Source organism: Nocardia yamanashiensis NBRC 100130, assembly GCF_001613325.1.
In the GTDB taxonomy this organism is placed as follows: Bacteria; Actinomycetota; Actinomycetes; order Mycobacteriales; family Mycobacteriaceae; genus Nocardia; species Nocardia yamanashiensis.
In genome coordinates this window covers 1-44,276 of sequence record NZ_BDCD01000050.1, presented here as the reverse complement: position 1 = coordinate 44,276, position 44,276 = coordinate 1, and the positions used below count along the sequence as shown (strand labels likewise).

At 68.3% G+C, this 44,276-nt stretch carries 40 protein-coding genes; 19 read left to right on the top strand and 21 right to left on the bottom strand.

Annotated features, from left to right (window positions below):
• Positions 1–832 (bottom strand): serine/threonine-protein kinase (locus NY1_RS39400; protein WP_169815476.1); only part of this gene is annotated, 832 nt, incomplete at its 3' end.
• 239 nt (positions 833–1,071) lie between these two features.
• Here NY1_RS39400 and NY1_RS39395 point away from each other — a divergent pair.
• A complete protein-coding gene (locus NY1_RS39395; protein WP_084536224.1) occupies positions 1,072–2,100 on the top strand; it encodes an alpha/beta fold hydrolase in 1,029 nt (342 codons plus the stop codon).
• Here the strand turns inward: NY1_RS39395 and NY1_RS39390 are convergent.
• The 6 genes from NY1_RS39390 to NY1_RS39365 form a co-directional block, all read right to left on the bottom strand.
• The gene (locus NY1_RS39390; protein ID WP_084536222.1) at positions 2,068–3,387 is read right to left on the bottom strand and encodes a lipase family protein; all 1,320 of its coding nucleotides are present in this window, start codon (positions 3,385–3,387) and stop codon (positions 2,068–2,070) included. The genes NY1_RS39395 and NY1_RS39390 overlap by 33 nt on opposite strands.
• A gap of 121 nt (positions 3,388–3,508) precedes the next feature.
• Positions 3,509–4,765: an RNA polymerase sigma factor gene (locus NY1_RS39385; protein ID WP_067722779.1), complete on the bottom strand. Its 1,257-nt coding sequence runs from the start codon at positions 4,763–4,765 to the stop codon at positions 3,509–3,511.
• A complete protein-coding gene (locus NY1_RS39380) occupies positions 4,765–5,190 on the bottom strand; it encodes a YciI family protein (protein ID WP_067722777.1) in 426 nt (141 codons plus the stop codon). The genes NY1_RS39385 and NY1_RS39380 overlap by 1 nt, the downstream gene beginning before the upstream one ends.
• Before the next feature lie 109 nt (positions 5,191–5,299).
• Entirely contained in the window at positions 5,300–8,800 is a 3,501-nt protein-coding gene (gene car, locus NY1_RS39375) for a carboxylic acid reductase (RefSeq protein WP_067722775.1), read from the bottom strand.
• 126 nt (positions 8,801–8,926) lie between these two features.
• Positions 8,927–9,607: a helix-turn-helix domain-containing protein gene (locus tag NY1_RS39370; protein ID WP_067722773.1), complete on the bottom strand. Its 681-nt coding sequence runs from the start codon at positions 9,605–9,607 to the stop codon at positions 8,927–8,929.
• Positions 9,604–11,154, bottom strand: coding sequence for an APC family permease (locus NY1_RS39365; RefSeq protein ID WP_169815475.1), 1,551 nt, complete (start codon positions 11,152–11,154; stop codon positions 9,604–9,606). Before NY1_RS39365 ends, NY1_RS39370 begins: the two co-directional genes overlap by 4 nt.
• A 173-nt stretch (positions 11,155–11,327) precedes the next feature.
• On the opposite strand from NY1_RS39365, the gene NY1_RS39360 reads away from it, so the two are divergent.
• From NY1_RS39360 to NY1_RS39350, 3 genes are read left to right on the top strand one after another with little or no spacing between them, the layout of a single operon-like run.
• The gene (locus tag NY1_RS39360) at positions 11,328–12,776 is read left to right on the top strand and encodes an APC family permease (RefSeq protein WP_067722769.1); all 1,449 of its coding nucleotides are present in this window, start codon (positions 11,328–11,330) and stop codon (positions 12,774–12,776) included.
• A 27-nt stretch (positions 12,777–12,803) separates the two neighbouring features.
• Complete coding sequence (locus NY1_RS39355) at positions 12,804–14,741, top strand: primary-amine oxidase (protein WP_067722767.1); 1,938 nt, start codon at positions 12,804–12,806, stop codon at positions 14,739–14,741.
• On the top strand, positions 14,738–15,133 hold the full coding sequence (locus NY1_RS39350; protein WP_157762782.1) for a hypothetical protein: 396 nt from the start codon (positions 14,738–14,740) through the stop codon (positions 15,131–15,133). Before NY1_RS39355 ends, NY1_RS39350 begins: the two co-directional genes overlap by 4 nt.
• Here the strand turns inward: NY1_RS39350 and NY1_RS39345 are convergent.
• Positions 15,093–16,526 carry an aldehyde dehydrogenase family protein gene (locus tag NY1_RS39345; RefSeq protein ID WP_174567262.1) on the bottom strand — a complete coding sequence of 478 codons (1,434 nt, stop codon included), beginning with the start codon at positions 16,524–16,526 and terminating at the stop codon, positions 15,093–15,095. The genes NY1_RS39350 and NY1_RS39345 overlap by 41 nt on opposite strands.
• 54 nt (positions 16,527–16,580) lie before the next feature.
• Here NY1_RS39345 and NY1_RS39340 point away from each other — a divergent pair, with 54 nt between their 5' ends.
• Positions 16,581–17,201 (top strand): TetR/AcrR family transcriptional regulator, encoded by a 621-nt coding sequence (locus NY1_RS39340; RefSeq protein ID WP_067722761.1) that lies wholly within the window; start codon positions 16,581–16,583, stop codon positions 17,199–17,201.
• A gap of 9 nt (positions 17,202–17,210) precedes the next feature.
• Here the strand turns inward: NY1_RS39340 and NY1_RS39335 are convergent, their stop codons facing one another.
• A complete protein-coding gene (locus NY1_RS39335; protein ID WP_067722760.1) occupies positions 17,211–17,825 on the bottom strand; it encodes a TetR/AcrR family transcriptional regulator in 615 nt (204 codons plus the stop codon).
• A 98-nt stretch (positions 17,826–17,923) separates the two neighbouring features.
• Between NY1_RS39335 and NY1_RS39330 the strand changes: the two genes are divergently transcribed.
• The 4 genes from NY1_RS39330 to NY1_RS39315 are packed head-to-tail and all read left to right on the top strand — an operon-like array spanning position 17,924 to position 22,197.
• Positions 17,924–18,817, top strand: a complete 894-nt coding sequence (locus NY1_RS39330; RefSeq protein WP_067722758.1) for a metal-dependent hydrolase — start codon at positions 17,924–17,926, stop codon at positions 18,815–18,817.
• A 50-nt stretch (positions 18,818–18,867) separates the two neighbouring features.
• Entirely contained in the window at positions 18,868–19,851 is a 984-nt protein-coding gene (locus NY1_RS39325) for a PDR/VanB family oxidoreductase (RefSeq protein WP_067722785.1), read from the top strand.
• A 19-nt stretch (positions 19,852–19,870) separates the two neighbouring features.
• Complete coding sequence (locus NY1_RS39320) at positions 19,871–21,334, top strand: flavin-containing monooxygenase (RefSeq protein WP_157762781.1); 1,464 nt, start codon at positions 19,871–19,873, stop codon at positions 21,332–21,334.
• Positions 21,334–22,197, top strand: coding sequence for an SDR family oxidoreductase (locus tag NY1_RS39315; protein WP_067722754.1), 864 nt, complete (start codon positions 21,334–21,336; stop codon positions 22,195–22,197). Before NY1_RS39320 ends, NY1_RS39315 begins: the two co-directional genes overlap by 1 nt.
• On the opposite strand, the gene NY1_RS39310 is transcribed toward NY1_RS39315, so the two are convergent.
• Complete coding sequence (locus tag NY1_RS39310) at positions 22,127–22,669, bottom strand: anthrone oxygenase family protein (protein WP_067722752.1); 543 nt, start codon at positions 22,667–22,669, stop codon at positions 22,127–22,129. The two genes, NY1_RS39315 and NY1_RS39310, sit on opposite strands and share 71 nt — an antisense overlap.
• Before the next feature lie 88 nt (positions 22,670–22,757).
• Here NY1_RS39310 and NY1_RS39305 point away from each other — a divergent pair, with 88 nt between their 5' ends.
• Both NY1_RS39305 and NY1_RS39300 read left to right on the top strand, forming a co-directional pair.
• Positions 22,758–23,345, top strand: coding sequence for a TetR/AcrR family transcriptional regulator (locus NY1_RS39305; RefSeq protein WP_067722751.1), 588 nt, complete (start codon positions 22,758–22,760; stop codon positions 23,343–23,345).
• Positions 23,346–23,627: 282 nt separating this feature from the next.
• Positions 23,628–24,188, top strand: a complete 561-nt coding sequence (locus NY1_RS39300) for a hypothetical protein (protein ID WP_157762780.1) — start codon at positions 23,628–23,630, stop codon at positions 24,186–24,188.
• A 74-nt stretch (positions 24,189–24,262) separates the two neighbouring features.
• Here NY1_RS39300 and NY1_RS39295 read toward each other — a convergent pair whose 3' ends face one another.
• Both NY1_RS39295 and NY1_RS39290 read right to left on the bottom strand, forming a co-directional pair.
• Entirely contained in the window at positions 24,263–26,074 is a 1,812-nt protein-coding gene (locus NY1_RS39295; RefSeq protein ID WP_157762779.1) for a hypothetical protein, read from the bottom strand.
• On the bottom strand, positions 26,071–27,867 hold the full coding sequence (locus tag NY1_RS39290) for a hypothetical protein (RefSeq protein ID WP_233434684.1): 1,797 nt from the start codon (positions 27,865–27,867) through the stop codon (positions 26,071–26,073). The genes NY1_RS39295 and NY1_RS39290 overlap by 4 nt, the downstream gene beginning before the upstream one ends.
• 340 nt (positions 27,868–28,207) lie before the next feature.
• On the opposite strand from NY1_RS39290, the gene NY1_RS39285 reads away from it, so the two are divergent.
• Together NY1_RS39285 and NY1_RS44950 are read left to right on the top strand one after the other, a co-directional pair.
• Positions 28,208–29,839 (top strand): ABC-F family ATP-binding cassette domain-containing protein, encoded by a 1,632-nt coding sequence (locus NY1_RS39285; protein WP_067722743.1) that lies wholly within the window; start codon positions 28,208–28,210, stop codon positions 29,837–29,839.
• Positions 29,840–30,076: 237 nt separating this feature from the next.
• A complete protein-coding gene (locus NY1_RS44950; protein ID WP_084536217.1) occupies positions 30,077–30,325 on the top strand; it encodes a helix-turn-helix domain-containing protein in 249 nt (82 codons plus the stop codon).
• Between the two features lie 134 nt (positions 30,326–30,459).
• Here the strand turns inward: NY1_RS44950 and NY1_RS39280 are convergent, their stop codons facing one another.
• From NY1_RS39280 to NY1_RS39265, 4 genes are all read right to left on the bottom strand, one after another.
• Positions 30,460–31,422: an MvdC/MvdD family ATP grasp protein gene (locus tag NY1_RS39280; protein ID WP_067722740.1), complete on the bottom strand. Its 963-nt coding sequence runs from the start codon at positions 31,420–31,422 to the stop codon at positions 30,460–30,462.
• An 11-nt stretch (positions 31,423–31,433) separates the two neighbouring features.
• Complete coding sequence (locus tag NY1_RS39275) at positions 31,434–31,895, bottom strand: hypothetical protein (RefSeq protein ID WP_067722738.1); 462 nt, start codon at positions 31,893–31,895, stop codon at positions 31,434–31,436.
• A gap of 193 nt (positions 31,896–32,088) precedes the next feature.
• A complete protein-coding gene (locus NY1_RS39270) occupies positions 32,089–32,505 on the bottom strand; it encodes an acyl-CoA thioesterase (protein ID WP_067722736.1) in 417 nt (138 codons plus the stop codon).
• An 87-nt stretch (positions 32,506–32,592) separates the two neighbouring features.
• Positions 32,593–33,015: a cupin domain-containing protein gene (locus tag NY1_RS39265; RefSeq protein WP_439956072.1), complete on the bottom strand. Its 423-nt coding sequence runs from the start codon at positions 33,013–33,015 to the stop codon at positions 32,593–32,595.
• Between the two features lie 146 nt (positions 33,016–33,161).
• Between NY1_RS39265 and NY1_RS39260 the strand changes: the two genes are divergently transcribed.
• The gene (locus NY1_RS39260) at positions 33,162–33,668 is read left to right on the top strand and encodes a MarR family winged helix-turn-helix transcriptional regulator (RefSeq protein WP_067722732.1); all 507 of its coding nucleotides are present in this window, start codon (positions 33,162–33,164) and stop codon (positions 33,666–33,668) included.
• Positions 33,669–33,672: 4 nt separating this feature from the next.
• Here NY1_RS39260 and NY1_RS39255 read toward each other — a convergent pair whose 3' ends face one another.
• Both NY1_RS39255 and acnA read right to left on the bottom strand, forming a co-directional pair.
• Positions 33,673–34,239 carry a TetR/AcrR family transcriptional regulator gene (locus tag NY1_RS39255; RefSeq protein ID WP_067722730.1) on the bottom strand — a complete coding sequence of 189 codons (567 nt, stop codon included), beginning with the start codon at positions 34,237–34,239 and terminating at the stop codon, positions 33,673–33,675.
• Positions 34,240–34,422: 183 nt separating this feature from the next.
• Positions 34,423–37,215 (bottom strand): aconitate hydratase AcnA, encoded by a 2,793-nt coding sequence (gene acnA / locus NY1_RS39250; RefSeq protein WP_067722783.1) that lies wholly within the window; start codon positions 37,213–37,215, stop codon positions 34,423–34,425.
• Between the two features lie 199 nt (positions 37,216–37,414).
• Between acnA and NY1_RS39245 the strand changes: the two genes are divergently transcribed.
• The 3 genes from NY1_RS39245 (at position 37,415) to NY1_RS39235 (ending at position 39,873) form a co-directional block, all read left to right on the top strand.
• Positions 37,415–37,966 (top strand): Rv1476 family membrane protein, encoded by a 552-nt coding sequence (locus tag NY1_RS39245; protein WP_067722728.1) that lies wholly within the window; start codon positions 37,415–37,417, stop codon positions 37,964–37,966.
• Between the two features lie 238 nt (positions 37,967–38,204).
• On the top strand, positions 38,205–39,620 hold the full coding sequence (locus NY1_RS39240; protein WP_218028557.1) for an NlpC/P60 family protein: 1,416 nt from the start codon (positions 38,205–38,207) through the stop codon (positions 39,618–39,620).
• A gap of 28 nt (positions 39,621–39,648) precedes the next feature.
• Positions 39,649–39,873 (top strand): hypothetical protein, encoded by a 225-nt coding sequence (locus NY1_RS39235; RefSeq protein WP_157762778.1) that lies wholly within the window; start codon positions 39,649–39,651, stop codon positions 39,871–39,873.
• A 98-nt stretch (positions 39,874–39,971) separates the two neighbouring features.
• Here NY1_RS39235 and NY1_RS39230 read toward each other — a convergent pair whose 3' ends face one another.
• The 3 genes from NY1_RS39230 to NY1_RS39220 form a co-directional block, all read right to left on the bottom strand.
• A complete protein-coding gene (locus NY1_RS39230) occupies positions 39,972–40,325 on the bottom strand; it encodes a hypothetical protein (protein WP_067722724.1) in 354 nt (117 codons plus the stop codon).
• On the bottom strand, positions 40,318–40,623 hold the full coding sequence (locus NY1_RS39225; protein WP_067722722.1) for a hypothetical protein: 306 nt from the start codon (positions 40,621–40,623) through the stop codon (positions 40,318–40,320). Before NY1_RS39225 ends, NY1_RS39230 begins: the two co-directional genes overlap by 8 nt.
• Positions 40,624–40,714: 91 nt before the next feature.
• Positions 40,715–41,053 carry a patatin-like phospholipase family protein gene (locus NY1_RS39220; RefSeq protein ID WP_218028556.1) on the bottom strand — a complete coding sequence of 113 codons (339 nt, stop codon included), beginning with the start codon at positions 41,051–41,053 and terminating at the stop codon, positions 40,715–40,717.
• Positions 41,054–41,785: 732 nt separating this feature from the next.
• On the opposite strand from NY1_RS39220, the gene NY1_RS39210 reads away from it, so the two are divergent.
• Together NY1_RS39210 and NY1_RS39205 are read left to right on the top strand one after the other, a co-directional pair.
• The gene (locus tag NY1_RS39210) at positions 41,786–42,892 is read left to right on the top strand and encodes a trans-sulfuration enzyme family protein (protein ID WP_067722716.1); all 1,107 of its coding nucleotides are present in this window, start codon (positions 41,786–41,788) and stop codon (positions 42,890–42,892) included.
• A gap of 160 nt (positions 42,893–43,052) precedes the next feature.
• The coding region (locus NY1_RS39205; protein WP_157762776.1) for a 4Fe-4S dicluster domain-containing protein at positions 43,053–44,276 on the top strand (1,224 nt) is incomplete at its 3' end.

The following is a 44,276-nucleotide window of genomic DNA, read 5'->3' as shown; positions in this document are numbered from 1 at the left end:
CCGTGGTGTCGGCGGCCGTGCGCGCCGCGGTCGCCAGCGCGCCGCCGCTCGCGAAGCGATCGGCCGGATCCTTGGCCAGCGCGGTGGCGATCACGTCGTCGAAACCCGGTGGCGCACCGAAGGTCGAGGGTTTCGGCGGTGGATCGTTGAGGTGGGCGAACACCACCGCGGCGGGTGTGTCGCGCGGGAAAGGCAGGAAGCCGGTGAGCATTTCGTAGAGCACGCAGCCGAGCGCGTACACATCGGCCCGGTGATCACCGCTCTCGCCGCGGATGCGCTCCGGGGCCGCGTAGGCGAGGGTGGCGGCGAATCCCTCGGTGTGCGTGGCGGTTTCGCCGGCGGGGCGGGCGATGCCGAAGTCGGTGACCAGGACCCGGTCGCCCAGGCCGGAGCGTTCCTCGACGAGGATATTGGCGGGCTTCACGTCCCGGTGCAGCAGGCCCGCCCGGTGGATCGCGTCGAGTCCGTGCGCGGCTTCGGTGAGGATCCGCAGCACCCGTTCGATGGGCAGCATGCCCGGTGCGCGGCGAATGATCTCGGCGAGGTCGGGGCCCTCGACGTACTGCATTGTCAGCCACAGCCGGCCGGCGTGCTCGCCGCGGTCGCGGATCGCCACCACATTGGGATGCCGTACGCGCGCCGCGTTCTCGGCCTCGCGCAGGAACCGGGCCCGGAAGGCCGGATCGGCGGTGTGCTCCTCGGCCAGGATCTTCAGCGCGTCCCGCCGGGGCAGCCGGGGATGCCGGGCCAGGTACACCGTTCCCATGCCGCCGGACCCGAGCAGTCGTTCCAGACGATAGCCGGAGAAATCCGCTCCAACGGCGACAGCCACCCGCACTGTCCTCTCGTCCCCACAGCGTGCCGGGACCCTTCCGGCACGACGCGCCTGACAGTACGCGACAGCGCAATCCGGGCACAACGGTTCGGCGCACACCGGTTGCCCGGGGGTTACACCCAGGGTGGTGATCGACGCCACCTCGGGCGGTGGTGATCGAGTCCTCGGGGCTCTCCTGCCGGGAGCCGGGCGGGCGAACACTTGAGGCATCGATCCGCCCGACCCTGGAGTCCCCGATGACCCTCAGCACCCTCGCCGCCCCGGCGCATCGGCGCACGACGGTCGTCACGGCGGACGGCACCGGTCTCACGGTCCGTGAATACGGCCACCTCGACGCGAGGCTCACCGTGGTGCTGCTGCACGGGCACTGCCAGCACACGCAGTCCTGGACCTATGTGCGCGATGCGCTGACCAGGCAGTATCCCGCCGCTCGGGTCGTGTGCTACGACCATCGCGGACACGGTGATTCGGCTCGCGCCGCCCGCCGCACCTACCATCTGGAACAGCTCGCCGACGATCTGCGCGAGGTGCTCGACGCCGTCGCCCCGCACGGACCGGTCGTCCTGGTCGGGCATTCCATGGGCGGCATGGCCCTGCTGACCTACGCCGCTCGGTACGCCCACGAGATCGGCACCCGCATCATCGGCGTCGGGCTGATCGCCACCGCCGCGAGCGGACTCGCCGAATCGGGTTTCGGCCGCCTGCTCACCAATCCGGCGATCACCCTTTTCCAGGCCGCCGTGCGTATCGCCCCGCACCCGATGCAGCAGGCGAAACTGCTGGCCTGCAAGGTGTTCGCGCCCCTGGTCCGGCTGGCCGAATTCGGCGACCGCAAGGTCAGCCCGCGCGTGCTCGCCCTGGCCAACGCCATGCGCAACGAAACCTCGATCGTGACCATGGCCGGCTTCCTGCGCGCCTTCACCAGCTACGACCGCACCGATGCCCTGGCGGGTCTGTCTCGGATCCCCACCCTCGTCCTGTGCGGTTCCGCGGACCTGATGACCCCGCCCTCGCACTCGGTCGCCATGGCCGCCGCCGTGGATTACGCGGACCTCGTATTGATCGACGGCGCAGGGCATTCGGTGATTCTCGAAGAACCCGAGCATGTGGCCGCTGCTCTGACCCGGTTGATTACGCGAGCGCGGGTCGATGCCGGCCACGGTGCCGCGTCCCCGGTTGCCGGTGGCTCAGAGCACCGGGCGCACGTCCGGCCGCTGCGGGTCGCGGTGGCGTCAACGGTGCGGGGTGAGTTTTCGGCCGCGTAGGACCTGCGCGGCGGTGCGGCCCATGCGGCGCAGGCCGGACAGGGTGCCGGGCTGGGCGAGGACCGAGCGGACGGTGGTCGTGGTCGATTCGGGCAGCGGCACATTCGCGAAGCGGTCGGCGAGCCAGTCGAGCATGCGGGGCAGGGCGAGGACGGCGAGGCTGTTGTGTTCGCTGAGAATGTCGCGCAGGTAGGTGACGCGGGCGCCGCCGTCGAGGTAGGCGCGGACCAGAGCGTCGACGGTTTCGACGGCGATGATCTGGTCGTTGACGCTCTGCACCACCAGGATCGGCATGGCGGGGGCGGCGGTGCCGAGGCGCAGGTCGCGCATCACTTCGTCCACGTCGGGGCGGGCGAGCAGGGCGGTCAGCGGGACGGTGGTGTAGTCGCCGATATCGCGGCCGGACAGGTGGGAGATGGCGCTGAATGTGCCTCGGGTGCGCATGGATTCGAGCAGTTGCCGCCCGGCAGGCGTGGTGTGTTCGTGCAGTACCGCGTCCAAGGCCGGATAGACCTGGCGGAGGGCGGCCATGGCCATGACGGGCAGGCCGGCGGCTCGCTTGCCGTTGATGCGCAGGAAGGCGGCCGCGGGATCGCCGACCGGTGAACCGGCCGCCGCGCCCGCGATGTTCAGTTCCGGCGCGTAGGTGCCGGCCAGTTCGGCCGCCCAGGCCGTCGCCATACCGCCGCCGGAGTAGCCGATCAGGCCCAGCGCCGTGTCGGGGGCGAGTTCGAGCGGGGCGAAACCCAATGTGGCGCGCAGTCCGTCGAGGGTGCGATGGCCCGGCTCGCGGGGTGCGACGTACGCGCCGAGCATGCCGCCGTGATCGGGGACGCCGACGATCCAGCCGCGGGCGAGAGCGGCGGTCATGGCGAAGAATTCGAACTGGGTGGGGCTGCCGAGGGCGCGCGCGCCGGCGCGCAGCGCGAAGGACGGGAAATAGCGGGAGGACACCGAATCCATGGCGCACTGATGGCTGAGCACCCGGGGCGGGCCGGGGGCCGGGTGGGGCGGGAGCATGACGGTGGTCGCCGCCGCGTCCGGTGCGCCGTGCAGATCCGTTGTGCGATAGAGCAATTGCCACGCGGTCAGCGGCTGCCGGATGCGGCCGAACGCCGCCACGGTGACCGGGCGGGCGTGCAGCACGCTGCCGGGCGGGGTCGCGTGCCAGCCGGTGGGTGGCCGGTAGAACGGGTCGTCGACGGGCAGCAGATCGGGTGCCGGAGTATCGAATCGGCGTGGATCGGTGGACCGGGGCCCGGTGGCGGCATCGGCATCGATGCTCATGGAATCCCTCTCGTCGGTGCGCGCACGGAATTGTCAGTATGAGACCGCGGCGCGGGCCGAGTCACTGTGCGGGCGGGACGAATCGGCGTGATCGGCTTGTCCAGGGCGACAAAGTAGCCGATCACTCGCCCGATGGGGGAGCGGCCGCCAGGCTTCGGGCGCGTTCGGTCAGGTAGCGGCGCTGCGGGAGGCTGCCGGTGAGTTCCGCCGCATGCCGGTAGTCGGCGAGCGCGGCCGCGGTGTCGCCGGTCATCTCCAGCAGTTGGGCGCGTACGGCGTAGAAGCGATGGTCGGTGCTCAGGCGGCTGTCGTCGGTGAGGTTCGCGAGCAGCGCCAGACCGGCGGGCGGGTTGTCGGCCATGGCGACGGCGACCGCGCGATTCAGGGCGACCATCGGATTGTCGGTGAGCGTGATCAAAGCCGTGTAGAGCGCGGCGATCTGCGGCCAGTCGGTCTCGGCGGCGGTGGCGGCCTCGTCGTGCACGGCGGCGATGGCGGCTTGCAGTTGATAGGGGCCGGGCAGGCCGCCACGCGGCAGGGCGGCGGTGATCAAGGCGATGCCCTCGGCGATGAGGTCGGCGTCCCAGCGGGTGCGGTCCTGTTCGGCCATCGGGATCAGTTCGCCGGTAGGACCCGTGCGAGCCGGGCGGCGGGCATCGGTGAGCAGCATGAGCGCGAGCAGCCCGGCCACTTCGTCGTCCTCGGGCAGGAGCCGGAACATGATGCGGGTCAAGCGGATCGCCTCGCCCGAGAGGTCGCGGCGGTAGAGTTCGGGGCCCGCGGTGGCGGCATAGCCCTCGGTGAAGATCAGGTACAGCACGTGCAGGACGGCGGCCAGGCGGGCGTCGCGTTCGGCGGCGCGCGGCATGCGGAAGGTGGCGCCCGCGGCCTTGATCGATTGTTTGGCGCGGGTGATGCGCCGGGTCATGGTGGCTTCGGGGACCAGGAAGGCGCGGGCGATCTCGGCGGTGGTCAAGCCGCCCACCGCGCGCAGGGTCAAGGCGATCTGCGAGGCGGGCGACAGGTCCGGGTGGCAGCACAGGAACAACAGGATCAAGGTGTCATCGGCATCCTCGATGCGTTCGCCGGCTGCGCCCGAAGTCCAATGGTCCGCCGGAACCTGCTGCGCGACAATGTCTTCGCGACGGCGGCGGGCTTGTTCGGCGCGCAGCATATCGGTCAGGCGGCGGGCGGCGACGGTGAGCAGCCACGCCTTCGGATCCTCCGGCATCCCGTCGTCCGGCCATTGCGTGGCGGCGGCCAGCAGGGCTTCCTGGACCGCGTCCTCGGCGGTGTCGAAATGGCCGTAGCGGCGCACCAGCGCGCCGAGGACCTGCGGCGCGAGGGTGCGCAGCAGGTCCTCGGCCGGCGTGGGCATCAGGACTGGAGTTCGTCCGCGCCCTGGCTGATGGGCCGCACATCCGCGAACGCGCGGGCCGCGACCGCGCGCGGGGCCGGGCATTCGGCCAGCCGGACCGCGATCTCGGTGGCGCGATCGAAACTGTCGCACTCCACGATCCAGTAACCGGCCAGCACCTCCTGGGTTTCGGCGTACGGGCCGTCGGTCACCGCGACCGGCACCCCGGCGCGGGCGCTGCCGCTGACCCGCCGGGTGTGCACCGGCGCCGCCAAGCCCTGGGTGTCCACCAGTTCACCGGACGCTTCGAGTTCGGCGCTGAACTTGCGCATGAACTCGACCATGCCCGCGAGTTCCTCCGGCGTCCACGCGTCGTCACCGGTGGCCTGGCCCGCCATACCGTCGTAGTCGCGCTGGCTGCCGTAGGACAGGATCATGTACTTCATCGGTCTCACCTCCGTGGTCAGGCGTCCCGGTGACGCCTTCTTCCGGAACGTCGAAGCCGTCCGAGGGATCCGGACATCCTGTTCGCAGAATATTTCGCCCGGGCGCGATTCACAGCAGATCGAGCAGGCGGAGATCCGCCACGTATTTGCCGATGAGCTCCCGCGACAGGTGCGGAATGGTGCCGGTGGGGCCGATCCGCGCGGTCCGCACGGCCGCCTGGAAATGCTCGGCGGGCAGCGCCGCGCCCGGGAGCGGCGGGGCCGGGCGGCGGTAGGCGTGCAGCAGCGGCAGCACTGAATCGCGGCGGCGGCGTTCCGGGAGCGCCCGCAGCGCGGTCTCGAAACGGGCGAACCATTCGGCGTAGTCGTCGATGCGTTCGATGGGCTGCCCGGCCTCGATCAGCCAGTCCACGAAGGTGTCGAGGGAGATGCCGTCGCGGTGCGGATTGATGACGTCGTAGGTGGCGAAACCGGAGACATTGGCGGCCCCGAGCACGGTGATGGCGGCGGCGGTGAAATCGGCGGGCAGGCCGTCGTAGTGGGCGGCGCGGCGGTTGCCGTGGGAATTGGTGGCATAGAACGACTTCGGGGCGATGCCGGTGGCGAGCAGGCTCAGCATCAGGCGCGTGAACATATCGGGCAGATTGAACTGGCCGCGGAAACGGCTGTGCGCCAGGATCATGTCCGAACGGAACACCGCCACCGGCAGGCCGAAGCGGTCGTGGGCGTCGCGCAACAGCACCTCGCCCGCCCATTTGCTGTTGCCGTAGCCATTGGCGTAGCCGTCGTCGACGCTGCGGACGGCGCTGAATTCCCGCACGTCGCCGTTCTCCTCGAAGGCGTCCGGTGCGACCTGGGCGGCCACCGCGACCGTGGACAGGTAGGTCACCGGTTTGCGCTGCGTGGTGAGGGCGAGGCGGATGATCTCGGCGGTGCCGACCACATTGGGGCCGAACAGCTGGTCGTAGGGGAGTACGTGGTTGACGAGGGCGGCCGGGTGCACGATCAGGTCGACGGTGGCGGCCAGGCGCTGCCAATCCGGTTCGGTCAGGCCGAGATTCGGCTCGCCGATATCCCCGGCGAGCACCTCGAGGCGGCGCGCCGCGAGATCGCGGTAGTGCGCGAGCAGTTCCGGATCGCCGCTGTCGAAGACCGTGTCCAGGCGCGCGCGGGCGGACTCGGCATCGCTGCCGCGCACCACGCAGATCACCCGGCCCGCGTCGTGGTCCATCCGTTCGAGCCATTCCAGCAGGAGGAATCGGCCCAGATAGCCGTTGGCTCCGGTCAGCAACACCGTGACCGGCTCCGCCGGGGCGCTGGGCAATGATGTTGCCGCGTACAGGGTTTCGGCGTCGATGAACTTGTCCAGGGTCAACTCCGACGCCCGGATCTCACCGGGCTGCGCGTGCACGGAGGCGGCGGTGGGGCGGGTGCCGTGGCGTTCGGTCTCGATGTACTCGGCCAGCCGCCGCAGCTCGGTGGCCGGGCCGACGATCAATCCGACCGGCACCTCCACCTCGAAGCAATCGCGCAGCAGTGTCGAGAACGTCAGTGCGGACAGTGAATCGCCGCCCAGGTCGATGAATCGGGCATCCAGGGGCGGTTCGGTCACCGCGCCCAGCACCGCCTTCGCCGCGCGGACCACCGTCTCGCCGACCGGCCGGGTGGCGGCCCCGTTCCGCAGTTCGTCCATCTCGCCGACCTGCTGCTTTTCGAGGTCGTCGTAGAGCGCGTGCAAGCGATCGCTGAAACGCTCTTTCAGCTTGGGCCGCAACAGTTTTCCGATCCCCGACAGCAGCCCGTTCTCGACCGTGAACGGTTCGGTTTCGAGCAGCAGACCGCGCGGCAGCTCGAAGGATTCCAGCTGATTGTCCTTGGCGATGCCCTGCAACGAACGGGCCAGCGCGCCGGGCAGTTCGGCGGGATCGAGCTCGAGCGCCTGCGGGGTCGGCACGATCACCGCCAGCAGGAACGCCCGCTCGCTCGCGCCGTACACGAAGATCTGCCGGATCAGGGGACTGGTCGCGTACAGCGCCTCCAGCTTGGCCACCGCCACGAACTCGCCCTGCGACAGCTTGAGCACATTGTTGCGGCGATCCAGGTAGACGAGGCGATCCGGCTCCAGCTCGGCCACGATATCGCCGGTCCGATAGAACCCGTCGGCGTCGAAGATCTCCGCCGTCACATCCGGCCGCTTGAAGTATCCCGGAATCATCTGAGTCGTCTTGACCAGGAACTCGCCGCGCGGATACGGCTTGTCGGTGGTGAAATAGCCGAGTTCGGGCACATCGGCCAGGCGGTAGTCCAGCACCGGCGGTCGCCGCACCTCGCCGTCGAGGATCAAACCGCCGCCCGCTTCGGTGGAGCCGTAACCGTCGTGCAGCACCTGCTGCAGGACGGATTCGATGAACGCCTTCATCTCCGCCGACACCGGGGCGCTGCCCACCATGGCGCGGGCCAGACGGCCGCCCAGGAATCGTTGCCGCAGCTCGGTTTTCACCGTCTCGTCGGCGGCATCGGGATCGACGCCCTGCTCGATGAGCCGCCGCAGTTCCCGCTGATACTGCTGGAAGACCAGATCGCACACGCGCGGTACGAAGAACAGTTCGGTGGGCCGCACCAGCGCGATGTCCTCGAACAGGGTCGACAGATCGCTCTCGGCGGTGAAATACGTGGTGCCGCCGCGCGCGAGGGCGCCCGCCAGGACCAGCCGCCCGGCCACATGGCTCATCGGCATGTATCCGACGTTCACCACCGGAACCGGGATCTCGGTCGGCCCCGCCCACATGTGCGTGACCAGCCGCTCGGTGTACATCGCGCCCTTCGGGGTGCCGGTGCTGCCGGAGGTGTAGACGAGCAGCGCCAGCGCCTCCTCGCCACCGGTGGCCGGTGCGGCGATCGGTGGCAGCGTCCGGCCCCGGGCCAGTACGTCGTCCAGGCCTTCCAGCCGCACCGCGCCGCTCGCCGAAAGCCGTTGCCGCGCCTGCTCGAAGAGCTGCGCCTGCTGGTCGTCATCGCGTTCGTAGTCGAACACGACGATGGTCTCGATCGGGCTGCCGTCGCGCACCCCGTCGACGACCGCGTCGAGCAGTTCCAGGCTGACCGCGAGTACCCGCGCACCGGTCTCGGCCAGAATCGAATGCCATTGCGCCGCCGCCGCGCTCGCCTGCAACGGCACGATCACCGCACCGGCGCGCACGCACCCGAGATCGAGAATCGTGGTGTCGAGCCCCGCGAACCCCAGCACGGCCACGAAATCACCGACGCGGACCGGGGTTTCGGCATCGTCGCGCCAGGCGGCGGCCAGCTCCCCGGCATGCCGCCACAGCTCGCGATAGCTGATGGTCTCGAACCCGGGCAGCAGCCGCCGGGCCCGCCGCCCGGACGCGTCGGTCACCACCGTGGCGGTCCGCCATCCGATGGCCGGCCGATCGGCATAGTGCTCCATGATGACCGCGATGGTCCCCGCCAGGCTCAGCCCGGGTGCCCGCACCGCCGCCGCGACCTCCGGCTTCGGCTGTGCGGCCCGGAGTTGTTCGTCGGCGAGCAATTCGGTGAGCAGCTCGCTGAACCGGGCCGCGCGGGCCTCCTCGCGGGTAGCTTCGGTCATACCGCCCCTCCTGCTTCATCGCACGGCGCGTATCCGGAAACGGCGGTCGCTACCGATTAGCTATGCTAACTATTCCACGATGGGCGGCCGCCCGGCCATTGTCAAGAGAATCCCGGCCGCGCCCGCTCAATGGCCGCGGAAGGCTGCTTGCAGGCGGTCGTGACCCGGGGCGAGGAGGCGGCGGGCGGCGTCGAGGTCGCGGAGGCGGGCCGAGGTGGTGGAGAGGGTCAGGCCCGCCACGAGAATGCCGCGCCGGTTGCGGATGGGAAGGCTCAGACAGCCGGCGCCGGAGCGCAATTCGTCGATTTGCAGGGCGTAGCCGCGGTGGGCGGCGGGATCGGATTCGGCGAGGGCCAGGCGGCCGATGGCCGACGCGGTGAGGTCGGTGGTGATGCGCTGCTCGTGCTCGATGGGGTATTCGGGGTCGGCGTCGAGGATGCGGACGCGCGGGCGCGGGGTGGTGGTGCGCAGATAGCCGGTGAGGTGGATGCCGCCGCGGGTGTGCGCGCGGAGCTGCTCGAGGGTGTCCAGCACGGTGTCGGGCAGCGGTGCGGGGGCGGCCATTCCGGCGAGCTCGGTGACTTTGGCGCCGAGGGCGAAACCGCTCAGGTCGGGGGTGCGGACCAGATACTCCTGCTGCACCAGCAGATTCAGCAGCCGGTAGGCGGTGGCGCGGGGCATGGCGAGATTGCGGCTGATCTCCCGGGCGGTCACGCCCGGACCGCAGGCGGCCACCTCTTCCAGGACCACCAACGCGCTCAGTACCGCTTTGGGCTGCCGCCCGCCGATACCGCCCGCCGTGCTCACTCCGGGCTCCGCACGGGTGCGGTCGCACCGTCGCCGGGGCCCGGAATACGTGCTCCGCCCAGCACTTCCGAGCCGATCGGCGTGTCGTGGGTGCCGAGCGGGTGCGGGCCGTGCCGTCGGGCGCGCCGGAGTCCGGCCAGCCCCAGCGCTATCCCGAGGGCGAGCAGCCACACGCCCGCCGCGCGCGGCCCGCGCCATTCGGCGACCAGGAACACCGACAGGCAGCCGGTGAGGCCGAGCGCGGTGCCGCACGCCAGTACGGCCGGACCGAAGCTGAATTCGCCGATGCGGCGCAGGAAGAACGGGACCGCGAGGCAGACCAGGGCGTAGGCGAGCACATAGCCGCCCGCCGAGACGACCAGGAGGATGCCGACGGCCTGGGTGACGCCCGCCGCGAGCAACAGCAGCGGGACGCCGGTGACGACGGGCAGGGAGACGCCGATCGCCAGATGCGGGGTCCGGTAGACCGGGTGCGTGCGATGCACGGCGGGCAGCACGCCGTCGATGCCCATGCTCATCAGCACGCGCACCAGCGCGGTCGAGGACGCCAGCGCACAGGCGAAGAACGAGGCGGCGACACCGCAGTCGAGAATCGGGGAGATCCAGCCGACGCCGTAGAACGCCGACAGGGTGCGCACCGGGTCCGGGTCGCTGCCGACCGCGACGCCGGCCGCGCGAAAACCGGTGGCCTGCACCGAGGTCGCGGCCACCACGAGCACGCCCGCGGCCAGCGGCGACCAGATCAGCACGCGCGGGACCGCGGCGAAGGGCCGCCGGGCCTCCACCGACAGCGAGGCCGCGCTTTCGAATCCGACGAACGCGGTGATGGCGATGACCACCCCGACCACCAGTCCGGAGAACGGAACACGTTGCGGGGCGAGCAGTTCCCAGGCGATGGGGTGGCGGCCCTGGCCGCGGAACAGCACGACGACCAGTGCGACCAGCACCACCACCGCGATCGATTCGACGAGCAGGTTCAAGCGCGCCGACATGCCGATGCCGCGCAGCATCACCACCGCGCAGGCCGCGCCGGCGGCGAGCACGCTCAACAGCGGGACCGATCCGCTCGAACCCGCCTCGAAACCCATCGCGCCCAGCAGATTCGACACCTGCAAACCGATGTGGGCGAAGGAGTACATGGCGATGAACCCGTATCCGAGGATCAGCCCGATGCCGCACAGGAAGGCGGCTGTCGCGCCGAGTCCCTTGGCCGTGAAGGTATAGAGCGAACCCGCCGTCGCGACGCGTTTGGTGAACTGGTTGATGGCCGCCGCCACCGGCAGGGTCAGTCCGACGCCGAGGATCGCCGCCCACAGCGCCCCGTCACCGCTGGTGCTCACCAGCATGCCCGGCACCGTCGCGGCGGCCGCGCACGGGGCGATGGCCGACACCGATTGCGACAGCAGCCCGGCGAAGCCCAGACTGCGGCGGCGCAGCCCGGACATGGGGGAGGTGGCGTGCACCCCGCGCACCGGCGGCGGGTCGGCGATCGCGCGGTCGAGTGCGCTGCTGCGGGCATCCATACGCCCGGAAACTACGAAAACCATGTATCGCACCGGTTTCGGGGAGATGAGGACTGTGTGGTCGCGAACGAGACAGCTCTCGTGCCGGACGGTCTCATTCGCGGTGGCCTCGACCTTTACCGCCGCATCACCATCCCGAAAAACGGTGTGCCGACAGTGTTGAGGGTCAAAGATCCTCGCTCTTCCGGAGGTGCCACATGGCCCCCACATCCCCATCCGGCCCGGCGTCACCGCCCGCCGGACTGCGCGGTTCGCTCGGTCCCGGCGCGATCATCTTCATGGTGGTCGCGGCCGCCGCGCCGCTCACCGTGATCGGCGGCGGCGCGCCGATCGCCATCCTCATCGGCAACGGCGCCGGCTATCCGGCCATGTTCGTGGTGTCGGCGATCGTGCTGCTGCTGTTCGCGGTCGGGCTCAGCGCCATGAGCCGCCACGTGCCGAAAGCCGGTGCGTTCTTCACCTATATCGGGTACGGGCTGGGCCGCCCGCTCGGACTGGGCGCGGCCTACCTGGCCTGGTTGACCTACACGATGGTGCAGGTGGCCGTGTACGGATTCCTCGGCGCGGCGCTCCGGCGCTCGATCGTGGATATCGGCGGCCCCGAACTGCCCTGGTACGGCTACGCGCTGGCGATCGTCGCTGTGGTCGGCGTGCTCGGCTACCGGCATATCGAGGTGAGCTCCAAGGCGCTCGGGCTGTTGCTGATCGCCGAGGTCGGCATCGTGCTGCTGCTCAGCGTCGTGGTGATGGCCCGGGGCGGCGCGGAAGGGCTGTCGGCGCAACCGTTCTCGCCCGAGACGGTGCTCTCCGGCTCGCCCGGGCTGGGCCTGATGCTGGCCATCGCCGGGTTCATCGGCTTCGAGGCCACCGCCGTGTTCCGGGACGAGGCCCGCGATCCCGCCCGGACCATCCCGCTCGCCACCTACGGCGCGGTGCTGGCCATCGGTGTGCTCTATGCGTTCGCGTCCTGGGCGCTGGTCATGGCGTGGGGGCCGGACGGCATCGTGGCCGCGGCCGCCGAGAACCCCGGCGATCTCATCGTCCGCACCGCGCAGGAGTATCTGGGCACCGCCGGTGCGGTCGCCGTCAACGTACTGCTGCTCACCAGCCTGTTCGCCTGCGTGCTCTCCTTCCACAATGTGGTTGCGCGCTACCAGCATTCGATGGCCGCGACCAATGTGCTGCCGAGCGGGCTGGCCCGCGTGCACGACCGCCACCGATCGCCGCATCTGTCCTCGCTCGCGCAGACCGGCACGGCGGGCGCCCTGATCGCGGTCTTCGCGCTGTGCGGCCTCGATCCGGAACTCGAAGTGTTCACCTGGTTCTCCGGCGTGGCGAGTCTCGGCGTGGCGGTGCTGATGGCGGTCACCTGCGCGGCGGTCATCGTCTACTTCGCGCGCACCGGCAGCGATACCCGCCGCTGGCACACCCGGATCGCACCGGCGTTCGGGCTGCTCGGGCTGGCGGTGGCGGCCGGGCTGATCGTGGTGAACTTCCCGACGCTGATCGGCGGTTCGACCGCCCTCGCCGCGGTGCTGCTGGCCGTCACCGCCGCGTTCCCGCTGGCCGGCATCGCTCAGGCGTACACGCTGCGGCGCGCCAACCGAACGGTCTACGACGGCATCGTCGATGCCATCGCCGCCTGAATTTCCTTACCAACCAGGAGTATTCACATGTCCACCGTTGAAACTGCCCGCACCGCATTGGATTCCGCTCTCGCAGCGCTCGATGCCGCCGAGATCGACGCCGTGCGCGAGATCCTGAGCGCGGCCGGTCTGGTCGGCTCGACCGTCCGGTTCGTCTATGTCGGCCTGGACGAGCCGGACAAGGCCGCCGTGCTGGCCCATCACGACGGCGCCGGTCTCGCACCCGAACGGCTCGCGCGCATCCTGCTGCTGGACATCTCGACCGGAGTGTCCCGCGATGTGCTGGTCTCGCTCACCTCCCACGAGATCCGGGCCGACACGGTGCTGTCGGGCAGCCGCGGCCGAGTGCCGATCCTCGAGGAGGAGTTCGCGGAGGTCGGCGTCATCCTCGCCGGCGACGACAGCTGGTGCGCCGCCCTGCGCGCCCGCGGCGTCGACCCGGCCGCCACGGTCTGCGTTCCGCTGTCGGCGGGCAGCTACGGCATCCCGGGCGAGGAGGGGCGGCGCATCATCCGGGTGTTCGCCTTCCGGCAGGACCATCCCGAGGATCATCCGTGGGCGCACCCGGTGGACGGGCTGTGCGCATACGTGGACATCATCGGCCGGGAACTGCTGGAGCTCATCGACCATCGGATCCTCGACGTCCCCGACGAGCACGGCAACTTCCAGGACCCGGCCTTGGCCGCGCCGGGATTCGAGGACCTCAAGCCCATCGAGATCACCCAGCCCGACGGTCCCAGCTTCCGGGTCGACGGCGATCGCGTCGAATGGGCGAACTGGCGGCTGCAACTCGGCTTCGACGCCCGGGAAGGACTCATCCTGCGCCGGTTGCGGATTCGCGACGGCGAGCGCTACCGGCCGGTGCTCTACCGCGCCTCCATCGCTGAGATGGTGGTGCCCTACGCCGACCCGTCCCCGACCCGCTTCTGGCAGAACTACTTCGACACCGGCGAATACCTCTTCGGCCGGTTCACCAACTCGCTGCGCCTGGGCTGCGACTGTCTCGGCGAAATCCATTACTTCGACGCGGTGTTGAGCGACGAACTGGGTATGCCGCGCACCATCCCGAACGCCATCTGCCTGCACGAGGAGGACTACGGCACGCTCTGGAAGCACACCGACCTGTTCACCGGCGTCAGCGAGGTGCGGCGGCAGCGGCGGCTGGTGATCAGCTTCTTCACCACCGTCGGCAATTACGACTACGGCTTCTACTGGTACCTGTACCTGGACGGCACCATCGAATGCGAGGCGAAACTCACCGGCGTCGCGTTCACCGCAGCCTATCCGCCGGAGGGGTCGGCGTATCAGAGCGAGGTCGCGCCCGGGCTCGGACTGCCCTACCACCAGCACCTTTTCAGCGCGCGCCTGGACATGATGGTCGACGGCGTGGCCAATGCGGTCGACGAAGTGGAGGTCGGCCGCGTGCCGGTCGGGCCGGACAATCCTTGGGGAAACGCCTTCACCGCCAAGAAGACCCGGCTGGTCAGCGAGGCCGAGGGCGCCCGCGACGCCGACGCCGCCAACGGACGGGTGTGGCACATCGTCAGCACCGAGCACACCAATCGGATGGGCGATCCCACCGCCTACGTGCTGCACGCGCACCAGACGCCGACCCTGCTGGCCGACCCGTCCTCCTCCATCGCGGCCCGGGCGGCGTTCACCACCCGGCAGCTGTGGGTGACGCGGTACGCGCGTGCAGAGCGGTATCCGGCGGGGGATCTGGTGAATCAGCATCCGGGCGGCGATGGCCTGCCCGCCTATATGGCGGCGAACCGCTCCCTCGACGGCGAGGATCTGGTGCTGTGGCACACCTTCGGGCTCACCCACTTCCCGCGCCCGGAGGACTGGCCGGTCATGCCGGTGGACTATGCGGGGTTCAAACTCCAGCCCTACGGCTTCTTCGACCGCAATCCCGTCCTCGGCGTACCGCCCAGCGCCGCCGCCCACTGCTGCCATCCGCAATGACCGCTGTTTCCGTTGCGCCGCACCGCATCACGGCTCGATGCTGTGCGGCGCTGGCCGCGGGATCGGCCTTGCTGCACGCGGCGGGGACGCCGGGACACGGATCGTCCATGCCGTTGTTCGCCCTGGTGAATCTGATGAGCCTGGCGTGCCTGGCCTGTGCCTGGCATCTGTGGACGGACCCGCGGGCGCGGGTCTGGCAGGTCAGCGTGGGAACCAGCGCCGTCATGATCGCACTGCACCTCGCCCTGCCGGCCCACGGCGGTCACGGCAGCGGTGCGGCGTGGATTCCGCACGCGGCGACCGGGATCGCCGTATGCGAGATCGCGCTCGCGCTGGGGGCGCTGGCCGGGCTCAGAGCAGGCGGCGCAGCAGCCGTTCCTTCAACCCGGTGAACGGAGGATAGGCGATACGCAGGGTGTCCGGGCGCAGCGGCTTGTCGAGCACCGCCTTGGCGTGGCTGAAGGTCTCGATGGAGTACGCGCCGTGGTAGCGGCCCATGCCGCTCTCGCCGACGCCGCCGAACGGCAGGCCCGCCACCGCCAGGTGGGCATTCGTGATGCCGAAAGCCAGGGCGCCGGAAGAGGTTTCGGTGAGGAGGCGCTGCTTGGCGGCGTCGGAGCCGAGGAAAGCGTAGAGGGCGAGGGGCTTGTCGCGGGCGGTGATGAAGGCGATCGCCTCGTCCAGGTCCCGTACCCGCACGATGGGCAGGATCGGCCCGAAGATCTCTTCCTTCATGACCGGCGATTCCGGATCGACGTCGGCGAGCACGGTGGGGGCGAGGTAGCGGCTCGCGCGATCGGTGTCGCCGCCGGTGACGATGCGGCCGTCGCCCAGCAGCGCGGTCAGGCGATCGAAGTGCCGTTCGTTGACGATCCGCCCGTAATCGGTGCTCTGCTGCGGGTTTTCGCCGTACATGTCGCGCACGGCCTGGGTGAGGAGCGGTTCGAGTTCGCGCGCGGTCTCGCCGATCGCGAGGATGTAGTCCGGTGCGACGCAGGTCTGTCCGGCGTTCATGAACTTGCCCCACACCAGCCGCCGGGCGGAGGCCGCCAGATCGGTGCCGGGGTCGACGACCGCGGGGCTCTTGCCACCCAGCTCCAGCGTGACCGGGGTCAGGTGCTTGGCCGCGGCGGTCATGACGATCCGCCCGACCGTGCCGTTGCCGGTGTAGAAGATGTGGTCGAAACGCTGGTCCAGCAGGTCGGTGGTCTCCTTGACCGCGCCTTCGACCACCGCGACCGCGGCCGTGTCGAGGTACGCCGGCAGCCATTCCGCGATGGCCGCCGAGGTCGCCGGAGCCAGTTCGCTCGGCTTGACGACCGCGCAGTTACCGGCGGCCAGCGCGCCGACCAGCGGCGCCAGCGCCAGCTGCAGCGGGTAGTTCCAGGGGCTGATGATCAACACGGTGCCGAGCGGTTCCAGCACGGTGCGGGCGCGCGCCGGGGCCAGCGCCTGCGGCACCCGGGCGCGGCTGGGCCGCAGCCAGCGCTCCAATTGCTTTACCGCATGGTCGATCTCATTGATCGTGAACCCGATCTCGGTGGTGTACGACTCCAGCGCGCTCTTGCCCAGATCGGCGTGCAGGGCGGCGGCGAAGGCATCCTCGCGCTCGACCAGCATGCGCTTCAGCGCGGCCAGCTGCGCCTTGCGCCAGGCGAGCGGTCGGGTGTGGCCGGTGGCGAAGGTATCGCGCAGGCGGGCGACGGTGCCCGCCGCGGCCACGGCCTCGGCAAGAACTGCGGAATCGGTCATACCGGTCACTATATACGAAACGAAAGGATTCAGTTTCGTAATTCGGCGGGTTCCGTTCCCGCTCTGGGTACGCAGTACGCTGACGCCATGACAGCAGAGGCCACCGTCCGCCGCGGCCGACCCCGCGACGCCGCCCGGGATCAGGCGATCCTGGACGCGACGCTGGCCGTCCTCGCCGAAACCGGCTACGGCGGCCTCACCACCGCCGCCGTGGCGACCCGGGCCGGCGTCTCCACCGCCACCCTCTACCGCCGCTGGTCCTCCAAGGAAGCCCTGGTGGTCGCCGCCGCCTCCACCTACGGCGAGCATGCGGGCGACGCGCCGGACACCGGCAGCCTGGAAGGCGATCTGCGAACGATCCTGCGCGCCAAGGCGGTCGTATCCACCGGCCCGAGCGGCATGCTGCTGCGCGCCTTGATCGGCGAAGCCTCGCACAACGGGGTGCTCGCGGAGGCGATGGCGGCGGCCTTCCTGCAACCGGTCCGGGACCGGGTGGGCGAGGCCGTGCGCCGCGGCGTCGAACGCGGCGAGATCGCGGCGGTCGAAAACGCCGACCTGATCGGCGATCTCGTCATCGGGCCGGTGATGAGCCGGTTCTTCTTCACCACCTCGACCCCGGACGCCTTCGATGCGGCGGATGCCGAGCGGATCGCGGACGGGCTGTTGCCCTTGGTGCTGCGCGCCCTCGGCGCGACACCGTCCGCCTGAGGGGTCCGATCAGCCGATGATGATCGGCACCAGGTACTTGCCCGCGTAATCGGCCAGTTCGGCGTCGGTGTGCACCTCGATCGCCCCGCGCGGCACCAGGATCATGGAATGCACTACGCGGCAGGCTATTTCGGATCTGATGGCGAGATCGTCCGGGGCGGTGAACAATCCGCGCCGGGCCGCGTCGGCGAGGATCTGCGCGGTCGCCGCCACGGAGAGGGCGAAGACGCCGTTGTCGTCGGCGGTGAGTTTCATGATCACGCGCTCGGGTTCCACGCTGAGCAGTCGCTCCACCAGGGGGTGTGCGCGCCAGCGGGTTACGACGATGGTGAACACCCGGGTGATCAGTTCGGTGATGTCGTCGTGTTGTGCGGGCAGGCCGGCCAGTTCGGCCAGTAGGCGTTCGACCTCGCGGCGCACGACGGCTTGCACCAGGTCGTCGCGGGAGCCCACCCGGCGGTAGACGGTGACCCGGTCCACGCCCGCCTGTTTGGCGACATCCTCGATGGTCGACTTCTTGACCCCGACCTTCTGGAACTGGATCAGCGCGGCGTCCAGGATGCGGGATTCGATGTCGTCGCCCGCATCGGTGCGGGTCGGAGTCGGTTTCGGCGGGGTGGGCACGGGGGCAACGCTAGCAGCCGGGCGGGGTGATGCAACAAATCACGGCAATTTGTGGCTGCAACATTGCAATGCGATTTGTTGCGTTGTACGGTCGGCACATGGCTGAGAAGGTCGGCGCGACGAGGCGCCACTACAGCGACGAAGCCCATGCGATTCACGCCCGGGACGTGCGGTTCGACTTCGAGTCGGTACCCATGCACTACATCCCCGGCGAGGTCCTGGCCACGCACATCGTCAATGTCATGCATCTGGTGCTGCCCGAAGGGGAACGGGCCATGGCACAGGCGCTTTCCGAAGCGCTGCCGCATATCCGGGACGCGCGGTTGCGGGAGGAGGTGACCGGGTTCATCGGGCAGGAATCCATGCACGCGAGCAGTCACGAGGCGGCGCGGGAACATCTGCAGTCGATCGGGCTGGATGTGGACGGGTACGTGAAACGCGTGGCGTGGCTGGTCGATCGGGTGCTCGGGGATCACGGGCTGACCGGGCGGGCGCGCGAGGAATGGCTCAAGGAGCGGCTCGGGCTGTTCGCGGGGATGGAGCATTACACGGCCGTGCTGGGGGAATGGCTGCTCGAGGCGGACGTGCTCGAGCGCAAGGGCATGCATCCGGCCATGCTCGATCTGGTGCGCTGGCACGGCGCCGAGGAAGTCGAGCATCGCAGCGTCGTCTACGACGCGTACATGTATCTCGACGGCGGGTACGCGCGGAAGGCGCGGACCGCGGTGCTGGCGAGCGCGACCCTGCTGCCGCTGTTCATCGTCTCGACCGCGCATCTGTTCCGGAAGGATCCGTCGAGCGACAAGGGGCGGTTCTGGGGCGCGCAGTTCCTCGATGCGACACGGCGCGGGGTGATTCCGAGCTGGACGGTGTTCTTCAGCGAGTTGCCGCGCTATCTGCGGCCGGGTTTCCATCCCTCGCAATTGGGGCCGATGGACCGGGCGCTGCGGTATCTCGCGCATTCGCCCGCGGCCCGGGCGGCGGGGGAGTGAGCGTGATCGAGCCGTCGGCGCCGGCCGGACTGCGGGTCCTCGGCGGGGTGATGGATGCCTACAAGCGGGTCTTCGTGAGCGGACCGGCCGCCGGTCTGCTTTCGCCGCCGAATCCGGTGCGGCGCAGCGGATTCGACGCGGTTGTGTGCGTGGATCGGGTCGAGCGGGTGGCGGCGGATGTGGTCGCGCTGACGCTGCGATCGGCGACCGGCGGCGCGCTGCCGGCGTGGCGGCCCGGTGCGCATATCGATGTGTTCCTGCCCTCGGGGCGGCAGCGGCAATACTCGCTGTGCGGGGATCCGGCCAATCGATGGCGGTACCGGATCGCGGTGCGCGCGATCCCCGGCGGCAGCGGCTCACGGGAGCTCCACGAATCGGTACGGCCGGGGCAGCGGCTGCGAATTCGCGGCCCGCGCAATGCCTTCGACCTGGTGGACGCGCCCTCGTACCTGTTCCTGGCGGGCGGCATCGGGATCACCCCGCTGCTGCCCATGTCGCAGGCCGCCGGGCGGCGCGGGCGGCTGATCTATCTGGGCAGATCCCTGGACACCATGCCGTTCCGGCACGAGCTGCCCGGCGCGGAGATCCGGCCCGACGATCGCTACGGGGTGACCGATATCGCCGAGCTGATCGCGAGCGCCGAACCCGGTGCGGCCGTGTACGTCTGCGGTCCGCCGCCCATGCTCGAGGCGGCCCAGCGCTGCCGGTTCCGGCTGGACCCGACGGGTTCGCTGCACCTGGAACGGTTCTCGGCCCCGCCGGTGGCCGACGGTACGGCATTCGACCTCACGCTGGCGCGCAGCGGCGCCACGGTGCGGGTCGGCGCCGACGAGACCGCTCTGGCCGCCGTGCGCCGCCGCCTGCCCGATATCGGCTACTCCTGCCAGCAGGGCTTCTGCGGCACCTGCAAGGTGCGCGTCCTGTCCGGCGCGGTCGACCACCGCGATCGCGTCCTCACCGATTCCGAACGAGCCGATCAGATGCTGATCTGCGTGTCCCGCGCCGCGGGCGACGGTCTCGTCCTCGATCTCTGATTCCGCTGGAGAACCACTGATGCCCGAAAGTACTGAGCACGCCCATATCGTGATCGTCGGCGCCGGATTCGGCGGCATCGGCCTCGCGATCAAGCTGCGCGAGGCCGGATTCGACGACCTGGTCGTGCTGGAACGCGCCGCCGACCTGGGCGGGACCTGGCAGGCCAATACCTATCCCGGGTGTGCCTGCGATGTGCCGTCGCAGCTGTACAGCTATTCGTTCGCCCCGAATCCGGACTGGTCGCGCACCTACGGGCGGCAGCCGGAGATCCTGGCCTATCTGCGCCGGGTGGCCGCCGATCACGATGTGGTGCGGCATATTCGATTCGGCGCCGAGGTGCTCGACGCCCGCTGGGATGACGACCGGTCGGTGTGGCGGATCGGCTATTCCGGCGGGCAGCTCACCGCCGACATCCTGATCTCGGCCACCGGCGTGTTCGCCGACGCCAAGTATCCGGCGCTGCCCGGGCTGGAATCGTTCGCGGGCAAGGCTTTCCACTCGCTGCACTGGGATCACGCCCATGATTTGACCGGTGAGAAGGTGGCGGTCATCGGCACCGGGGCGTCGGCGGTGCAGTTCGTTCCCGAGATCCAGCCCCGGGTCGGGAAACTGCTGCTGTTCCAGCGCTCCGCGCCCTGGATCGTGCCGCGCCTGGACCGCGCGACCTCCGGGCTCGAGCGATTCCTGCTGCGCCGGATTCCGTTCACCCAGAAGGCGATTCGCGGCGGCTGGTACGCGGCTATCGAGGGCTTCGGGCTGATCTCGCTGGTGGATCAGCGTTTCCGGCATCCCTATGAGGCGCTGGGCCGCCTGCAACTGCGACGGCAGGTTCGTGACGCCCGGCTGCGCGACACCCTGACACCGGACTATGTGATCGGCTGCAAACGCGCCATCTTCTCCGACGCCTACCTGCCCGCCCTCGACCAGCCCAATGTCGACGTGATCACCGAGGGCATCGCCGAGGTGAAGCCCCATTCGATCGTGCTGCGCGACGGCACCGAACACGCTGTCGACACCATCATCTTCGGCACCGGATTCACCGCCATCCCCACCGCTTTCGAACGCTTCACCGGCCGCGACGGGCGAACTATCGCCGACCTCTACCGCGAACACCCCCAGAGCTACCTGGGCACCACGGTCGCCGGTTTCCCCAATTTCTTCTGCACCCTCGGCCCGTTCGGCGCGGCCGGAAACCAATCGGCCATCTACATGATCGAATCCCAGATCGCCTACATCGTCGACGCCGTCCGCACCCTGCGCCACACCGCGACCCGCCGCATCGAACTGCGCCGACCCGTCCAGGACGCCTTCCTCACCGAAATGGCCACCCGCAGTTCCACTTCGGTCTGGCTCACCGGCGGCTGCCAGAGCTACTACACCACCCCCGACGGGCTGAACGCCGGCCTGTACCCCAACTGGAGCTTCGAATACCGCCGCCGCACCAGGCGATTCGATGCCGAGTCCTATGAGATGAGCAGCTGATGGAGTGGATGAAACCGCCGTATCCGGTACGCGACCGGGTCGTGCTGATCACCGGCGCGGGGCAGGGCATCGGCGCGGAAACGGCCCGGCTGCTGCACGCGCGCGGGGCCGAGATCGCGGTGGTCGACATCGACACCGTGGCCGCCGAATCGCTGGCGAAAACCCTCGGTGACCGCGCCTTCCCGATCGCCGCCGATGTCGCCGACCGCGGGCAGATGGCCTCGGTGGTCGAGGAGGTGGTCAACCGATTCGGGCAATTGGACGTCGTAGTGGCCAATGCCGGGGTCGTCCCGGCCCCGGCCACCCTGCGATCGATGGACGCGAGCGCCTTCGACCGCGTCCTGGACATCAACCTGATCGGTGTCTTCAATACCGTCCACCCCGCACTCGATCACGTCATCCGCGCCCGCGGCCACATCGTGGTCGTCTCCTCCTGCGCCGCTTTCGCCCCCGGTATGGGCGGTGCGCCCTACATGATCAGCAAGGCCGGCGTGGAACAGCTCGGTCGTGCGCTGCGCGTGGAACTCTCGGCGCACCGCGCCACGGCGGGCATCGCCTATTTCGGCATCGTCGACACCGCCATGACGCGGAATACCCTGGACGACAACGAGATCGGCCGCCGCCTCGAGGAACTGCTGCCCTGGCCGTTGAAGACCCGCATTACCGCCGAACAGGCCGCCCGCACCATCGCCGACGGCATCGAACACCGCGCCGCCCGCACCATCGCCCCCGCCGGCTGGCAGCCGTATGCCCTGTTCCGCGGTCTGATCAACACCGTCCTCGACGGCGCGCTCACCCGTGATCCCCGCGTGCACGCCCTATTGCGAGAGGTCGAAGCGCGGACCGTAGTGCGGAGTCGGTGACCGGCGCTTCGGTTTCGCCGTCGTAGCTCGTGACAGCGATGATCAGCATGACGAAAGCGACCAGCGCACAGCCGGTTCGGGCGAAATGAAACTGTTCCCAGCGGTGCAGCACCTCGGCATAGTCGGCGGGCGGCCCGCTCACCGCCCAGACCTTGATGTGCTGGTTGATGGGGACATTGCCGAAGCGGGTGATGAGGAAGGAGGCGAAGGCCAGGACGGCGGCGACGGCGGCGAGGATTCGGGACCGGCCGCCGGACCGTACCGCCAGCACGACCGCACTGAGGATGGTCAACGCCATGAGGGACTGCATGACCGGTCCGTTCACCCGCATGAGCGCGGTGTGGAAGGTGAATCGGACATCCAGGGGGACCTCGCGGAAGGCGTAGAGCACATTGACCGCGCCGTATCCGAAGGCCCCGGCCAGCAGACCGGGAAACAACAGCGCCGCCGCGCGAACGATTGTGGAGGGCATGGAACTCCCATCGGGTACCTATCGCAACACAAAGTTGCGATAACATCAGGGTGCCCGGAACCCGTCAATATCGCAACAGGGAGTTGCAATGCCAGCTGACGCACCGCTCGGACGTGGTCCGAAGGTCCGCGCCGCCGTACTGGCCGCGACCATCGACGAGCTCGCCGAACAGGGCTACGCCGCCTTCGCCGTCGAGAACGTGGCCAAACGAGCGGGCGTCCACAAGACCACCGTGTACCGCCGCTGGCCGGAACGAGACGGCCTGATCGCCGACGCACTCTCCGAAAGCGTCACCACCGACATCGCGATACCCGACACCGGTGCGCTCGAAGACGATCTGCGCCAGCTCGCCCGCGGCCTGGTCTCCTGGGTGAAAAGCCCAGGCGGACAAGCCGTCCTGGCCGTCCTGCTGTCCGAACGCATCGGCGCCACCCGCCCACCGGACGCCGTCCGGCACATCTTCCGCGACCGTATCCGCCAGGCCCTGCCGATAGTCGACCGCGCGGTGACCCGCGGCCAACTCCCCTCCGGCATCGACCCGTCCGAACTGGTGAAAGCCGTAGTCGCCCCGATCTACTTCCGCGCCTTGATAACTCGCGAGAAGCTGACCGACGCGACCGCCGACAATGCGGTCCGCCTCGCCCTCGCCGGCGCGCACAGCGGCGTTTTCGGCTGACGGGCCGGATCGCAGCCGATTCGACGGCGCGACAGCGGCGCGGTAACCGGGCGGGCGGTGCCGGAAATGTCAGAATCGTCGAGTCGTCGCTGTTCGGCTGGTGAGTGGCGGAGGCCACGTGCTCGTGATCGAAGCTTCGCGGGGACGCCTCGACGCTGCGATTCGACGACGGAATCGGTCACCGCTGGGTCGCGGAACGGTGACGGGCGGCCGCGCCGTTTGCGGTAGCTGGAAAGTGTCTGTGAAATGAGGTGACACGTAAATCGACGAATGGAGCAGATAGTGCGCTTACATCCATCCGCCATATTGTTGATCGCTGCGCCGTTGCTGGCGGTCACCGCGTGTTCGAGCAGCCAGCAGGCATCCGACACCGCCACTTCCACCTCGGCAGCGGCGGCGACATCCACCCCGACCTCGACGCCGTCCGAGCCGGGCTGCATCGACAGTGAGGGGCACGGGCCTGACAATGGGCAGCCCTGTGAGGCGAATCCGGCCGACGGGCGGCGCGTGCCGCTCGGAACGAGCACCGGGACAAAGGTTCTCGTGCCCGCCGATGCGTATATGGCGATCTACGCGCCCGCCGACTGGGCTGCGGGCATCGCCTGTACGGTGACCGACGGCAACGGTCAGCCGCTGGAAGTCCGGGCCGCGGGTGCGGGTGCGCCCGCGGACAAGCAATTCGAGGGCCGGACCTGGACGGTCGCCGCGACTTACGGTGCGACTCCGGGCGATTCGACGGTGAAATGCGCCGAGCGGGCCGCCGGATCGGTGCCCACCGATCAGGGGCCGCTGTGGGTGCGCGTGCTGCCCATCGGCCTGATGTTCGGCCAGCCCGCGGGCTGAGGCGGAGCGCGCCACGGTGCCCTGCCGTGGCGCGTCCGCTGGTCCGGCAGCTGGATGTCGAGCGAGCGGGCTGCTCAGGGCCGGGTGAGGAAGTCGGCAATGAGAGCGCTTGCCATTTCCGGCATTCCATTGTTCTGGCGTTCGGCGGCGGTCACCACGTCGTAATGGCGATAGCCGGGGATGATCTTGGCATTGGCGGGGAGCAGGCCGGCGTACCCGGCGTTCTGCAGCGGTGAATCGCCCGCGAGCAGGGTGAGATTGCGGGCGCCGGCGGGGGTGCTCTGCCAGCGGTCGCCGTGCAGCAGGAAATTCAGGATGCCGCCGCTGCGGTTCTGGAGCTGGCGCAGTTCACCGTCGCGGCCCAGGCCGAGCGCGAAAACCGTGTCGGTGATGATGCGCAGCGGGGTGTACTGCTCGAAGAAATCGGTCGGTTGCCAGCCCGGGTTCATGGCGTGTGCGAATTCGCGCATATCGGTGACCTCGTGGTCGCGGTCGGTCGGGTTGCCGCGCACCGGATCGATGCCGTCGATGGTCGCGGCGGGCATCGCGTCGTAGTTCTTCCAGCCGCACAGCTGGTCGTGGGCGGCGGGGGTGTAGTTCTGGCCGTAGCCGACCCGCAGCGGAATGATGAACAGGGTCGGGCCGAGGATCGGCACCGAGGCCAGGCCATTGGGGACCGGATAGGTTTTGCCGGTGGTCGCGCAGTCGTAGAACCCCAGCCCGGCCTGCATGACGTATTCGGCGGAGTTCTGGTCGAACAGCATGCCGAGCATGGCGGTATTGGTGAGCCGGTAGTCGCGCGGCAGGTTGTTGCCGGTGAACAGGTCCAGGTAGTCCTTGCCGTACATGGCCCGCATCCAGACCTCGCTGCGCAGGTCACGCGGCACCAGGGCGCCCAGGTCGCTCACGTCGCCGGGTTTCTGATCGGCGGCCATGCCGGCCAGCTGGTAGGCGTTCATGATCTCGCTCGCGGCGATCACCGGCAGCTGCGCGACGCCCAGCCCGTTCTTCAGCAGCAGATCGAAGGCGTTCTTGATGACCCCGCCGACCGAGGACATGAGCAGATCCAGCGGCGGCGCCCCGGCGAATCCGGCCGGATCGGTCATGGCGAACCCGTCCACCGGCACGCTCCCGCCGCCGCACAGGCTGTATCCGGCGTCCTCGGTGGTGGCGGCGTTCTGATCGAAGTCCCAGGCCATCATCGGGCCGACCAGGAACGCGCCGAGCGAATGGCCGCCGCACGAGCTCTTGTGGCGGTCAGCGGGATTCGGCAGCAGGTATTCGATGACCGCGCGCCAATCGTCCATGGTGAGCGCCAGACCGTACTCGCCGAGATAGTTCAGATCCTGCGACGCCTGATAGCGGTAGGTGCGGCCGTCGACCGGCTTGCCGCCGAAGTAGTAGTCCGCCGCCACCCGATAGTCGCCCGCGCGCTGGGCCGCTTCCCAGCCGGTGTGGTCCTCGGCGCAATTGGCGCGCCGGTCCAGGGAAATGTATTCCACGTGCTTGCCCGATGCCGCGGCCTTGCGAACCACCTGCGGGCCTTGCGGATTCAGGTTCGCCGCACCGGAGAAGGTGCCGGGCTGCATGGACAGCACCGCATCGGCGTCCCCGGACTGCTCCGGGCCGCCCTTGGATCGGTACCGCACGAACGAGATCCAGTCGCAGGCCTCGGGATGCGCCATGGTCGAGTACGGACTCGGATAATGCAGGCGCACATAGGTCGCCTCGACATCGTCGCCGAGCGCCGGATCGCCGCTGATCGGCGTCACCTCGGCGCGATCGGCGCCCGGAAGACCGGGCGCGGCGGCCGATTCCGGCACTGCCACGCCGGTGCCCGCGAACACCAGCAACGCGGCCACGGGAATCGCTGAAGTCCACCTCATCGCAGGCTCCCCACGAAATCGGCCAGCGTCTGCGCGCTGGGATCGGTCTTGCCGTCGTTCTGCACCCGCGCCGCGCCGATGGTGTCGACATGGCTGTACCCGGGCAGCGTCACCACCTGCGCCGTCGGCGGTGGCGGCACCACGATGCCGGCGCCCGTCTGCACGAAACCGTCACCGGCATAAGCGGTGTAGGACGGTTTGGTGCGGGCCATATTGCGGTAGCGCAGATTCGACATATCGCCGCTGCGCGCGCCCCCGTACCCCGCACCGATATCGATGAACAACCGGGCCGGGAAGTAGGTCTCCCAATAGGCGTAGGGCGCGCCGGTGGCGAGTTGCCGTGCGGCGTCCCGGATATCGGATGCCTCGTGGTTCGGGGCGGTGAACCCGATGCCCGCGACGTCGTCGTAGTTGCGCCAGGTGTAGAGCGCGTTCCGGTCGGTCGGTCGGACCCGCTGCTGCGATCCGGCGCTGACCCGCAGGAAGCCGCCGAGCAGCGGGATCTGGGTGACCGAACCCGGTGTGGGGAAGGTCTTCTCGGCCACCGGCCCGCCGCTCAACGCGCCCACGCCCTGCTGGAAGAGCGAGAAGTTACCGGAGTTGTTGTCGATGAACACTCCGAGCAGCGCCTGGTTGGTGAACCGGAAGTCGCGGATATTGCCGGAGCCGTCCGCACCGTCGGTGAGGAACTCCGCCGGCGATCCGGAGAACATGAAGTTCAGCGTGATCTCCAGATCGAGATCGCGCGGCAGGTGCGCCAGCAGCCGGCTCTCGGCGTCGGGTTCCAGATGCGCGGCCAGCCCGGCCAATCGATAGATCATGAAGGCGCGCGAGCCCACCATGGGCACCGAGACCAGCGAGCGCGGCAGTACGCCGACGTTCGCGATCGCTTTGACCACGTCGTTCGTCGGTCCGACGATGGCATTGGTGAGGTCGTGCAGGAACGGCGTGTTCTGGATCGCCACCGGATCCGAGGTGATCATGGTGTCCTGGGCGGCGAAGGCCGCGCACTGGTTGTATCCGGCGTCCGCGGTGGTGGCGGGGTCGCCGTCGAAATCCCAGTCCGAGAAGAACCCGGCCACCAGTCCGCCCAGCGAGATGCCCGCGCACACGTACTTCCGCTGCCGCACAGCCTGATCCGGGATCTCGTACAGCATGATCTCGTACTGGTCGCGGATCACCCGCTCCATGCCCATGAGATCGAGCACCGCCAGCTGCTGAGAGTCCTTGAACCCCGGGAACACTCGCCCGTCGATGGGCTTGCCGTTGAAGTAGTAGTCGACCGCGTCCAGGTAGTTACCGCTGCGCAACGCGTAATCGAAGCCGGTGGTCTCATCGAGGCACGCGCTGCGCCGCGCCAGCGCCCAGAACTCGATATTCCGGCCCGAAGCGTGTGCGGCCGCAACGGTATTGGCCGCGACGCTGTCGGAGTTCACCGCGCCGCCGATGGCCCCCGGCTGCTGCACGACGACATGGTCGGCATCGGCCGAACTCTCCGGCCCGCCGACCGGGCGATAGCGCAGATATCCGGTCCGATCACACTCCGCCGGATGCGCCGGAGCGTTCGCGGGCAGCGGCAACGCGTAGCTGACCTGCGAGACGATCACGCCGTCGCGCACCTGCAGGACCTGTTCCTGACGATCGGTGGCGATGGCGACGGGCGGCTGCTCGGCGGCGGCGATCCCGGCCGGCGTCAGGGCGCTCAAGGCCATGGCGGCGATCGGCAGCACGGCCGAGCGCCGCACCAGCCGGCGGAGCGGACGTCCCGGGGGACGGGAGACAAGCGAAGCCACGAAGCGGCTCCTTTCGAGTGCGAAGGTCCGACGACCGGCACCGGAACCGCTGACCACGTCGTCGCGCTTCAGCACATCACCCCGCTGACGAGGCAACTATTCGCAAATCTCAGAAAGTTCGGCTCGGCAATAGTGCACGTGCCCGAACCGGATCGGTGACCACCGGGCGCAGGGGCGCTGTTCCTGCGCGTGGCGCCCGTCGGCGCGATGTGGGCTAGAACCCACGTGCTGAGGCGTGGGCCGCCGCGGGCATTGGGTAAAATCGGTGGTCTTGTGTGCCGAATGCACGCACAATCGTTCAGCTAATGCCTGGCAGCCCGCTTTTACCGAGGAGACGCTTGTGATCACCGCGACCGACCTGGAGGTCCGGGCCGGAGTCCGCACCCTGCTGACGGCGCCGGGCTCCGCGCTGCGGGTACAGGCCGGTGATCGGATCGGCCTGGTGGGGCGCAACGGTGCGGGCAAGACCACCACGCTGCGCATCCTGGCCGGTGAGGGAGAACCTTACGCGGGCAAGGTCATTCGCTCCGGCGAAATCGGATATTTGCCGCAGGATCCGCGCGAGGGCAACCTCGACATCCTCGCCAAGGACCGGGTGCTGTCGGCGCGCGGACTCGACACCCTGCTGCGGGACATGGAGAAGCAGCAGGCGTTGATGGCCGAGGTGGCCGACGACAAAGAGCGCGACAAGGCCATTCGCAAGTACGGGCGGCTGGAGGAGCGCTTCTCGGCCCTCGGCGGCTACGTGGCCGAGAGCGAGGCCGCGCGGATCTGCAACAGCCTGGCGCTGCCCGATCGGGTGCTGAACCAGCAGTTGCGCACCCTCTCCGGTGGTCAGCGCCGCCGAATCGAGTTGGCGCGCATCCTGTTCAGCGCGTCCGACGGCAGCGGCGGAAAATCCGATACCACCCTTCTGCTCGACGAACCGACCAACCACCTCGACGCCGACTCCATCAACTGGCTGCGCGGCTTCCTGCAGAATCACGACGGCGGCCTCATCGTCATCTCCCACGATGTGGAACTGCTCGGCGACGTGGTCAACAAGGTGTGGTTCCTCGACGCCGTGCGCGGCGAGGCCGACCTGTACAACATGGGCTGGAAGAAATACCTCGACGCCCGCGCCACCGACGAGCAGCGCCGGGTCCGCGAGCGCGCCAATGCCGAGAAGAAGGCGGCGGCGCTCAAGCAGCAGGCGGCCAAGCTCGGCGCGAAGGCCACGAAAGCGGCTGCGGCACACCAGATGGTCAAGCGCGCCGAGCGCATGCTGGCCGAGGCCGACGACATCCGCGTGGCCGACAAGGTGGCGCGCATCAAGTTCCCCGAACCCGCGCCCTGCGGCAAGACGCCGCTGATGGCCAAGAATCTCACCAAGCTCTACGGTTCGCTGGAGATCTTCACCGGCGTCAACCTGGCCATCGACCGCGGCAGCCGGGTGGTGATCCTCGGACTCAACGGTGCGGGCAAGACCACCATGCTGCGCCTGCTGGCCGGCGTGGAGACCCTGACCGCCGGCGAGATCGATCCCGGCCGCGGCCTGAAGATCGGCTATTTCGCCCAGGAGCACGACACCCTGGACGATCAGGCCACGGTGTGGGAGAACATCCGCCACGCCGCGCCGGACGCGGGTGAACAGGATCTGCGCGGCCTGCTCGGCGCGTTCATGTTCTCCGGTCCGCAGCTGGAGCAGCCGGCGGGCACGCTGTCCGGCGGTGAGAAGACCCGTCTCGCGTTGGCGGGCCTGGTGTCCTCGGCCGCCAATGTGCTGCTGCTGGACGAGCCCACCAACAACCTCGACCCGGTCTCGCGCGAGCAGGTGCTGGACGCGCTGCGCAGTTACGCGGGCGCGGTGGTGCTGGTGACCCACGATCCGGGTGCGGCCGAAGCCTTGAATCCGGAACGGGTCATCATGCTGCCCGACGGCACCGAGGATCACTGGTCGCAGGAGTATCTGGAGCTCATTCAGCTGGCCTGAGGTCTGCAGGCCCTCCTCCGGGGCGCGGGAATCGAAGTCCCGCAACGAGATCCACGCAACCATCCAGACGGTTTGAAACCCAACGGGTTTCGACCGCTCGGTCGGTGGCGGGCCCGAATTCGGTGCTGATTGACCGGTCTGTGAGGATTGCGTGATTCCGATCACACCGATTCATTGATCACGGCCGCTCGAGTCTCTAACCTGGAATGAGGCGCCCACGGCGACTCGGAGGAAGTCATGAGTGACAGGCCCGCACAGGGTAAAGCCGTATTGGGTAAGGGCACGCGCGTCACCGGAAAGTCTCGGGACCGCTTGCAATCCCAGCTCAAGAAGCAGTACGAGGCCGGTGCGAGCATACGCTCGCTGGCCCGGGAAACCGGGCGGTCGTACGGCTTCATCCACAACGTGCTAGTGGAGTCGCATGTGCAACTCCGCAGCCGCGGTGGTGCGAATCGGCGAAAGGCCGGTAAGGCCGCCAGTAAATAGCCTGGGGGTGAAGCTCGCTGGTCGAGCGGTGAAAGCCGCTCGACCACTTGCGATTTCGTGTGGCATCGGTCGGCACTGCGTCGGCTCGCCACCGAGTGTGCGTCCCGGTTGTGCCCGGTCGCCGGCCAGTGCGGTCAGCGGCCGTTCACGGTGCCGTCGCCGTACACCAGCAGGTTCGACAGGCTCTGGAAGATCGGCAGCCCGGTCTTGATCTCCAGGTAGGCGAACTGGCCCTGCGGGTTCACCTCCAGGAACCAGAACTCGCCGTCCCGGCCGACGCGCAGATCCAGCACGCCGAAAGCCAGTCCCAGCGCGCCCATCAGCGTGGTCAGGGACTTGCTCACCGAGGCGGGCAGGCGGTCGGCGGTGAACGCCACCGAGGTGTCCAGGCGCGAATCCACCCGCCCCACACCGGATTGCGAGTCGATCCGCACCACCCATTCGATGCCGTCCACCCACACGATGCGCAGATCGCATTCGGCGTGCACGTAATCCTGGAAGATGGTCGGCGAGTCGCTGATCGTCGTCAAGCGGGGCAGATCGGCCGGCGTCACGATGCGCGTCTCGGTGAACGCGCCGCGCCCGGTGCCGGTGCGCTTGTAAACCACTGGACCGGGCCGGGATTCGATGAAGCCGCGCGCCTCGTCCGGATCATTGGTGATGAGCGTTTCCGGCACCGCGAACCCCGCGCGGTGCGCCGTCTCCAGCTGCACGATCTTGCGGCTGGCGGTGCGGTCGGCGCCCGGGTCGTTGACCCACAACGCCGGCATGGACCACAGCAGGCCCTGTAGGAAGCCGTCGCATTCGGCGCGGCGGTAGGCGTCGTCCTCGGCGCGGGCGCTGACCGGCACCGCGCACGGATGCGGGCGCCGCCACCAGACCGAGGTGACATCGTCCAGGCCCAGGACATGGGACAGTGAGCGGGCGGTGCCGTCGCGGCCGAGGCGGAAAGTGCCGTGCTCGCGCGGGAAGTCGCGCATATCGAGTCGAATCGCGGTGTGCGCGTGATGCTTCCGCAGCGTGGCGGCGAGCGCGTCGCCGTGCAGGTCTTCGGCTTCGGTGACGATGAGCACCGACCCCGTGGTGCGGGGGGCCATGCGGGGAACCGTCAATCCAGGCTGTCGCAGGCGACGCCGTCGTCACTGCCGTTGTGCGAGCGGGTCTGGACGCAGGTCATGGTGGCCCCGCCGATGCCGGGCGCGGGCGCGAGTTCGAGTCCGCGCGCCCAGATTTCGGTGAGCCGCCGCAATTCGTCGTCGCCGCGGGCGGGGGAGTACTGCTGGGGCAGGGTCAGCGGGCGTTCGGTCCGCTCGATGCGACGGCGCTGCGTGAAATCGGCTGTGACGCCGTCACGCACCCGCACCAGCACCGGACGGCCCTCGCAAGAGCCCTGCGCCACCGCAATATCCCAGTCGGTGACTTCGACGATATCGCTCCACCGGAAGGTCCAGGTGCCGTCGGAGACGCGCACGCTGACATGACGGTCGGTGGCTGCTACGAGGTAGCCGGATAGCGGTGGCGCGATGGCCCCGGGCGGGGCCGAAGTGCTGCGGTGGAGGGCGCCGGTCATGCTGAACTCCGATCTGCTCGGGATTTGCTGCGGGGCCGAGCGTGACCTGAATCATATCCCGCTACGCCCCCTGATCGGTCCGCATCGAGAGATTTCCGCGCACCCGGCAAACTTCGCCGGGTGCGCGGAAACCACTTGGGCCTAAAGATTTTCGCTCCGCGCCGGGACGGACCCGCAGGCGCTCAGCGACTGCTCAGAGACCGAGTACCTCGGGCGATTCGGCGATCTCGCGCAATGCCGCCCCCGGATCCGCAACCAGTTTGCGGGCTCGTAGATCCATCACCCCGCCGACCACGTCGATCTGCGCCGATACGGTCCCGTCCAGCTTGGTGACCAGCTGGTGCATCTTGAAGATCTTGCCGCCGGCCCATTCGAACTCGCAGCTCACCGTGACTTCGTCGCCGCCGTGCAGCTCACGGAAGTACTTGATGTTGTTCTCCAGCACGATCGGCCCGATGCCGGAGGCGATCATCTTCTCCTCCTGGATACCGGCCGCCCGCAACAACTCCCATCGGGCGTGCTCGGCGTACTGCAGGTATACGGCCTGGTTGAGATGGCCGTTGATATCGAGCTCGTAGCCGCGAACGGTGACGGGAACGGAGAAAGCCATATAACCCACAACTCGCTGCCGACCGGTCGCATTTCCGAGTATGCCGTGGTCTGCGGCACATTTTCGGCGATTGCCGAGCTATCGGGCCTACTTGCGGTTGGCGTTGCGTTCACGCCACCAGTCCGGCGCGTCCACGAAATGGTTGTCGTACTCGTCCTGGGCCGCGGCCAGTTCCTCGAAGCCCGACTCGCCCTTGCTGATGCGGTCCAGTAGCCGGAAATAGCCGAATCGCTCGACGCCGGGCATGAGCGCGATCATGATCCGTGCCCCGCTGTCCGGGGTGGCGCCGAAGGCGTGCGGCATGAGCTTCGGGGCGATGATCGACCCGCCCGCGCCGACGGTGACGATCTCGTCCCCGGCCAGCAGCTGCAGTTCCCCGTCCGCGACGTAGAACAGCTCGTCGGACAGCGTGTGATAGTGCGGCGCCGCCCCGTCCGCGCCCTGCGCCATGGTGACCTCGAGGGTGCTGACCGTGCCGTGCGCCTCGTTGGCGTCGATCAGCAGTCGCATGGTGACCGCGGGCGTCACGAGCACCTCGCCCTGCTGTGGCTGACGGATGATGACCGGTCGCGAGGTGGTGTTCATGGCAAGCTCCGAACTATTCGGTGGTTTATAATTCGCTACCGAACTATATCGGACCGAATAGAATCCTGTCCATGGGTGAAGCGAAGGAAGACGCGGTGGATGCCATTACGGCGCAGTGGCGGCGGGAACGACCGGACCTCGAGCTCGAGGCGATGAGCATCATCGGCCGGCTCGGGCGGCTCTCGGTTGTCGCCGGCCAGCGGATCGAAGCCGTCTTCGCCGCGCACGGCTTGCAGCGCGGCGAGTTCGATGTGCTTGCGGCACTGCGTCGTTCGGGGGAGCCCTACGAGCTCAACCCGTCGGTGCTCGCGGATACGCTCATGCTCTCGCGGGCGGGTATGACGGGCAGACTGGATCGTCTGGAATCGGCGGGCCTGGTGCGGCGCAATGCCGACGCGGGGGATCGGCGGGCGGTGAAGGTCGCCCTGACCGATCGCGGCCTGGAACTCATTGACCTGGTCGTCACTGAGCACGTGGAGAACGAAACCGCCTTGCTCTCGGTGCTTTCCGCACCGGATCGGGCGCAGCTCGACCGCATCACCAGGCTGCTGCTGGCGGACCTCGAGGCCCGCCCCTGAGCGATTACTGCTTGCGCCGGACCGAGGCCTCGACGAGATCCAGCACGGCTTCGAGATTGTCGTTGGCGTGCCCGGAGGCGATCCGTGCGATGAGACCGTCCAGCACCAGATCGAGATAGCCGAGCAGGACCTCGGTCGGCACATCGTCGCGCAGCGCGCCGGCGGCCTTGCGGCGCTCGAGGCGGGCCACGGTGGCGGCGGTCAGCTCGACCGAGCGCTCTTCCCAGTTGGCGCGGAAATCGGGATCGTTGCGCAGCCGGCGGGCGATCTCCAGGCGGGTGCCCAGCCAGTCGAAATCCTCGGGGTGGGCGAGCATATCGCGCATCACCTGGATCAGACCCTGGGTGGCCGCGACCTCGGCCATCCGGCCCGCGTCCTCCTGGGCCAGCGCCAGGAACAGCGCGTCCTTGTCGCGGAAGTGGTGAAAGATGGCGCCCCGGGACAGTCCGGTGGCCTCTTCGAGGCGACGCACGGTCGCGCCCTCGTAGCCGTACTCGGCGAAGCAACTGCGGGCTCCGTCGAGGATCTGGCTGCGCCGGGCGGCGAGGTGGTCGTCACTGACCTTGGGCACTGGGCTCCTCCGAAACGTGTTGTGCGGGATCTCCGTACCGATCTTGCGACCGGGACGGAGATCCCGCACGAGCGACGAGCGAAGCGATCCGGGTGGATCGCGTGGCGGGCACCGGTGAAAACCGGTGCCCACCACCACAACTCGGCTGTGAAACAGCCCTTCACAGCCGAGCGGCGGGCAATACTAGCCGCGAATCATGTTGCGCAGCACGAACTGCAGGATGCCGCCGTTGCGGTAGTAGTCGGCCTCACCGGGGGTGTCGATGCGGACGACCGCGTCGAACACGACCTTCTCGCCGTTCTCCTTGGTGGCGGTCACCTTCAGAGTCTTCGGAGTCACACCCTCGTTCAGCTTGGTGATGCCCTCGATGTCGAAGGTTTCGGTGCCGTCCAGGCCGAGCGACGCGGCGCTCTCGCCCTTCGGGAACTGCAGCGGCACGACGCCCATACCGATCAGGTTGGAGCGGTGGATGCGCTCGAACGACTCGGTGATGACGGCCTTGACGCCCAGCAGGCTGGTGCCCTTGGCGGCCCAGTCACGCGAGGAACCCGAGCCGTACTCCTTGCCGCCCAGCACGACCAGCGGGATGCCCGCGGCCTGGTAGTTCTGCGAGGCGTCGTAGATGAACGCCTGCGGGCCACCGGGCTGGGTGAAGTCGCGGGTGTAACCGCCCGAGACGTCGTCCAGCAGCTGGTTGCGCAGCCGGATGTTGGCGAAGGTGCCGCGGATCATGACCTCGTGGTTGCCACGACGCGAACCCAGCGAGTTGTAGTCCTTGCGCGCCACGCCGTGCGAGTCCAGGTACTGCGCGGCCGGGGTGCCCGGCTTGATCGGACCGGCGGGGGAGATGTGGTCGGTGGTGACCGAATCGCCCAGCAGCGCCAGGACGCGCGCGCCCTTGATGTCCGCAACCGGAGCCGGCTCCATCTGCATGCCGTCGAAGTACGGCGCCTTGCGGACGTAGGTCGAGTTCTCGTCCCACGCGAAGGTGTCGCCCTCGGGGGTGTTCAGGCCCTGCCAGCGCTGGTCACCGTCGAACACGGTGGCGTAGGACTTGGTGAACATGTCCCGGCTGATCGCCGACTTGATGGTGTCGTCGATCTCCTGCGCGGACGGCCAGATGTCCTTCAGGAAGACGTCGTTGCCGTCCTTGTCCTGACCCAGGGCATCGGTTTCGAAGTCGAAGTCCATGGTGCCGGCCAGGGCGTAGGCGATGACCAGCGGCGGGGAGGCCAGGTAGTTCATCTTGACGTCCGGCGAGATACGACCCTCGAAGTTACGGTTGCCCGAGAGCACCGCGGTGACCGAGAGGTCGTTGTCGTTGATCGCCTTGGAGATCTCCTCCGGCAGCGGACCGGTGTTGCCGATGCAGGTGGTGCAGCCGAAGCCACCCACGTAGAAGCCGAGCTTCTCGAGGTACGGCCACAGGCCGGCCTTCTCGTAGTAGTCGGCGACGACCTGCGAGCCCGGTGCCATGTTGGTCTTGACCCACGGCTTGGAGGACAGGCCCTTCTCGACCGCGTTGCGTGCCAGCAGGGCCGCGCCCAGCATGACCGACGGGTTCGAGGTGTTGGTGCAGGAGGTGATGCCCGCGACCACGACGGCGCCGTGATCCAGGACGAAGTCACCGCGCTCCGGGTCGGAGACCTTGACCGGCTTGGACGGACGGCCCGCGTTGCCATTGGCGGCGGTCGGGACGGCGTTGTCGTCGAAGGCGGTGCCGGAGGCGACCGGATCGCTGGCCGGGAAGGACTCCTCGATCGCCTCGTCCAGTGCGGTGTGCGGGACCGGATCGTTGGTGTAGGTGCGGATGTCCTTGCGGAACGCGTTCTTGCTGTCCGACAGCAGGATTCGGTCCTGCGGGCGTTTCGGGCCGGCGATGGACGGCACCACGGTGCTCAGGTCCAGCTCCAGGTACTCCGAGTACGCGGGCTCGTTGTCGGCGTCGTGCCACAGGCCCTGTTCCTTGGCGTACGCCTCGACGAGCGCGAGCTGCTCGTCGCTGCGGCCGGTCAGGCGCAGGTAGTTGATGGTCTCCTCGTCGATCGGGAAGATCGCGGCGGTGGAGCCGAATTCGGGGGACATGTTGCCCAGGGTGGCGCGGTTGGCCAGCGGCACCTCGGCGACGCCCTTGCCGTAGAACTCGACGAACTTGCCGACCACACCGTGCTTGCGCAGCATGTCGGTGACGGTGAGCACCACGTCGGTGGCGGTGACGCCCGGCTTGATCTCACCGGTCAGCTTGAAGCCGACGACGCGCGGGATCAGCATGGAGACCGGCTGGCCCAGCATGGCGGCCTCGGCCTCGATGCCGCCGACGCCCCAGCCCAGCACGCCCAGGCCGTTGACCATGGTGGTGTGCGAGTCGGTGCCGACACAGGTGTCGGGGTAGGCCTGGCCGTTGCGGACCATGACGGTCGGGGCCAGGTATTCGATGTTCACCTGGTGCACGATGCCGACGCCCGGCGGGACGACCTTGAAGTCGTCGAACGCGCCCTGGCCCCAGCGCAGGAACTGGTAGCGCTCGCCGTTGCGCTGGTACTCCAGGTCGACGTTGCGCTCGAGGGCGTCGGCGGTGCCGAACACGTCGAGGATGACCGAGTGGTCGATGACCATGTCGGCGGGGGAGAGCGGGTTGACCTTGTTCGGGTCGCCGCCGAGGGTGGTGACGGCCTCACGCATGGTGGCGAGGTCGACGATGCAGGGCACGCCGGTGAAGTCCTGCATGATCACGCGGGCGGGCGTGAACTGGATCTCGGTGTCCGGCTCGGCGCTCGGGTCCCAGTTCGCGAGGGCGCGGATCTGGTCGGCGGTGATGTTCGCGCCGTCTTCGGTGCGAAGCAGGTTCTCCGCCAGCACCTTCAGGGCGTAGGGCAGCTTCTCGGTGCCGGGCACGGCCGCGAGGCGGAAGATCTCGTAAGAGTTGCTTCCGACCTCGAGGGTGCCTTTGGCGCCAAAAGTATCGATACTCGTCACGTTCAGCTCCACTCGTCTGTGAATGGGGGCCACCGGCGGGGCTGTGCCGATGGCTCGTCGAGGCGCGGGCCTCGTCCGGTTTCCAACCCTAACAGTACGCTTGTCCTGTGAACGCATCGGGGAGGTCCCCGGGCATCGGAAGCAGCTTACGGCGTGCCGTGGTGAGGTGATGTGACAAGCGGTCGCGTACTGTGCGTTCGTGACCGTCTCGCGTAACGCGGTTTTCAGCCCGCTGAAGGCGGAGCTACCGCCGAACACCGACCTGAAGTCGATCCGCCTGGATCTGGCCGACAATCACGTCGCCGCGCCCAAGAATCGGGACCAGGACGGCCTGGCCGCCATCGCCGCCGAGGCGCGCGAGCACGGCATCGATCTCAATATCGTTGTGGTGCAGGGCAACCCCGGCATCGAGGCGAACCTGCGCGATCTGGCCACCGAGGTGGGGGTGCAGGAGCACGGCACGGTGCTGGTGCTCTCCGACGATTGGGTGGGCACCTACAGCGACACCTTCACCCGCGCCCGGCTGGAATGGGCCGAGGACAAGGCCAAGTACCGCGGGCCCGAGCACACCGAGGAGGCGGCGCGGGTCTTCGTCGATCGCCTGGAGCAGCCCGAGGGACTTTCCTGGACCGTCATCACGCTGATCGTGCTGGCCGGGCTGCTCGCCGTCATCGGCGGGCTGTACGTGGTGAAGACCAAGCGCGCCAAGACCGATCCGCCCTCGGAGCGACCGCTCACCCCCGTCGGCTGAACGCTCCGTTCGCACCGACCCTCCCGTACTGACACGCCGAACCGCCGGAAATCCTTCCAGCAGTTCGGCGTTTCGTGTTGCTGGAGATATGCCGCCTGATCAGGCAAATTGCTAGCAACGTCTGAATTACACCTTTGTCATTGTGGCGTGGCTGAGCCACCCGCTAATCGAAGTGACGTACGGTTTCGCGATGGCACGGTTGGGGATGAAGTGCCGGATGGGACTCCAGGGAGGTGTGATGCGACGACCGGCATGGGGGCGGACGCGCCCGGTTCATGTCGCCACAGAGTTGCTGATCGCGGTGCTGGTGCTGGCGGTCGGCATCGGCGCCGGACACGCGGCGCCGCCACCGCCCAATCCCAGCGACAGCGAGATCGCCGACGCCGGAGCGCAAGTCGACGCGGGCGTCGGCCAGGTCGGCGTGCTCATCAACCAGGTCGCGACCGCCGAACAGCAGCTGCAGCAGCTCGACGATGCCGTGGCCGTGCGCCGCGAAGCCGTCAACAAGGCCCTGGTGGACCTGCAGATCGCGCGTGATGCCGCCGATGCCGCGGCCCGCGCGGTCGCCCAGTGCCAGACCGATCTCACCGCCGCCGGCGTGAAAGTCGATGCCGCACACGGTGACTTCGACAAATACGTGACCCAGGTCTACATGCGTCCCGGCTCGAATTCGCTGGTCAACTACCTCGCGGCGCCCACGCCCGAGATCGCTCTGGACCGCGCTCAGATCCTCACCATCAAATCCCTGAACCAGCAGCAGGTGGTCAACGGCCTGCGCCGCGCCCAGGTCGATCAGGCCAACAAGACCGCCGTCGCCCGCCAGGCACAGCAGACCGCCGACGCCGCCGCGGCCGACGCCGACGCGAAGAAGACCGAAGCCCAGAACGCCGTTACCACCGCCCAGGCCGAACTGAACCAGCAGGCCGCCCGCCGCAACGACCTGGTGGCCCAACGCGATTCGGCCCAGCAGCGCCTGGACGCCGCCCGCGCCACCGTCACCGGCCTGCAATCCCAGCGCGACGCCTACACCGCCTGGGAAAACCAGCGCCGCGCCGACGAGGCAGCCGCCCGCGCCGCCGCCTCCGAGGCCGCCGCCCGCGTCAACGCCGACCACCGCGCCAACGGCCTCGCCAACGACGCCGCCGCCGGCCACCGCCCGCACTCCCTGATCGACAATTCCCCCGCCCCCTCCCGCTCCGGCCAGCAAGCCACCCGCCCCTCCGGCTCCCGCTCCCAACTCATCGAAGTAGTGGTCGACCGAGCCATGGCCCAGTTGGGTGAGGACTACGCCTGGGGCGGCGGCGACGAATCCGGCGCCACCCTCGGCATCCGCGACGGCGGCGTAGCCGACTCCTACGGCGACTACGCCAAAACCGGCTTCGACTGCTCCGGCCTCATGATCTACGCCTTCGCCGGCATCGGCGTCTCCCTCCCGCACTACAGCGGCTACCAATACACCATGGGCTCCCGCGTCCCCGTCTCCGAACGTGAACGCGGCGACATGCTCTTCTGGGGCCCCGGCGGCAGCCAGCACGTAGCTCTCTACCTCGGCGGCGGGAAAATGGTCGAGGCTCCGCAATCCGGTGAGGTGGTACGGGTTTCGCCCGTCCGCGAAGACGGCATCATGCCCTACGCGGTCCGCATCATCTCCTGACGCGTGTATCGAGGTCAACGACTGCGTGTTGGCCACCAAGAAGACCGGCGAGGGTTCGGTCACCGGCTTGCACGCAGGCCGCAGCATCGACAACTGGGACGCCAGTATCGACCTGACGGACGGTCGGATCCTGGGTCGGACCGCTGCTGATATGCGCGCCACTGGTGAAGAGCTGTTCGCCGAGGCGCTGGCACATCTGTTGATCGTCGAGACCGAGTTGGCATCTGGTCGCCATAGCGACGAGGAGGCCTGAAGGACCCGTGTGTTCGCCGTTCGGTGATCCAGTTCCTGTCCGACCGCTATCCCGCAGTCGTCGGCGACGAGGATCGTGACTATGTAGTTCGATCGGTGTCAGGCGGCGTGGCCGGGGCGATGGGACAGCTGTGCCAACGCCTCGTCGACCGCGCGTGTCGCGATCGCGCGCGCCTCGGTCAAGGGCACCATTTCCGGCTCGTCGCTGTAGGCGTCCTTCAGATCTCGCTCGGCCAGCCACCGGAAGTAGGCGCTCTTGGTCATGCCGAGTTGCTCCGCACGCAATCCGACCCGTATATCGAGTTCCTTGGGCATCTTGACCGACCGTGCCTCCATGCCGGTGCCGGTGCCGGACGTCGAGACGGCGGGCGTGCTGCCGCGCTCGAGACGTGCCAGGATCTGCGCCATCTCCTGTGGAGTGACGGCGTCGGTGTGGGTGCTGTTGTCAGTCATTGCGGGCCTCCCACTGGATGAACTCAGCGATCTCGATGGCGGTCAACGGGCGGACATCAACGATGTAGAAGTCGGGCGGGGTTATCCGTCCGGTTAGCTGGACGGGCTGCCCGTTGTCGGTGCGCATCCACAGCTGGAACATCAGCCAGCCAGTCGCTTGGTCGTAGGCGGGCTCGCCCCAGGCCCGGCGTTGTCCGGCCAGCCATCGTCGCATCAGGGTGAGGACTTGCTCCGGCGTGAGATCGACACCGGCGGCAGCCATCATCTGCGCTAACCCGTAATAGAGTTTTATGGGCACCCGGTCGAGACTACCCCTGGACAATACGAGACTACCATGGCGGCCGGGCGTACGACACGCCCGAATCGCGGCACGCCATCGCAGAGGTCAACTAGGCTGCGCGGGAGTTTCGGTCCATTGCCAAACGGCCGACTTCGCGTCGTGCGGCGTCGCGGTCCCGGGATCGATCGAAAAGTAGGCCGAACACGGTGGCGGCCAGTTCGAATTTCACTACCGAAGGCGGTTGGGTACTGCCGGGTGGTCGCGGATCATCGGCGGCGCCCACCACCGCGCCGGCGGATGTGCCGACTATCGAGTCGGCCGCCGCCAAATCGATGCCCCGGCGGCGCAATTCGGCGGCCAGTCCCGCCATCCACGCCGCGCCGGGAACGCCGCCACCACCCAGAATCACTGAGCGTCGAACCGTTTCCCCGGACGCTCGATCGACCATGCGACTCTCCATGTCGCGATCCTAAATGACCACGGCCGCAATGAAAGTCGGCAATTGAATAGTTTCGACCGGTAGTCGACACTGCGCAGACAGCCTCGTCGATGTCCACTGCGGCACTCCATTGTGTCGAGCCCCGACTTCCGGTGCTCCAATAGAGTCGCTCGCCGGAGGGTTGCCACGCGACCGGGAAACTACGTATCGGGTACTTATTTCAGCGAATATTCGAGGTCAGGTAGGGGTCGGGCAGAAAGGCTCACAAATCGCGGGCGGAGGTGGGGGTGGTGACTCATCGAATTCGGCGTGGTCGACGAGGATCGCGATCAGCACGACCGCCCCGATCACCAATCCTGCCGTGATCGTTACGACCGCCCAATTGAGCCGCGGAAAACTGAAGACCTCGGTTCCGTCGTCCAGCACGAGCAGTACCACCGCCGCGCTACCCGAGGACCGGGCCAGTTGTGACAGCACTGCTCCGCGCCACCAGTTTCCGGTACTTCCAGCCACGAGCCTGATCCAATACTCCGCAATCCGTCATGATCGACACTGTCAACGCTACGCGCGACCTGCGGCAATAGCTTTTGGCTATGTCATGAATCCCATTACGGGATCAGTACGGTTCGGTCTGCATCGGAGATCGAAACGGCTGCAGCGGATAACCGGACGCGCGGTGAACCCGTTCTTGCCGCCCTGCACAATCCGCAATCGCCACCTGTCGCTGCTTACAGTGCAGGCATGACGCTTGATCTAGATCCCTCCACCGTTGTCGTGCACGCCGGCCGGCCCGCTCGGGTCCCGGACGCACCGCTGGGCGGGTCGCCCGTTTTCAGTTCGACCTACATCGCGGGTGGCGATATGGGCTATGGCCGTTTCGGCAACGATGCCTGGACGGCGCTCGAGGAGACCCTCGGCGCGTTGGAAGGCGGACGCTGCCTGAGCTTCGCTTCGGGGATGGCGGCCGCCGCCGCGATCTGCGATCTGGTGCCGGTCGGTGGGCGCGTGGTCGCGCCGCAGCATGCCTACAGTGGCGTGCTCGCGCTGCTGGATCAGCAGGCGGCGACGGGGCGGCTCACGGTCGACCGCGTGAGTGTTGTCGATACCGCCGGGGTGTCGGCCGCGGTCGCCGGTGCGGACCTGCTGTGGATCGAGTCGCCGACCAACCCGGCCATGGAGGTCGCGGACCTCCCGGCACTTGCGGCGGCGGGTCGTGCCGCGGGCGCAACCGTCGTGGTGGACAACACCTTTGCCACGCCGCTGCTGCAACAGCCGCTGTCCATGGGCGCCGACATCGTGCTGCACTCGGCGACCAAGTTCATCGCGGGTCACTCGGATGTCGTACTCGGCGCTGTCGTCACCAACTCGGATGAGCGGTGGGCGGCCCTGGAATTGCGCCGTCGAAGCCTCGGTGCGATCCCCGGTCCGATGGAGGCCTGGCTGGCGCTGCGTGGACTGCGCACGCTCGCACTGCGATTGGAGCGCGCCCAGTCGAACGCCGCGTTCCTGGCGGCGCGACTGCTCGAGCATCCGCGCGTGAGCCGGGTCCGCTATCCGGGTCTGCCGGAGGACTCGGGTCATGCCCGAGCGGCCGCGCAGATGTCCGGCTTCGGCGCCATTCTCGCTTTCGAACTCGGTGGCGATGCCGCTGGGGCCCAACGTGTTTGCGAAAGCACCGACCTCTGGGTGCACGCCACCAGTCTCGGCGGCGTCGAGTCCATGCTCGAGCGGCGGCGGCGCTGGGCCATCGAAGTTCCGACCATCCCGGCCGATCTCATCCGCCTGTCGGTCGGCATCGAACATCCGGATGATCTGTGGGCCGATTTGGCGCAGGCCCTGAAGTCCTAGCGCCGCATCGCCGATGCCGAAGCAACTTGACGGTGTCCGAATGATGCTTCCGCGCCAAGGGAATCGGTGATAGCTTGGCATCGGACGTTGAAGTTACTGACGGGTAACATGCGGTTGTGTTGCCGTGCAGTGCATTTCGGATGCAGGGGGGTCGAAGGCTGTGAATGCCGCGACGATCACATTGGGGACCATCGGCGCTGTGATCAGCGCGCTGTGCTGGGCGACGTTGTTCGTCGGCGCGCGGCGGATGGTGCGGATCATCGGTGCGGGGCAGGCGGATCGGTCGCGATGGCGGCCGGTTCTGCCACGGGTGCGGACCGTGCTGGTGGAGGTCGCGGCGCATACCCGGATGAACAAGTTCCGGACCGTCGGATGGGCGCACTGGCTGGTCATGGTCGGGTTCCTGCTCGGGATGGTGCTCTATTTCGAGTCGTACGGGCAGACATTCGATCCGGAGTTCGGCTGGCCTTGGGTGGGCGAGACGTATGGGTATCACCTGCTGGAGGAGATACTCGCGCTCACAACAATTGTCGGGATCCTCGCGCTCATCGCCATTCGACAACTGAATCATCCGCGACGGCCCGAGCGGCTCTCGCGGTTCGGTAGATCGAATTTCAAGGCCGCGTATGCGATCGAGGCGATCGTGGTGGTGCACGGATGCAGTGATGTGCTGGTGAAAGCGGGCCGGATCGCGACCTACGGGGGCGGGCACGTGTCCTCCGATTTCGTCACGATGCAGGTCGCGCGGTTGCTGCCGGTCAGTCCGGTGCTGATCTCGGTATTCGCGTTCGTGAAGATGCTGGCCGGTGCGGCATTCCTGGTGCTGATCGGGCGCTATCTGACGTGGGGTGTTGCGTGGCATCGGATTTCGGCGTTCGCGAATATCTACTTCAAGCGCGAGCGTGACGGTGGGGTGGCGCTCGGAGCGGCCAAGCCGATGATGTCCGGCGGTGTGGTGCTCGATATGGAGGCCGCCGACCCTGACGTGGATGCGTTCGGGTCAGGCAAGGTCGAGGATTTCAGCTGGAAGGCATTGCTGGACTTCACCACGTGCACCGAATGCGGGCGCTGCCAGAGTCAGTGCCCGGCATGGAATACCGGAAAACCGTTGTCGCCCAAGCTGCTGATCATGTCGCTGCGCGATCACACGTATGCGAAGGCTCCGTATCTGCTGGCTGGGAACGGTGAGAAGAAGCTCGGCAAACTCACCGAAGCTGAACGTGCGGAAGGGGAGCGGCCGCTCGTCGCGCACGGAGACGGGGTCATCGATCCTGAGGTGTTGTGGAGCTGCACGACCTGTGGTGCGTGTGTGGAGCAGTGCCCGGTCGATATCGAGCATGTGGACCACATCATCGATATGCGCCGCTACCAGGTGCTGATCGAG

What these genes read in the sequence shown, in the direction of transcription:
- NY1_RS39395 (WP_084536224.1), top strand. Translation starts at nt 1,072, where the DNA reads ATGACCCTCAGCACCCTCGCCGCCCCGGCGCATCGGCGCACGACGGTC.
- NY1_RS39390 (WP_084536222.1), bottom strand. Translation starts at nt 3,387, where the DNA reads ATGAGCATCGATGCCGATGCCGCCACCGGGCCCCGGTCCACCGATCCA.
- NY1_RS39385 (WP_067722779.1), bottom strand. Translation starts at nt 4,765, where the DNA reads ATGCCCACGCCGGCCGAGGACCTGCTGCGCACCCTCGCGCCGCAGGTC.
- NY1_RS39380 (WP_067722777.1), bottom strand. Translation starts at nt 5,190, where the DNA reads ATGAAGTACATGATCCTGTCCTACGGCAGCCAGCGCGACTACGACGGT.
- car (WP_067722775.1), bottom strand. Translation starts at nt 8,800, where the DNA reads ATGACCGAAGCTACCCGCGAGGAGGCCCGCGCGGCCCGGTTCAGCGAG.
- NY1_RS39365 (WP_169815475.1), bottom strand. Translation starts at nt 11,154, where the DNA reads ATGGTTTTCGTAGTTTCCGGGCGTATGGATGCCCGCAGCAGCGCACTC.
- NY1_RS39360 (WP_067722769.1), top strand. Translation starts at nt 11,328, where the DNA reads ATGGCCCCCACATCCCCATCCGGCCCGGCGTCACCGCCCGCCGGACTG.
- NY1_RS39355 (WP_067722767.1), top strand. Translation starts at nt 12,804, where the DNA reads ATGTCCACCGTTGAAACTGCCCGCACCGCATTGGATTCCGCTCTCGCA.
- NY1_RS39350 (WP_157762782.1), top strand. Translation starts at nt 14,738, where the DNA reads ATGACCGCTGTTTCCGTTGCGCCGCACCGCATCACGGCTCGATGCTGT.
- NY1_RS39340 (WP_067722761.1), top strand. Translation starts at nt 16,581, where the DNA reads ATGACAGCAGAGGCCACCGTCCGCCGCGGCCGACCCCGCGACGCCGCC.
- NY1_RS39330 (WP_067722758.1), top strand. Translation starts at nt 17,924, where the DNA reads ATGGCTGAGAAGGTCGGCGCGACGAGGCGCCACTACAGCGACGAAGCC.
- NY1_RS39325 (WP_067722785.1), top strand. Translation starts at nt 18,868, where the DNA reads ATGGATGCCTACAAGCGGGTCTTCGTGAGCGGACCGGCCGCCGGTCTG.
- NY1_RS39320 (WP_157762781.1), top strand. Translation starts at nt 19,871, where the DNA reads ATGCCCGAAAGTACTGAGCACGCCCATATCGTGATCGTCGGCGCCGGA.
- NY1_RS39315 (WP_067722754.1), top strand. Translation starts at nt 21,334, where the DNA reads ATGGAGTGGATGAAACCGCCGTATCCGGTACGCGACCGGGTCGTGCTG.
- NY1_RS39310 (WP_067722752.1), bottom strand. Translation starts at nt 22,669, where the DNA reads ATGCCCTCCACAATCGTTCGCGCGGCGGCGCTGTTGTTTCCCGGTCTG.
- NY1_RS39305 (WP_067722751.1), top strand. Translation starts at nt 22,758, where the DNA reads ATGCCAGCTGACGCACCGCTCGGACGTGGTCCGAAGGTCCGCGCCGCC.
- NY1_RS39295 (WP_157762779.1), bottom strand. Translation starts at nt 26,074, where the DNA reads ATGAGGTGGACTTCAGCGATTCCCGTGGCCGCGTTGCTGGTGTTCGCG.
- NY1_RS44950 (WP_084536217.1), top strand. Translation starts at nt 30,077, where the DNA reads ATGAGTGACAGGCCCGCACAGGGTAAAGCCGTATTGGGTAAGGGCACG.
- NY1_RS39280 (WP_067722740.1), bottom strand. Translation starts at nt 31,422, where the DNA reads ATGGCCCCCCGCACCACGGGGTCGGTGCTCATCGTCACCGAAGCCGAA.
- NY1_RS39275 (WP_067722738.1), bottom strand. Translation starts at nt 31,895, where the DNA reads ATGACCGGCGCCCTCCACCGCAGCACTTCGGCCCCGCCCGGGGCCATC.
- NY1_RS39270 (WP_067722736.1), bottom strand. Translation starts at nt 32,505, where the DNA reads ATGGCTTTCTCCGTTCCCGTCACCGTTCGCGGCTACGAGCTCGATATC.
- NY1_RS39265 (WP_439956072.1), bottom strand. Translation starts at nt 33,015, where the DNA reads ATGCGACTGCTGATCGACGCCAACGAGGCGCACGGCACGGTCAGCACC.
- NY1_RS39260 (WP_067722732.1), top strand. Translation starts at nt 33,162, where the DNA reads ATGGGTGAAGCGAAGGAAGACGCGGTGGATGCCATTACGGCGCAGTGG.
- NY1_RS39240 (WP_218028557.1), top strand. Translation starts at nt 38,205, where the DNA reads ATGCGACGACCGGCATGGGGGCGGACGCGCCCGGTTCATGTCGCCACA.
- NY1_RS39230 (WP_067722724.1), bottom strand. Translation starts at nt 40,325, where the DNA reads ATGACTGACAACAGCACCCACACCGACGCCGTCACTCCACAGGAGATG.
- NY1_RS39220 (WP_218028556.1), bottom strand. Translation starts at nt 41,053, where the DNA reads ATGGTCGATCGAGCGTCCGGGGAAACGGTTCGACGCTCAGTGATTCTG.
- NY1_RS39210 (WP_067722716.1), top strand. Translation starts at nt 41,786, where the DNA reads ATGACGCTTGATCTAGATCCCTCCACCGTTGTCGTGCACGCCGGCCGG.